Source organism: Erysipelatoclostridium sp. AM42-17 (genome assembly GCF_003480255.1).
Classification (GTDB): Bacteria; Bacillota_I; Bacilli_A; order Erysipelotrichales; family Coprobacillaceae; genus Faecalibacillus.
This window is the reverse complement of sequence record NZ_QUIN01000008.1, coordinates 1-57,671: the sequence shown is the minus strand read 5'-3', so window position 1 is coordinate 57,671 and position 57,671 is coordinate 1. Positions and strand designations below refer to the sequence as shown.

Genomic DNA, 57,671 nt, shown 5'->3' with positions numbered 1-57,671 from the left:
GTAAGAATTGCTTTCTGGAGTGCAATGCTGGAAGTGGATATCACGACCGGACGCTGCTCATAAGGGGAACATCCTTCTGCAAGGAGGGAATATTTTCTCATCAGAACACAGGCCACCAGATAGGCATACGTCTTGCCGATACCGACACCCGCGTCACACAGTGCTATGTTTCTTCCCAGCAGGTTATCCAGCATTTTGTGGCATAACATAATCTGTTCTTCCCTTACTGCCATTCCATGTTCCGGGAACAGCACTCGGAAAATAGTATCAATTTCTCGATGCGCTCTATTGAGATATTCTCTTGTGTAATACATAATTTGTTACCTGATATGCGTGCTGATATCACATCAATACGGCTGTAAAGGATTTCTCCCTACAGCCGTATGTATCTGATATCAACGACACATTCTTCCTTGATTTCTTATACTTTTGATTTTTGGCGTTGTATTTGTCCTCGACTCCCCCATTGCCTTACGGGAACATTACAGGCGGATGCTTGGCATTGCACCGCTCACGGATTTTCTAAAAGTCTTGCTGATTACAACCCAAAGTCCATCCTCTGCTCACTGGCAGTTCCTATGTATCATTATCCCCTCGTAAGTGATCCTCGCAAAAGACCGCCACGGTCCTGTTTCAGTTAAAGATGATTCGCTCGAAACGAAAACGCCACAAAAGAACTCTGCCTCTCACTTTCTGGTCTAATTTCTTCCATGCCCTTTTCATCTGTCCTCGCGTCTTCCTGCCACGCTTCTACTTACGGGAACGTACCTGTAATGCTGGTATGAGGTTGTCAAAGTACACTGGCAAAATTTACCTGCCTATTAAATAGCCGACGAAAAACGCCATAATTATTCAATTTTTGATAAATTTTTTAATTTTTTTCTCAAACGGTTTCTTTTGGTATAAATCGTCTGTTCTGCCATTCCCATAATCTTAGCAACTTCTCTTCCAGAATATCCCCATGTACTGAGTAAGAGGATTTCCAGTGTCTGATGCTCCGTTTCTTTCAATAGTTCATAGATTCGCTTATCACCTATGTGATCCAGAAGCTCCTTTACATCCCTTGCAAACAGCTCGCTGTCCTTTTCTTTTATGGAATCCATATCCTGCATCGTTTCATCCAGATGTTCCCGGTATCTGCGCTCTTCCAGAAAGTCTTCCCTGTCCATCTGGCGCAGCTTTTGGATCTTCTCTTCTTCCATTCCCAGTTCACGCAATTTCTTTTCTTCCTGTTCTTTCCAATAATTCCACTTTCGTTCTTCACTTGTCTTGTTATAAGCCATTTATCTTTCCTCCGATCTGATTTTTGATATAGAAATCAAATCGGAGCATGGCGGTGACCGGATAGGTACGTTATAATGTTCGAAAAATGTCGAAGAAAAAAATGCTGCAACCTCTTCGATTACAGCACTTTTTTCCATCTTACGTGAATATTTCTTGTTGGTTCATAGGAGATTCCTTCTTTTTCTCATAATGAATAAAAGACTCTTGTCATTCATTATTTATTATAATTTTTCTACTATTACAATAGCTTTTTTAACAAGTTTTCTTGTCTTGGAGTTTAAAAGAAAGCTACCAGTTTTTTTCCTCTGATAGCTTTCCATTCATTCTTATTCTGTTGGGAACATCGCTGCTTCCAACTTATTCATCTCTGTATCCAAAAGACCATATTTTCCTGAGTTATCTTTTTCCACGGATACGTTTACAGTAACAGCTTTTCCATATCTGTTCTTTTCAAGACTCTTCTGGACACTTTCTGTTAATACAGCTGCAAAGACTTCCGGATCATTTCCATCCAATCCCTGCTTTATTTTTTCATTGCTTACCTCTGTAGAGCTTTGTTGCAATGTCTGAAATACATTGGATGGTTCAACTTGTACACTTACTGTATAGACTCCATCCTCTTCTTTCACATCTTGTACTTTGTATTTTGCCAGTTTCTTTACTTCTGTCAGTTTTTCCGCATAATCAGCAATTCCTTTATCCGTAATGTTATCGGAATCATCAAATTGCTGTTGGATACTCTCATTAAAATCCTCTTCGATTTCTTTCTTGGCATCTTTTTCCGAGATTTCTAACAGATTCGCATAGTCCTTATATTCTCCATGATAGTGTGCATCAAGAGAACTTTGGACGTAGGATTTGGCATCAAAGTCTGGTTGTCTGGAGCAAGCTGATAACAATATACATACTATAATTCCTATACTTATGCACAAAACACAATTCTTCTTTTGCATATTCTCTCCTTCACGCTTTATTTATCTTCAATTTTTATCGAAAATAACATTTTTAAATACTGTTCTATTGACTCCTTTTGAACTTTTCTTTCAATATTATATGGAATGCACATAAAAAACTCCACATAACCATTATCAATAAAACTCAGCAATACTTCTCCATTTTCTGTTAAAAAATGTACATATTTTTTATTACATTTACTTTCAAATTTAATATTCGACATTTGCTTGTATATTTTTTTGTAATGATTTTTTATGCTTACTTCATCTGTACAATCAGTTCCATCACCTATCAAAAAAGAAATATACAACTTATCATAATCTTCATTTCTATATGTCATATAAGAATCTGTATGACCATCACCAATATTTTTATAATGCTCATTTGGAATCGAATAACTAATTATTTTCCCCTCTAATGTTTCAAATCTTTCTGTTTCATCAATTCTAATTTCACATGGTTCAAACATTTTTTTTATAAACAAGCCCAATTCATAATCCGACATTTCTATAAAATTAATATAATCTTTTTCTTCCGTTTTTCGCGAATATCCCCCTCTATTATTCCGTTCCCATCTTCTAATTTCTAATTCATCTCCATTTTGTTTCAAATCAATTCTTTGATAATTCTTGGAAAATGTTGGAAAACTTTTATATTTTGTTTGTTTCCAAAAATTGTTTAATTGAGATTCGTCTACTTTTGGGGAACTTTCTGCAATTTTTATTCCTTTTCTAATTGCACAGCCTATCTTATCTATTGTTTCTTCAGCCATAATTTCAATTGTAGGTTCGATAGAAATATAACATCCCATAAACCTTTCAATGGCATTAGGCACAATTAAGAAACCATATTTTTGATTATAATATACAGAAATCATATCCGTTTTCTCCTCTCTATTACTTAAGGGGAATAAAATATTCCCCTTAAGCTATTTACTTTGCTATTATTTTCCTACTGTAATAATGAGTTTAACACCTTTATCAATACCATGTTTTGTAGCATTATTAACTGCATTTATCTGAGCTTCGCTTAATGTTACATTTGGAACAACTACTTGTAATTGTCTACCCACTATTTCTTCCGCATTAACAAATTTACCATTAAATGTTTCTCCTATAAATCCTGAAACTTTATTAATGTCCTTGACAATTACCTTTTCCAATTTATTACCATTTTGATAAGTCTTTGCACCTAAGTCTCGGCTTTTAACACTAGTCACAACACCATTTTCTACTTTATCTATGGTCGGGAAATTGTGTCCCAAGTTATTTCCCATAGCTTTGTCAATAATATCTCCTCGCTCTAATGGTGGTTTTTCCCAAGTGCCTTCTGGCAATTTTGTTTCGGTTACTTCTGCAACTAATTTTTTAAACGATTTATCAATCCCATCATTATGGGTACTTCCTGCACTCCTTACTACATTCAAAAGTTTCCCAGCCCCATAACTAAGGCCACCCATAACGCCACCTGTCACTGCTCCTGCAATACCACCGACTAACGTATCTTTTGCTACTTGTTTCAGACTATTTCCAGACAAACCTGAATTCACTGCACTATATGAAGCTCCACCAATAGCTCCAATAACTGCTCCTGAAACCATCGCCGTTCCTAAGCCACCCATTGCTGGCAATGCTGCCAGAACTGCTCCTGCAGCCAAACCGCCTGTTGCAGCAACTACAAGACCAGAAACTGTAACCGCAGTTATACCAATGGCTACTTTTTTCACCGCATTCCAGTCTACTTTTCCAAGCTTATCTGTAATACGATTTGTTGTCGTACACATATGTCGTACCACTTCTGAGCGGATTTCTGCCGTTCTTTCTGAAACATAGGATTTGAAAGATGTATAAGTTTTTCCAATTTTCTGTACCCCATTGCTTACAGAACGAATAAACTGACTTCCTCTGGATGTGATCTTTTGATATGTACTGCTACTGGTTACACGATTTTTCACAGATTGATATGTCTGTTTTGCATGTTTAGCTGCATTTTTGGCAGTTTTTGCTACCCCCTTCACTGTGTTAACAATAGTTTTTGCTGCTTTCTTAGCTGTATTTACTACTGTTTTGACTACCTTTTTCGCAGTATTAACGATTTTCTTGCCGACACTCTTGACTGCTTTCGCTGCTTTTTTAGCTGTACTCTTAATCCTGCTCCACAATGAATGTCCTGTCGGATCACTGTAATTCAGCGGATTATTGGTCGTATAATCGTAGCGGTTTCTGGTCAATGGATTTTCTGTCGTTCCAAGGTCACTATCTTCAGTTGTAAAGGTTCCGTTCTCTGCGTTATAGTATCTTGCCCGCAGATACTGAAGTCCTGTTTTTACATTTGTGGACTCCCCATTGTAACCGTAGTAATTGACACCGTCTGCTGTTCCTGATGTAAGGTTACCGTATGAATCATACTGATAACTGTTCGTCAGATTAGCTGTTTCGGTCAGGATTCCGGTCACGCTGTTTCTTCCGTCATATAAATAATAACTGCTTTCTTCCGATTTATCAACGCTTACCCGTTCTCCGATTCCACTTTCTCCATAAGTATAAGCCTGACGTACTTTCTCGTCTGCTCCATACTCTGCAAGGACTTCTGTATTCTCGCGATTGATATCGTTGATATACTCTGTCAGTGTGTATCCTTTGGCATTGGAACCGCCTTTTACCAGAGAGGCAAGCTGCTCTTTCGGGCTGTTTCCATCTTCGGTACGCTGGTTCGCCGGGATCAGGACTTCATCGCCATAGCAGTCTTCCCATTTATAGGTGTTATCAAGTTCGAATACCCGGTTGTTATCTCCATCGTACATGGCTGCCATCAGGACTGTTCCACCCTGTTTTACTACTGCCAAACGATTCTCTGCTGTGTATTCATAAGTAACCGGATCTGCACTGTTTGTCTTATCACATTCCTGGATCAGATTGCCATCTTTATCATAGCTGTAGGTTGTTCCCGGATCGCCCCAGATCTTTGCATTGGTGCGTTTGATGAGCTGGTTGGAATCGTTGTACTTATAGTTATATTTTGCTTTGCTGACACCATCCTCGATCTTCTCGTAAGAGGTCCGGTTTCCAATCTTGTCATAAGTATAATTATGGACTGTCTTTTTACCGCCCTCTGCTTTTTCTGTACAGCGTGTCAGTTCCCAGTTGTCATCGTATTCATAGGTACGTGTCGTCTGGATCTCTTTTTCCTGATGCTCACAGTCTGCTTTGTCTGTCTCTTTCTGTGTATCGCCCCAGTTGTACCAGTCTTCCCAGCTTGGCGTCTTTCTTGTTCCAGCTTCCAGTTCCGTAGCTGTTTCTCCAACTACATATCCCTGATCATTGTACTTGTACTCATAAGTACTGATTACTTTGCCGCAGGAACCACAGGTATTCACAATCTTTGTGATATGATCTTCTGCATCGTAAGATACTTCCGTCTTTGTTCCATTACTTCTAGTAACTTCTGTCACACGGTTCAGTGCATCATGCTTGTAAGTGGTTACTTTTCTATTACGGTCTGTCAGTTTTACCAGATTATCATTTAAGTCGTATTCATAGCTGATCTTTGTCCCATCCGGGTATACGATTGCCTGCAGATTATCTGCGTCATCATAAACGTAGCTGACATCCTTTTTCGAACCGCTTGTCACTTTGGTGATTCTTCCAAGTGCATCGTATTCGTAGCTGCTCTTGCCTGTCTGATCCTTCATGGATACCCGTTCCCCGGCACTGTTATATGCGTAGGTCACGTCCTTTTCGGATGTCTCGCCTTTTGCGTCCTGATAAGATTTCTCCAACAGGTCATTCAGTTTGTCGTAATCATACGTGGTTTTCTTGCCGCTTGCCTGTGTATGTCCGGTCAGTCTGCCTTTTTCATCATAGTCGAATTTCTCCGTTCTTCCTGCCGGATCTTTGATGGATGTCAGGTTGCCTTCTAAGTCATAAGTATAATTCGTTGTCTTATTTGCTGCATTGGTGAAGGTCACCAGGTTATCCATGTTGTCGTAACCATAAGTTGTTACACCGCCAAGGGCATCAGTTACTTTGGTCAGGTTGTCATTCTTGTCATATTCCAGATGGCTCTTTAATCCGGTCTTATCTGTAACAACCTGAATATTCCCATGTGCATCGTAATCAAATCCCGTTGTGAATCCACGCTTGTCTGTAATAGAAGTTACCCTGCTGTCCTTATCATAGGTATAGGATTCCTTCTGCCCCAGTGCATCGGTCTCTTCTGTTACACGGTTGTCTTTATCGTAGACTGTCTTTGCAACATAGCCCATCGGATCTGTTACAGATGTAACATTATAATTCTTATCATATCCATAGCTGGTCTTTCTTCCACCCGGTTTGGTGATCTCAGTAATATTTCCTGCCGGGTCGTAAGTGTAAGCAGTTATCTTACCAAGCGGATCAGCTGCAGAAGTCATCTGACCTGCCAGGTCATAACTGTAGGTATTGCTCCGTCCAAGCGGATCTGTCTCCTTCACCAGATTGCCATACTTATCATAAGAAAAGCTGGTTGTTCCATCCAGTGCATTGGTAGAAGACTTCATGTTATGGAGCTTATCGTAAGTATAAGTAGTGGTACTCTTTAAGCTGTCGCTTTCTTTTACCACGTTGTCCACTTTATCATAAGAGAAATTTTTAGTATAACCCAGTGGACTGGTCATACTCTTCAGACGTCCGGCTTTATCATAACTATAGGTATACTCTCCACCATTCGCCTGTGTCATCTTTGTGACATTGTCATTCAGGTCAACACTGTACTGTGTCTCATTTCCCTTTGCATCCGTTACAGAAATGACATTGCCATGCTTGTCGTAATCATATTTGGTAACTGCTCCCTTTGGAGAAATCTGTTCCGTCATGTTACTCAGGCTGTCATATTTGTATTCGGTAATGAGTCCCATCGGATCTTTTGATTTGGTAAGATTTCCAATGGCATCATAACGGTATTCATTTGTTTCTTTTAACGGAGAAGTCTCACCGATCTTGCGGTCCAGTTCATCATACTGGTAGGTTGTCGTATTTCCATTTCCGTCTGTCTGGGATACGAGATTGTCATTTTTATCGTAAGCATACTTGGTAACCGTACCGTTTTCATCGACAGATTCCGTCACATTATCATTTCCGTCATACTTAAAGGTGCTGGATGCTCCCAGTGGATTTGTCTGAGAAATAACCCGGTCTTTCTTATCGTAAGCGTATTTATATGTGGCTTCCTCTTCTTCTGTCATGGATAACTGGTTGCCGACTTTATCGTAGGTAAAGGTTGTTTTATGACCTTCCGCATCCGTTACCGCTGTAATGCGGTCCATAACATCATATTCATAAGATGTGATACTTCCGTCTGCTTCAGTAAGTTTCAGGAGTCTGCCGTACTGATCGTACTTGTATGTTGCTGTCCTGCCAAGTTCATCGGTCTGTGTCAGTACATTTCCGGCACCATCATAAGTATAATCCATACTGTTTCCACCATTGTCGGAGGAATGGATCAGGTTGCCTGCTCCGTCATATTGATAGGTAATTACGAGTCCCTGTGCATCCGTACATTTTACAAGCTGTCCGATGGCATCGTACTCCATCAGCACCTTGTCCCCTGTCGGCAGTATTATGGATGTGTTATTTCCCTCTTTATCATACACATAACTATACGCATTGCCGAGGGCATCTGTCATCTTTGTGCTGTTGCCCTGTGAATCGTATTCGTAAGTGGTCTTTCCTTTCAGGGCATCCACCGTCTGTTCCAGATTGTCGGTGGAATCATATTTCATTGCTGTAATGTTGCCCTTTGCATCGCTTACCGATGTCATGTTTCCATTACCATCGTAAGTCATGGTACTGGTATTTCCATTTTCATCGGTAGAGGATACCAGATTTCCATTTAAGTCATACTTCATGGATACGGTATATCCAAGGGCATCTTTGGATGTAGTCAGATTTCCTGCCTTGTCGTAAGCATAAGTATCTGTTCTTCCCTCTTCATCGGTAGAAGATACCAGATTTCCTGCTTTATCATAAGTATATGTGGTAGTTCCACCTTCTGGGTTGGTTTCACTTAAGCGGTTTCCTGTATTATCGTAGGTATAAGTCCAGGTTCTTCCACTGTCATCTGATTTTGATACCAGATTGTCTGCCGCATCATAAGTATAAGTGGTAACTGCACCTAATTCATCTGTCTCTTTAGCGAGTCTTCCGCAGTTATCATATTCCTTGGAATGGCTGCTTCCATCTCCATAAGTAATCTTGGTTTCATTTCCTAATGCGTCATATTCATATTTGGTTATATTACCAACTGCATCTTTGGACTGAAGCACCTGTCCAAGAGAATCAAACTTGGATACGGTTGCATTTCCATTTCCATCGGTATATTTTTTCAGATTTCCTGCTTTGTCATATTCATAGAGCTTTGTTCCAAAATCTTTATTACTCTCTTCTATGACACGTCCCATGCTGTCATACTTATAAGTAATTGTATTTCCTTTTGCATCGGTTGCTTTGACCTGCTGATAATTCTTATCATAAACGTAGCTGATCTGATTTCCTTTCGGATCTGTACCACTGGTCATGTTGTACATCTTATCATAAGTATAAGTGGTGGTATTCCCCAGTGCGTCAGTACTTGCTGTAATATTTCCCACACCATCCAGCGTATAAGCGGTCACACCGCCATCGGCTGCTGTCTTGGAAGTCAGATTGCCATTCGCATCGTAACTGTTCGAGGTTACATTTCCAAGTGGATCTGTCATGGTAACTGCACGATTCATCGCGTCATACGTGAATCCCCATGCTGCTCCATTTCCATCCACATATCCGGTCATGTTCGGTCCGTCATACGAATACGTTGTTGTGACACCTCTGCCGTCTGTCTGGGATACCATACGATGTTTGTCATCGTAAGTATAGGTAATGGCTGTTCCATCCGGTTTTGTAGATGTGACCATATTTCCATTACCGTCATAACTGTAAGTAACCGTTGCTCCGTTATATCCAGTTGCACTGGTCAGCTTATTCTGCTCATTATAAGTATAAGAGGCTGTCTTTCCATCCTCTCTTGTCTCCGTTGCTACATTGCCAAATGTATCATAAGTGTAAGTTTTTGTTCCGGCTGCTGTCGTTTCGGAAGCAAGCTGATTCTCTGCATTATAAGTCTTTTCACAGGTTGTTCCATCCGGATATTCAATGGATGTTGTGCGGTACTGATCATCATAATGATAAACGGTCTTATTTCCTTCGTTATCCGTTGTTGTAGTAGAACTCTTTCCGTACTTGAAAGTTGCCGTTCCTTTTTCTGCATCAGTCTGCTCTACAACTCTTCCTTCTTTATCGTAAGTATTCTTTACAACCGTATTGCCATTCTCATCTTTCCAGCTTGTCATACGGCTGTCATCATCATATTTGTACTCTTTTGTTGTTCCATTCGGATCTGTTACAGATATCAGATTTCCCTGCTCATCATATTTGTAAGAAACTTTTCCACCATCTGGAAGAGACAGTTCCTTGATATGCCCGAATTTATCCTGTTTTACCCCGAATGTTTTTCCGGATGGTGTTGTAATCTTACTCAGATTATAATCATCGTCATAATCTAATACTGTCTTAAATCCATTCACATCCGTTACATAACGTAAAATTCCATATTTATCAAATGACCAGACGCTCTGATCCGCATCTGTCAGTTCCCATCCGATGTAGTCATGGTCTGTATCTTTATAGCTGACTGCTTTTAAATCATATACATAACCATCCGGAGCAGTGTAGCTTCCATCTTCATTCTTATCAAAGATCAGATAACTTCCGTCCCCTCTCATATACAGAAGACTTCCGTCCTCCATTTGAGAAAGTGACTGGTCATAGTTAAAGCTCCATCCACGTCCGAACATGGAATGCTGGTCTGTTCCTTTGGAATTGTAGCTTCTTGTAATGGAGAATTCTCCATTCAGTTCATTCATCGTCGCATCGGACTGATCCATGTAGAAGTTACCAGTATTTAAGTTGACTGGTTCAAATCCAAATTCACAGTGCAGGCCTCTTCCCATCAATGCTCCGTCAATCCGCATCTTATCCTGATCGGTAAGCGGTGCAGGACTATATGGAACATTTGTCTGTGGGTTACGGATAAAGATCGTGTTATTTGCGACTACCAGTGCGTCCATAACCTGATTGTCTTTCATAATGTTCTTAAGCGGAACACCATAATATTTTGCAATCTTCGGGAATGTATCAAACTGCTTCACTTCATAGATCACAAAGCTGTCACTGGTCACTTCTTTTCCTGTTTCCAGCTTTCCATCAATCTCTTTCGATGCTTTTGCTTTGATCTTATAAAGCTTGTCCTTCGTCAGCCCTGAATACAGTGCACTCTGCCAGTTGGAATCTTTGCTGTAATACTTATTCGCCTCCGGGAACTGCTTATTGTATTCAGTACTGTCTGGATAGGAATACAATGGTTTTGCATCTGTTTCGTGATGTTCTTCATTTTCCTCATCTGGAAGCAGATAATATTCTACTGTAGATTTGCTCTTTGCAATTCCGTCTGCAAATACGGCATCAAACTTCAGCTTTCCATTTGTATTCTTTTCTGTCATCGGGCGAAGCAGGATCGTTGTTTCATCCAGTGACATATCTCGCAGATATGGATCTTCAGCCGGTGACCACTGGATGCTGAGTTTCGGTCCATAAACGGATGCCCTGTTATTCAGTACCTCACACTGCATAGAAGCTCCAAGGTTATTTGCCTCGGCAATGGCTACCAGTGCAAATCCGTTATTCGCATGAGTTCCCTGCACCCAGTCATTGACCAGATCTTTGACGTCATAATTGATATAGCTGTTCCTGCTGGTACTTGCATTCTGTACATCCTGAAACGTAAGATTTACTGGTTTTGTTTTCCATGTGATGGAGGTGTTCCACGACTGATCTACACGATAAAGTCCAAACTGGGATGCACCACCACTGTATGCAGTTTTCTGACTGACTGCAAATGTTGCACTGTCAATTTTGGAATCTTTCGGAATCTGACTAAAATTTGAATTTACTTTGATATAAGTCCGGCAGTTCTGGTGTGCAGTACCAAATCCTGCAAGGTTCCCAGACTTAATACCATCATCAAATCCGACATACGGATAATTGTTGTCACCAATCTGACTGGTAGGACTTCCCTCTTCCACACCGATCATGTTAAAGGAACTCTTCTGAATCTCTACTGGTGTCGGATCGATCCTGACCGGATACTGACGTTCTTCTGCCGAAAGCCAATCCCTATCTGGTTTTACGGTCAGGATTGTTTTTCCATCTTCTTCCCGAAGTTCCAATGTGATCAGGAAACTGATTTCCCCGGCAGCATCTTCCATTGATGGCGTCTCCAGAAGATACTTCGCATCTTTGATTGTCTTCCCTTCCGGATAGATATAGACCTGATTGTCTTTTACTTCTGCCTGATACCCCGGAATCTGCAGCTCGTATTCATAGACTTCCCTGTCTGTTGGCTGCTGAAGTACGATATCTTCCTTAATGCTGGAATCCAGTACTGTATACTGAACATCTGCGCCCTCGTAAACTTCATTATAAAGGATCGCATTGTCTTTAATAACGGAATGTGTATAATCTCCATCTACCGGAATGATCCCGATTCTGGTCTTTCCATTTTCAATCGTTACACCATTCTCTTCTGACATCTGTTCCGGAAGAAGGATAGCATAATCGTTTGCCTTGTTCTGATAAACTTCTGTTTTCTCTTCCTTTTCTTCAGTTGCCACTACACTGCTGGCTTCCTGTGCTTCTTCGGATGCCGGAGTATCTGCTTCTTCTGGTTTTACAAGTGTATTATCAACCAGCTCGGTATCTCCATCCTCATTCTTATAAGTTCCGACATAACCTCCATAAACGGTTGTATACTGCTTGTCCCCTGTCTTATAAGTCTTGGAAATGGCATCATAATCAATCAGTTCACCTTCCGGTTCTTCTGGAATCGGATAGTAATCCTGTGGTTCTTTCAACTCCACTTCTTTTTCCTGCGGATTTTCTTCTGTTTCTTCCGCTGGAGTTGTCTGTTCTTCCTGCGTCTCTGTATCTTCTGATGGCGTCGTTTCATTTTGTACGTCCGCATCAGACTGCTGACTCTTATCTTGTTCTCCAGATGTGGAATCTGTAATCCCTGCTTCCTCTTCCGTCAAAGCCTCTGGTCTGGAGAAATCTGCATTCTTCTGTACATCCTCAATGGCCTCTTTTGCCTGTACAAAAATAGGCTCTGTTCCCTGTAGTGCCATCAGGAGTGCAAGTACTAAGGCTATAGCCGACTTTCGAAATCTCTTCATAGTCTCTTTCTCCCTCTTGTAATCTTTTTCTATAATTCCTTTACAAAATAACCGCTACCCTCCTTTTTTCTGACTTTGGCACTACTATAATCTAAAAAATCACAAAATTTTCATAAATGGTAAAAATGCCCCTTGAGGTGGCAAAAATAGACGAAATCGGTCGAAAAAAATAGTAAGACACCATCGCCTTACTATTTTTCATCTAATTTCATATATAATAATATTTTCACTTGAAAGGATTTCTCCGTATGGCAGATCTCCATCTGACCATGATATTTTTCTACTACGAGTTTCACATTTTGTAATCCTATTCCATGTCCTTCTTTCCTGCTTTTCGTTGTCAGATAAATTCCATTCCGCACTTTTGGTGTATCTTTTATGCTATTCTCAATCTGGATATTCATGATTCCTTTTCCATAATACATCTGAAACGATAATCTCCTTTCATCTGAAGCTGCTGTCCCACGAATAGCATTATCCATAAGATTTCCCACTATTATACTTATATCAAATAATTCTTCCCCTATATGATTCGGTATTTCTACAGAAATCTCCGGATTTTCAATTACTGATTTCGAATCTTCCAAAATATAATTCAGCAGATTATTCATATTACGGTTTTCTGTATATAAATGATGACATAAGGCTGTTCCGGCTATATTCTCCATTTGTTTCAGATACGATAGAATCTCTTCATTTCCTCCCGTTTTTGCCATTGCCCCTATTGTTGTAAGATGGTGCTTGTAATCATGATGTATCTTATTCAGCCTGTCCTGTGATTTCATCATCATCTCCAGTTCTTTTGCATACTGGCTCATCTGAATCTTCATCTCTTCCTGTTTTGCTGTTTCAATATAACTTTTCTGAACCTCATCGTGCAGATAAAAAATAAACACATTGATAAACAGTAAGAATAATACAATCGTAGACCGCACACCTCTTCTGTCTGGCAGCAATATCCTGATACAGACTATAATACTGATCACCGGGACAGAAAGCATAGCAAGCCAATGACGGTTCTTTATATAATAACTTCTCTTTACATCCACTTTTCTTTCAATAACAACTTCCAGTAAAAAGAATATAAAATTTCCCATTACGATAGTTCCCGGTCCCATGTGATGATGCACCGGATTTCTTGCAACCGCATACCGTTGAAAGAGCACGATTGGAATCCCATTACATAAAATTCCCATAATATATACCATAAGTGTATTCCAGACATGATGTTGCCAGTCTGCCTGATATGCCACTGTTATAATTAACAGAGCGATCAGCTCAAAGATCAGATCTCCGTACATCGTTCCCCACTGCATACTTCCCCAACAGGAAAGCAGATACGCGCAAAAATATGCAAATAGCTTTTGTGTATCCTCATCTTTGGGATACAGGATGGTATTGTAACGGAACACAGTATAAATCCAGAATAATTTACTTGTCAGATAAGTGATCAAATGGATATTCATAATCTTTTCTTCTCCGTTTGTAATAGTCTTTCCCTGACCTTCTTGCGATTTGCTTTACTGATACTGAGACGTGTCTTGTCTTTCATAACCACGTTGTCATATTCGTAATGCTCCACGTGTTCCATATTGATGAGATAGGACTTGTGAATCAGTAAGAAATATTCTTCTGTTACATCCGCTACATCCTTTAATTTTCCTCGATATTCAAATTCTTTTTCCGATGTCACGATATGTACTCTTTTTCCCAGACTATAAAAATACAGGATCTTGTCATAAGAAATTTTGTGGATTCCTTTTGTATCTGTATATTCAAATATTTTCTTCCGTTCTTTTAACAGTTCACGTAATTCACCTATTACCCGGAAAAGTTCTTCCTCTCGGATCGGCTTTACAAGAAAATCAAATGGATGCGGAATAATTTCATTGCATATTCCTGATATGTTGAAATATAGGTAATCTGCAGTTCTTTTCCATAATTTTTCTTTCGTATCTCCGTTCCGATATCAATTCCATTCTCATGTTCCAGACAAATATCAAGGAATAACATATCGTAGGATTCTTCTTCTAGTCTGTTAAGAAGCTGCACCGCAGAATAGTATATTTCTACAGATATATGGCAGTCATTCGCTTTTCCATAATGGAACAACTTCTGTTCTAACCAATTACACAGGATGATATCATCATCACAGATTGCAAGTTCCAGCATATTTTCTCACCCTCAGTCTTTCGTAACACGACAAATAGGGAAAAGAATCCCCTTCAATTCTTTTCCCGAATGGACATCACTAATTTTGTGTCATTTTTCCGATGCAACAGCACCACTTCCTTTGCTGTCTTATTTTGTCCTCTATATAATAAACACTTGAGTAAGAAAAAACTGTCGCCATTTTATAATTTATTTATACTTTTTATAATTTATTTGTATTTTATCCAAATATAACAGCAATAACTAATAATGTCACCCCCTGCATTATTCTTTTTATTTTTTGCGTCATTTGATAAAACATCAACGTTTTTGATGAAAAAAAGGGGACTGGCAAAACCAGATCCCCTCTTTAAAATACATGCTCTTCTCTAAAAGAATGATAAATCCACCATCCTCTGCTTATTTTTAAAAACTTTTTCCTTTTTTACAATACTTATAAATATTAAATGGTTTTTCTTTTTTTTCAAATAAAATCCCTGTTGTTTTAATAATTTTTATAAGTTCATCCGACTCCATATCTGTCGTTTTAAATATAAATATTTTCTTTTCATTTGTTATGAAAAAAAAGAAGTTTTTATATAAGAACATTCTATCAATATTTTTAAATTCATAAATTTGATCTTCATCTATTTTAATTGCGTTTTCATCGATATCCACCGTTTCATATCCTGATCTACCCCAGACAAATTCATGAACATTTTTTTCAAAATTTTTACCAATCATTTGATACCAAATAATCCAAGCCACACAAGCCACACAAGTTCCAATCCCTATTCCAAACATCAAATAACTTTCCGACAGATAACAATTAATCGACAGTAAAAATTCTACAGGTGTAAAAATATAGATAATCATTCTACTTTTCTGTCTTGTTTTAAATAATTGATTAGGAATTATAAACCCAAGCGAAAGCATTCTTTCTAATTCTTCCCTATCCTCATCTGACACAATTGATTTAATATGCATTCTTCTTAATCCCCCTTTTGCCAGAGGTCCTCTTTATAAAATCGAACCTCTGGCCATTGTCTCTTTTATTCTTTTACAATTTACAGCGCTTGAATCAACAAACCAAAAACAGTACCTGCTCCAGCTGAAAATAAAGCAATAATTGACGGAATTGCATTTACAACTAATGCACCCGCAAGAACTAATATTACGGCTCCTGCCAGTATATTACTATGCTCTTTTGTGAATTCTACAACATTAAATTCAAGACCACTATTAGAATTTAATGTCATTGTAAAAATCAAAGCAACCGATATTGTCCACTCTTTTTCCTCTTCTGGCAGCAAATCTGATGTACTAAATACAATGGAAAACTCTACACTATTGGCAAAAACATTATTTATTTCAAAAGCAATATTACCAGATTTAACCGATAAAGCAATTTTTTCTATCGTATTTCCAAAGTTATCTGCTCCCTCTATACCTGTATCTGATAAATTTGATGAAATCTCCATAATTTGATTTTTGCAAGTTTGTGTCAATTCTCCATCATTTCCTATATCCACTTTTATATTATAAATTTTACCAGTTGAACTTTCAAGCGATGTGGATATTTTAGTAGAAATATCAATTGCTCCTTGAGGACTCATCATTGTTCCCAGTGAAATTTCCTTATCATACTCCACACCCACATCCATAATTTTATTCAGATAACCAAGCGGCTCCATTACATTATAGACATATTGATTTCGTGCTATTTTTACCTTTGCCCGAAGATTTTCTTGCGCTATTTCCTCATCTGTTTTTGTCGATACGGCATCGAACTTTTTAAATCCAGTATCTCTCCCTGAATATGCATCTTTATCCAGCGGAAACGAAGGTGATGAAGAAAATGAACTCAACTCACAAAATTGATCAAACGCCCAGTTCTTCGGCATCGAATATCCCAAATTACAGCTAAACCCAGTCGACATATCTGCCACAAAAGATTTACTTGCCAATCCTGCTTCATAAACTTTAGTGCATACATATCTTGGTGCATAAATGCCGACTTTATAGTTTTTATCATTTGTCGAACTAAAAAAGATCATGTGAATCTGTTCAAAATAAGGTATAATAAATGTATCAATCTGATACGAATAACAATCAAAATCCACTGCAAAGTATATAGTCGTTCCACTTGGTATGCCGATTCTCTCAGCCGCTAAAATTGCCGTCTGAGCATCAACACTTCCCTGTGATGGATCTTTAAAATAGTTTAATTCATATCCTCCATCCTGATATATCGGGAATACCGATAATCCTGCATTTTCAATGTTTTTCACTTCTGTTGATGTCAAATATTTCGGTGTATGTTCTTTTCCAACAGAACCTGTCAGATAACGTCCTACATGAGTATACCCTGCATTTTTTATATCTAATGCCTGTTGTTTATTTAATACTGTTGCACAGTCACACGCTTTTGCTGCCCTGTTTGTATCGCCTTTACTCGTAAGCAATGATTTCATAGTAGAAACATTTACTTTTCCTTTTGTTACAAGTCCAATTCCTGTCAGACCATAAAACTCCTGAAATTCTGACACCTTTGACTCTGTAGTCGAATCAAACACGCCATCGAATCTTCCCGGATTATATCCGTTAAAATATAGTCCGTATTGAGCAATCTTATTAAATGGAACATATTTCGTCGAGTTCTGTCCGTTCTGTAATGTACCCGGAAACGCATTTGTTGTTGCATCGCCAAAATTAACTGAATTCAAATCTGTAATTAATTCAGTTGTAACTCCTTCAGCCGCCTGCAATGCACCAACTAAAGACAAAATTGTCTGTCTTGAGGCAATTCCATCACAAGGTCCAACACCAATAACATCTGACCAGTCACTATTTAATTGCTGTTGAATAAGAACAATATTGGAATCCCCACCAGAAACCTTTGTAAACCAGTTTAGGGATAACAATCCAGACCAAACTTTCCAATCAATTTTGCCCGTAACTTCCAGTCCTGCATTTTCCTGCATCTTTTTAACTGCATTTACTCCTGATGTATAATAAATTCCAGTAATTCCTCCAGCAGCATATCCTTTGCAAAACAGAGCACACTGAATCAAGCATACATTAACCTGCGGAGTATCATTCGGATCCATTTTTGTAATAATGGCTAACTTCTTCATGGTATTAATAGTAAGTGGTCCAACCGTTCCTGTAATCGTTGAGATTCCATTCTGAATCTGAAATGCACGAATGATTCCCTGCATCACGGCTGTTCCGGTCTTTCCATCTTCATCCAGTTTTACCCAATCCTTATGTCCACCAAACATCGCATTTAAATATTTTTGTGCTGCTTTTACATTCTGATCACTCATATTCACTACCTCCTAATTCAAGTCAATTATAAAGATTTCTAACTCTTTATATGTCTATCACTAAAAGTTACAATAACAATTTATCAATCAACTGTGCCTATTTTGTGACTATTTTCCAAAGAATTCATTAACTCCCTTATAAAATCCTTAACAAATTATGAAAGAAACCATCAATTTATCACCCCATATCCCATTATAGAACTGTAATCTACTGCATAATTTCTCTGCCGTACCTGATCACTGGAATTTCCCTCAATCGTGTAAACTCTTCCACCTTCACACTTTTCTACTATTCCTACATGATCCGATGTTCCATCATGATCCCAGTCAAAAAAGATGATCATTCCAGCTGTCGGAGTTGTTCCGCCACTCTGCCACTTATTCTTTCCCTGAAACCAGGACACTCCATCACTGCACAATGAGAATTTAGGAACATTCCCACTTGCAATCAGACCGCTCTGATCCGCACACCAGCTTACAAAACAGGCACACCATTCTACCCGACTGTCAAATCCGTACCAGCTCCAGAACTTCTGACCGCCACTGTTTCCAAGCTGCCCCATTGCAACCGACACAATCTGCTGATTACCAAACAAACCAGCAAACAGGCTGCCACCGGAATAATACCGCATCACATGGGGAACGTATTGGGGATCTCCGTAACTGCTCCATCCATGCGAAGCTGCCTGTTCCTGTGAAAACTGCAATGCATTGGCTTCTGTATAACCGCCTCTTTGCAATGCCCATCCTATGTAGCCATTTCCATAGTTATATCCCTGCCATGCAAGTTTCAGCTTGTCCAGATCCTGTGGACTGCTGCATCCTGCCTGTCTGATACAGTCTGCAAAGGTCTGTACTCCAACCTCTATCGAATAATCCGGATCAGTAATAGAACCAGGAGTGTGTGGGAATCTTGTATTATATGGACTTTCCGAACACTGCATCGGGTCTGTTCCCCTGCCTCCAGATTCCTGCATCATGATGGCCTGTATCGCAGACACATATTCCGGAATGCCGTATTGGGATGCATACTGCTGTATCACAGAAGTATACGCAAGCACTTCTTCACTTAGGGATTCGGAGCTTTCCGAATTACTGCTGAAAGCTGCTCCTGCAATGATTCCCACAATCAGAATAAATACCAGAAGAAATGCACTACCTCCGGCAGCAATCCATTTTCCCATTTTTTCAAGAGCTACTACCCCTTTTTGAATCGCTGCTGTAATTCCCTGTACGGATAACTTTGAACCCTTTCCAGTTACCTGAAGGACTGCTTTTCCACTTTCTGCCGATGCCTGTGCTGACTTTCTTGCCATCTGGGCTGCTCTTGCTTTCTGCATCGCCTGAAGACTTTTTTCCATCTGCTGTTTCTGCATGGATGCCTGTGTCTTTATTTTTTCTTGAGACAGACCGGATACTTTTACCACTCTCGGTGCTGCTTTCACCTGCCGTTTACCATTCTCCTTGGCAAGTGCTGCCTGCTCCGGTTTCAACTTGATTAATTTCTTTCCGCTTTCTGCCCCCTGCTCCATTGCTTCTTCGGCAGCTTTCGCTTCTTCCTGTCTGCTTTTTCTTTCCTTTATCTTCCTGTAGGTCACTCCAGCAAGTTTTTTTCCACCTTGATATGTGGTTTTCCCTATACTTTTTCCTGCCACACTCGCCGCTCTGTACTGTACGGATTCTATTTTTTCAGTTCCATACTGTGTTGGGGATTCTGACTGCCCACTGCTTTTTTCATGTAGTTCCCTTGGCTTTTCTTTTGCTTCCAGAACCGCTGAGCGAACCAGTTCTTTCGGAAGTCGGGCAGCCGGATTTCGAATCTTCGGATTCTTATCCCTTACCCGTTCCTTGATATCTTTCATCCGGTCACCCTCTTTCCGTATCTCTTATCTCATCGGGCAACATCCCGATGTTTCTTTTTTTCCTGCTGTTTCTGCAACTGCTCCACCTGTCTGATTGCCTCATTTACCAGTGGATGTTCGTTGTAATATGGCACAAGTTCCAAGTCTCCCCTGTCTTTTGATGACAACGGTAATGGATATTCCATGTCTGAATAAATTGATTCTGGATCATGAATAGAAAACTCAATAGCCGGACACATATTGGCAGATGTTCTACAATATTTCTGGTACTTTTTATATGCCTCTTCCAGCGTTCTGCATTTTGTATATTCTCCTAAATCATGGAACTCACCGCACTCTGCAGCATAAAAAGTTATCGTTACTTCTTCTTTTTTCTTCATTATGATTCTCCCGGTTTTGTTGTCATTAGTTTATAAAGGTCTGTATTCTTTGGGAACGTATTCTCAAATGGTACGATATTCCCAGAGCAACGGATTAGGCCACTGCCAACCGATACATTTGTAATATAGGACAGTTGGTTTTCGGAAATATTCAAAAGAGCTGCCAATTCTTCCCTGTCTGTACTTGCCTGATTCAAAAGAATCAAAAACTCACTGTTTGCCAACATCAGTCTTGCAGTGTCCGATTTCAGAAGTTCCTCAACATTTTGGGTTAAACCTGTCACGAATCCATTGTATTTTCTGATTCTCTTGTACAGTCGGTAGAAGAAATTTGCACTGTATTCATAGCGGAATAACAGATAGAACTCATCGGCAAATATCCATGTCGTTTTTCCTTCTTTCCAGTTCTGAATTACCCTGTTGAAAATACTGTCTAAGGTAACCAGCATTCCCAGTGGCATAAGCTGTTCCCCCAGTTCCCGGATATCATAATCCATGATCCTGTTCTTCTTATTCACATTGGTCGGCTGTGCAAAGGTGTTCAGGCTTCCATTGATAAAAAGTTCGGATGACAGTGCAAGTCCCCTTGCCTCTTCTTCCGGCTGTAACATCAACTGTCGGTACATATCTTTCAATGTCGGAACTTCTCCGGTATAACCACTTCGGATATAATCCCGGTACACATCTGCAGCACAGCGGTCCAGAATCGACTTTTCTTTTGCCGACAGATTTCCTGCTCCAACCAACTGCTCGAACACAGACAGGATAAACTCCGATTTTTCAATCAGTGGATTCTTTTCATTGCCGTAGGCTGCGTCCATATCCATTGCATTCAGATGATTGTCTGATGTCGCAGATACTTTTACAACCTGTCCGCCCAGAGCCTCTACTAATTTTGTAAATTCGGACTCCGGATCAAGAATCAGGATATCGTCATCGGTACTCAATGCCAGATGCACAATCTCTTCTTTTGCCGAAAAGCTCTTTCCTGATCCACTGACGCCCAACCGGAAACTGTTTCCATTCATCAGTTTCTTCCGGTCGGCTACCAGAAGGTTCTTGCTGACTGCATTCTGCCCATAATAGATACCTCCCGGCTGCAGGATTTCCTGTGTATGGAACGGGATTAAAACAGCCGTTGATTCCGTTGTCAATGTACGCAGGGCATTGATCTTTCGCAGTCCGTAAGGAAGCACTGTATTGAGTCCGTCCACTTGCTGCCACTTTAATGTTGCCATCTGACACAGATGCTTTCTTGCGATTGACAGAATCAGTTCCGTATCGGAATCCAGTTGCTTTTTGCTGTCTGCCAGATGTACCATTGTCAAAATCCCGAACATCATACGCTGGTCTCTGGTTGTCAGATCATCGAGCATTTCCTTGGTTTCTTTTCTCTGAAGTTCCATATCGTATGGTACGATTGCCGAGAAGTTATTATTAGCGTTCTGCCTTCTCTGCCAGTTGGTCACGTTAGTTTCCACACCAAGCAGTCGGTTCTGGATTTCCCTTACCGCTTCATCCGTAGGGACTGGCAGGATGTCAATCGACAACATCAGATTCCGGCTAAAGTCACACAATTCTGAAATCATGTCATCTTTGACATAACTTGCATAATCCTGCATATACAGGACTCTTCCGTATCTGTCACCGATTTTAAAATGGTCACGTTCAAATTCCATAGAATCCGGACACATCCAGTCTTTGAAGCTTGTCCCCTTCTTGGCAAATTGTTTCAGATCAAACGGAAATGCCTGTGGGACATCTCCCTTGAAGAAATCCCTGAAAATCTGGAGCCGGCTCTCTGCGTCCAGTCCTTCTGCTGTGGACGATAACTTTGCCAGATGTGTTACGATGTCTGTTCCGATACGTGCAAAATAGGTTCTTGCATCATCAATCGATCTTTTATGTACACTGACGGTCAGATACCGTTCCTGATAGATGCTGTTGTTTGTTCCTGTAATCTTAGACAGGAGCATTTCGTTGTATTCTTCCCGATAGTGGTCCAGTCCATCTTCCTTCATTGGAAGCAGAATAGACTTTTCGAATTCTTCTTTATTGATTCTCCGATTATTGATGGTAATTTGGGCAGAAATGCCGGAATCCAGTGAATTTAAGAGTTCAGAATAATCCAGAAACATTTCTGTCTTATTGTCCTTACTCGCAATATAATAGTTGATATCTGTAAAACGATATGTTTTTGAGAATTTCGTTCCCTGTTGAAAAATTCCATCCGGCCAGATTCGCTGGATGGGAATTGCCTGTTGGACGGATTTCGGAACTTTGAAGCGTTCCTTATCCATCCGAAGTGCCTGACTTAAGGTTTTAATCAAAGGCATCACTCCTTCCCTTGCGTTTCTTTCTCTGTTTTGCTTCTGCTTTTTGCTCCCGCTCTTTTATGATTTCCGCTCCATCCTTTTGATTCTTTTCTCCCAGCGAGATGGTCTCCTGCATGCAGGAGTAGTAGATATCTTCCGACTGAAACACCAGTTTCTTCGGATACAGCAATTCGGATTTGATCACTGCCCATAAAAACTGTTCGGCTGTCATACCATGATATTTGAAAAAGCCACAGGCAGCAAATGGAGCAGCACCAAGCACACACAGCCATCCGGTTATTTCCTGTCCGGTAATATCACGCATTCCAAAGTAAATTCCGATTGCTGTAAGAATCGCAAGAACAGAACACACACATTGTCTCAGGTCCAGTCCCATAAACATGGATTCTTGATAGTCCCTGATTTCTTTGTTCATCTTTACTTCCATAAATTATCGTTCCTCTCCCCTGTTTTGTTTCTTCGTTTTCTGTGGTTTTTCTTTCGGTACTTCTATCCCGGCAAATCTACAGTGTTCCGCAACGCCTTCCGGATCAAATTCCGCAAGTCTTGCAAGGTCAAACGCTACCTTCTGATAGGTTGCATATCCTGATCTTCCTGTTTCATTCAACACTTTTCCAAGTTTATGTTCCTTGATAAAATGAAGCATATCCTTGGTAAAATCTCCTGTTATAAAAGCCTCATTTGGCTCTAAGAACTGATAGGGCAGATTAATGGTTACATCTCCAAAATCTTCCCAGTCTCTCCCTTCCTTATGGCAGAGTCCTACATATAAATTCCCATTGTTCCGATAAGAGCTCACTCGTATCGCTACTGTCTCACGTCCGAATTCCCAGTTATATCTTAATGTTTTCTTTGTATCCATATTTTTTAACCTCCAAGTCCCATCATTTCTCTGACAATACGGTCAGATGCCTTAATTGCTCCAACCAGCACCAGTAAATTGAATACCAGTTCTCCTACATAGTTCCACACGATTGTAACTGCACTCAGCTCCGTATCTCCCACTGCCGGAGGACTTGCCGCATAAGCAGAAAAGATAATACACGCCAGTGCAATAATTGCCCCTTCCAGACACACGCCTATATAAGAACGGATAAAGTTCTTTCCAATAGACTGCGTGGGTTCTCCTGCAAACGAGGAAATCGGAATCGGGGCGATTGCCGTATACATATAGATTTTGAACATTCTGCCATACACTGTCAGGATCATCACAAATGACAATACGGTGATCAGCAGACTGCCAAGCAGTGTGACAATCCACAATGGAATGGATTCCAGCATTCCCACACTCTCGATCTTATCTACAATCTCCGTTGGCAGTTCCGTCACGCTTCCTGCCATACTGGAGCCACTCATTACGGTTGTCACGATTCCTTGCACAATGGAAAACAGTGCCTGCATAAGTTCCATTCCATACGTGATTGCTCCCTGAGCAAGTGCAAACCGGATAAATGCTTTTAGCACATGTTCCGGCTTTTTCAGATCTGTAAAACTGCCACACGTTTTAATGATTCCGGCTGCAAAAAACAACACCAGTAATCCATAGGCAATAGCTGTCAGTGCATCATTGATATTGGTCATAATCCGCCAGATGCCGCCGCCTTTAAAAGTTGCCGGATTTTCAGTAAGCAGTGTCCACAGTTCTGCCATCTTTTCACTCCATGTAGACAACGCAGAGTTCAGATTCTGTACAATCCAGTTATCGCTCAAAAACTTTCACCTCCCTGAACATACTTTTGAATGCAGGAGTACCTTCCGGCACTCCTGCTGTTTCCTGATATACTTTTTCAAAGAGGCTTACGCCATAATCAGATCCAGGATTTCTTTGGCGAACGTAATAATTACTCCTCCGGCCAGTGTCAGAAATCCATTTGCCCTCTGGCTTGGATCATGGCTTTTTAAAGACAGACCAACCTGCACAACACCAAATCCAAGCAAAATCAAACCGATTGCACGAATCAGGGAAAAAATAAAAGTAGACAGGTTATTGATAACGGACAACGGATCACCGGCTGCGAATGCGGTCGTTGCTCCAACCGTTACGGTCAGTACCAGTGCCATGTAAAGGCTCATCCACTTTTTCTGTTTTCTCCCCATCGGCATCGGGGTTGTCATTTTTTCAGTTGTATTCTTTTTTGTTCTATTCTTTTCTCCTGTGAGAAATTTCTTCAATACACATCACTCCAATCCATAAAAAAACTGCTATTCACCAAGGATGTCTTCGGTAGACAGCAGTTCGTAGTCGTCTAATCTGTTAATGTCAATCTTTAGGTCGTCGTGAGCCAGTGGTGTTTTCGCATAATCATAAGGCGATGCACCACCGTCCTCTGTGTATCTGAAATTCACATGCTTTTTTAAATCATATTTATCGTCCATGATCGGACGCTCCCCACGAATAAACAAAATCGCTTTGCGGTTATCTAAAAGCCGTATTTCATCCGGTGTTAAAAGTTCCCTTCCAGTCTGCTGATAATTCACCGAATAGCTGCCGCTACGCCCTTTTGTCTGTCCGTAGGTATTGGTATCCAATGTTTCTTTTCCCAATAATTCCGAGACATACTTATGTCCTTCTTTTTCATTTCCACCCAGATATAAAAATTCATCGCAGTTGCCGATCAGACTCTCATACGAGTCTTTAAATAAGGCTTTCATCTGTGCGATATTCTGGATGATGATACTGCAGGAAATCCCTCTGGAACGCATGGTTGCCAGAATCTTGTCAAAATCATCCGGCAAGGCTACGTTTGGCCATTCATCCATAATGCAGTGTACCGGAATTGGAAGCCTTCCTCCGTACTTCCGGTCTGCCACATAATACAGTGTCTGAAACAGATTACTGTAAATCATGCCGACCAGATAATTCATGCTGGTGTCGGCATCCGGAATACAGCAAAACAGTGCTACTTTTTTCTCCCCGATACTGTATAAGTCCAGTTCGTCTGTACAGGTCAGATTTGCAATCTGTTTCAGGTTAAAAGCTGCCAGACGGACACCAACCGAGATCAAAATAGACTTTGCAGTCTTTCCGGCTGCCTGCTTATAAATGGCATACTGCTTGACCGCAATACTCTCCGGGTCCCGCATTTCCAGTCTTTCAAACAAAATGTCCAATGGGGACTGGTAATCCTCATCATCTTCTTTGACCTGAGCGCTTCCAAGCATTTCCATGATCATCGGAAAGTTCTGTTCTTCCGGTGGAGCCTCATGCAGCAAATACAGCATAAGTGCCTGTAAAAGTGCAGTCTCGGACTTCTCCCAGAACGGGTCTGAACTCTGCGCTCCCTTCGGTGTTGTGTTGCGGATCAGGTTATTGATCAGCTTCAGTACATCCTTATCATCCCAGACATACGCAAACGGATTATAACACCAGGAAGTCTCCGGATTGATCAAATCAAAAACCCGGACTTCATATCCATTCCGTTCCAGAACACCTCCGGTTTTACGCAAAAGTTCTGCCTTGGGATCAGTAATCACCATCGAACAGTTGCACTGCATGATGTTTGGGATTGCATACGTCCGGCTCTTTCCAGCTCCTGAACCTCCGACTACCAGCACATTTAGGTTTCGTTTGTGCTTATAGCCGTCCAGTCCCATACGGAAATGCTGTGTTAAAAGCAGATTTTGCGTGTATCGTTTTTCGCAGTAACGTCTGCAGATTTCGGACACGTTGCCCCATTTTGCGGAACCATGTTCCACACCTCTTCTATAATTTCTTTTTTGGGATTCATAAATACCAATGCCTAAGAAATAGGCTGCTGTGAATATCAGAATACATTTGAACGTATACGGTGTATACGTGATAAAAAACGGCTGTTCGAGTTTTTCGCTCAGCGTTTCTAAGATTTGAATAAAATTCTTATCCGGTGCAATGGCACAAGCGGTAATCGCTGCCGCCCACCAGACAAATGGCAGAAAGACAAGACACAGAACCAAGTCCTGCTTTTTTTTACTTATCTCTGCAAGTCAGATTCTCTTTTCTTGCGTGGCTTTTCTTCTGGATGTTCCTGTCCTTCTTTCTTATGAAAGGAATCCACTCCCGGTATCAGTGAGAGACTTCTGCCGTTGTCCCAACTGATGCCGAGCTGACCTGCATCATCCACATACTGCACAGTTCCTTCCAGTCCCTGCGGCATACCCGCTTCTCCGTCCATCGAATCCAGACAGATTCTTGTTCCTGCCGGATATTGTTCTCTAAGTCGTGCCACTTTTTCTCTTGAATAAATGACCAATCAACCACTCCTTTCTCTACCAGAACATGTGTCTGGTGGTATTCGGTTTTGCAACCTGAATAATGATTTTATCTATTCCATCACTATATCTTCCGGCTGCAAGATATTTACTTCTAAGCCTGTTCAGTGCCTTACGGATCTGCCTTTGTTCCCCGGCTGTAATCTGCAGCCGTTTCTGGGCGAGGTCGTATTCACTTACTTTTTTCAGAAGAGCTTTCGTTTCTTCCAAACATTCATCCTGCTCACTCTGTGCCTGCAGCTCATCATTCAGTGCCACCACGAACATATTTTTCATAATGTTATCCATCTTCAAATAGTATTTTGTCATCTGGCTGACCTCCTTTTTTTATTACACCAACCATATCACAAGACCTCCGTAATAGCTACTCCAACCGTCCAACTTTTTCACTTTTATCGTTCCGGCTGGCTCTTTGCTTTTTTCTCTTTTCCGGATACTTGTTCAGATGGTTTTTCATCCTTGGTTTCCGGTATTTTTACAGGGTCTCCGATTGCGAACTCATCGGTTATATACTCCTGTTCCTTTGCACCAAAATTGCGTTCGATATGGTTTCGTATACTGTAGGAAGCCTGACGGACATCATTTAAAAAGTCTCTCAGTTCCTGCGGATCTTTCTTTCCACATTCATTTCTCTGTGCAATATACTCCAGATTGAATCCGGTAACATCCACACCATAACGTTTTGCAATCACATAGGCCGCACAATATGCCTGTGCGCTGACTTTCTGTCGGCTGTAGGTTCCGGTATGCTGGTCCAGTGCTGCACATGCCAGTTCTCTGTTCAGTGCATGGAATGTCGTTACTTCACTCATTCCGTTGCGGATATAAATGGTACGGTATCTCGGATTGTACTGGGCCTGCACTTTGTCTGGCAGATTATCCTCAATCTGTACACGCACCGACTGGTCTTTTAAGACAACTCCTACCAGTTCTGTCAGACTTCGCTGTGGGCGTTCTTCTAATGGCTTTCCTGACATCTGACTGATGTCAAATCCTTTTCCGATCGTATATCCTCTCCGCATTTCTCCGTCTTTTTCGTATTCAGTGGAAATCATATAAGTAATGCCATGCTCCCCTGCTTTTACTGAACGGTGTTCTTCTCTCCAGCGTTCATAAGACCTTACCACCTTAAAATCCGGATGCTGTCCGTAGATCAAAAGCAGATTCGGAGTTCTCTGTGTATTACACTCTGCCATAAAATCCAGAAAGCCTTTCAGTTTTTCTCCATCCTGAAAAACTCCCTGTGCCTGTGAATCTACTTCAGCCCATACCTCTTCTCTTTCCTGCTGCTTCTTGGCTGCATATTCTTCCTTGGTCAATTTCTGTTCAGGAATCTGCTGTTCTTCCGTTCCACCTGAAATCATGTCTGTTAAATCCATATACATTACCTGCCTTTCGTTTTCATATTCTTACGTTTCTTCCTGCTCTCTCTGGCATTTTTCCGTCTGTCCGGCCTCTTACGTTTCTCTTCCTGTTCCTTACGGATATCTCCGAGTTCTTTCCGCACAGATGGTTTTTCATTCTTTTCTTCCCAGCTAGTTTCCCGACCGGAAGAAATATTTTTGTTGCGCGAGAAAGGTTCGGACGGATTCTTTGCTTTCCCCTCCTGCGCATGTGTAAAATTTCCTTCCGGGAAAGCCTCATCCCCGATCTGGAACATTTCTTCCGCATCATCCAGTTCAAATTCTATCTTGCCTTCCGGCAGGACAACAGTCTCTGTCCGTACATTCTCCCCGGTTTCTTTTTCCATCTGGTTCTCTGCCTTTTCCGGTGCATTCTCTTTTTCCACTGCTTCTGTAACCATAGAGCCTGATTCTGCTTTTACAAAATCCAGATTCATCCGGTCTAATACCCGGTTCATCTTTGCTGCATCATCTGCAAATACCATGACCTCTGTCTGATCCGGATTCACCTTATCTTTGATGACAACATATAAGATACCTCTCGCTTTGGCTTCTTTCGCAAATTCTTTTAAGCGGTCACCCGGAACGGTAAAAAATTTCATCGGGCGCTGTTCCTTTAACATTCTGGTAAGCCTTGTTTTCCCTCTTGTCTTTTTCTGATCTTTCAGGGCGGCCGCAATAAAGATTGCCACATGCTTTGCCACATTTCCGGTAATCTTCAAAGAGTATTCCATTCCTTCCAGACTGTACCGCACCACCTGATCTGCCGGTTCTGCTCCGTAATTCATACTTATCTCACCTCCTGACTCTCTTTTTCTTTGTGTTCCACACGTTTCTCATTCTGGTTTTGTTCTTCTGCCTTTCGAAGTCTTTCTTCGATTTCCAATGAATGCTTTTCAATCCGGACGGTCATACGGACTTCTTTTCCGAGATTTTTTAATTCCTCATTGATTTCAGACAGCCGTGCTTTTCCACTGTCTTCACTGTCATTCCGATAGAGCTTTCTGCGTTCCTTCATCAGTTCTGAAATCTGCTTTTGTAACGGCTCACGGTATGTGGCAAGCTGTTCTCTGGTCGTAATGTCATGCTTCATTAAAAACTCAATCTGTTCAATCCTCTGATCCAGTTTCCGGATATCCTCTCTGACAGCGTATGGACTCCTTTTCGGTCTTTTTGGCAGTACCCCCATTTGATATAAATAGGAATAATACAGTGCCTGAATCCCGGTCAGTTTCTTTTTGGGATGAATCTGTACTGCCTTTTGATAGACTCGTTTCACCTTGGGCTGTAGTATCTGCCCACGTATTTCCTCTTCAGAATAATTTTTTCCAAGGGAACGCAGACGAATATACCGCTCCATTCCCGGAGCTTTTAAAGAAATGTATTTCCTGTTCAGTTTCCATGTATAACCCCGCTTTTCCATCTCTTTTAGGAATTGTGACCAGGAGTAGCTTTCCTGTACCGATTCCCTGATATCCAAACGGATCGCCGTTCTCCATGTCGGCTTTCCTTCCTGTTCTGCTTTCCACTGTACATAAGGGATTGATTTTTTCTGATTGGATTCAATGATAGACAGACCATATTTTCTGCACAGCTCATCGGAGATCTTCCGGATCTCCGTATAATAACTCTTTGCATTGCTGTGGTACTTACGCCCGTCTGCCATGCTCACAGAGTTCCAGACAATGTGGTTATGATAATGTCTGGTATTCAGATGCGTTGTGATAACGACTTCATACTGTCCCTTTAAGAGCCGGTCTGCCAGTTCCTGTCCGATGAGATGTGCCAGTTCCGGTGTCACCTCACCTTCTGCAAAACTCTGTACCAGATGGTATCCTTCCACACCGCCCATCTTATGGAATCTCTTTTTTGTTGCCACCATATCTGCATACGCATTTTCATTGGTACATCCGATGGTATCTTCGAAGACCGCCTGTTCCGTCTTTGTCCGGTTCATGGCATAATCAATGGCAGCCTCCAAAGAGTCTGCTTTCTGTGTGGTTTTTTCTTTGTCTTTCACATATTCGATGGAACGGTCCAGGCGGTGGACGGGGATAACACTTGTATAAGCCATCGGTCATTACCACTCTTCCTTTACCAGATGCCATGTCTCTTTGGTAAGCCGCAGCATTTCCTGAATACTCTGCTCGCTTGCCATACCAGAAGCATTGGCAACATGTGCAAGCTGATTGGCATTGTTGCATAAGCCTGCAATCTTTCGGAGCAATTCGGGATGATGCTCACAGGGTTTTGCATGAACCTGCGCTCCTAAAATCAACGAACGCATAAACTCTTCCCGGCTCAGACCGCTTCTTTCGACCTGCTCATTCAGTTCCCTGACTTCCCTTGCATTAAGCCGTACCGGGATCACATGGTTTCGTTTTCGCATTGCATCACCGTCCCTTCTTTTTTCTCTTCCTCTTTCATCATACCGCCAAGATCCTCATCGGATTTTTTCGCTGCAACCATGCAACAGGTCACTATCACTCCTATAAATCCTCCGCTCATCAATGCGATTACAATCATTACTCCATTTCTTAACATGACTTGATCCTTCCTTTCCATTTCCGTCTGTGTCCGGGGGATTGGGGTTCTCCCCAAAGTGCGTTTGGATATCCAAACGCTATGCTTGCAAAACGAGTACCGCCAGTTTCTGTAGCACCGGATTGACTCGATTCTGATTTATTTTGATTCTTTTATCTGTACCAGTCCATCAAGTGTCGTACAAATGATATGGAGTCTGTCTGCCATACTGATTTCGGTATTCATTGTTCCTGTCACTTCTTTCCCACATACGACTACCATCCGGCATCTCCGTAAAAGGATATGGGACATTCTTCCATATCCCTGCATATCTTCTGCATCAGACTCTTCCAAGAATGGTGAGAATACAAATCTCGGACAGATTGGTACATACCCAAGTTCATAGATTTTTCTGCAATATTTCTGCACTTTTACCCGGCTTTCTTCTGCTGAACAGCACACATAAGCCAGCGCCTGTTCCATACGCTCCATCTCCTTCCTGCATCCAGTTGGATGCCACTCATTTTCTCTATAAAAAACAAGATGTCCAATTGGACATCCCGGCTACTTTTCATCCTCTTTCTGCTCTGCTTCTAATGCAATTTTCACTCTGTCACTTCCCAGTTTGTAGTAGGCATCTGTTACCTCAATTCCCACTGCACGATAACCTGTCATAACCGCTGCAAGGACAGTTGTTCCTGCTCCGACAAACGGGTCCAGGATCAGCCCTCTCGGTTCACAAATCTGGATAACATCTTTCATAAGCTGCAACGGTTTCTCTGTCACATGAATCCGGTTCTGCGGATTGCCATATCGGAAGACGCCCGGCAGACAAGATACCGGACGGTTGATCGGCATCGGTCCGTTACTGCCCCACACAATATATTCAGCCTGCTGGCGGAAACGGCCTTTCTGTGGACGGGAGTTTCCCTTATCCCACACCGCTGTTCCTCGCCAGATCCATCCTGCCCACTGCAATGCATCGGTAATCGATGGATACTGACGCCAGTCAATGAACAGACAGATCGGAGCACCTTTCTTGCAGGCTTTCCGCACATCATAGAGCCATTCAGCCATCCAGTGCGTCCAAGATCTCTGGTCTTTGTTATCCCCATCGAAATCCGGAAGTGCATTGGCAGCACTCATACTGCTGTATTTCTGATTTGTAGTACGATTTCTTTCATTCTGTTTTGTTCCACCGGATGCATACGGCGGATCGGTAATAACTGCATCAAAGATTCCCGGCTGGAATGCTTTGACCAGTTTTAATGTATCTCCATGTAATATTTTCCAGTTTTCCCCTTCAGTATATTCCTCCGGGTATGTTCCCTCTTTCATAAGTTCTTCCAAACTCAGGCCATTTGTCATAGGCATCATCCTTTCTTTTCTCAGCGTTCCGGCTGATTTTTCTTCTTTGTCTTTTTATTTTCTTTGGGCGGCGGACTCAACTCAGTTTCTACATATTCGCTGATAATCAAAAGTGCTTTGTAATAGTCCCCACTTTCCAATACCCTTTTACGCATTTCTTTTGCTTCTGCTGTCTGTTTATTCTTTTTCAAAAGAGTTGAGGCATCGCCCATAATGGAAAAAATATTCCCATCATGTCCAAGGAGCTGTAACTTGGGACGTTGTTTCTCAGGCTTTGTCGGAATCTGCTCTGTTTTCTTTTCATACATTTTCGGCTGTTCCATATTAGGATGCCAAAAATGCACATTCATCGTTCCACCATCTACCTTGATATCCCTCTGTTCAAATCCTTCACCCCACCCGTCACTGTACTGCCCTGTAATGTATTCGGTGAATTCCTGTAGTTCTTCCTGACTTAAAAATTCATTTAATTCCAGTTTGGTACAGCCGTACAGGATTCCGTCTTTGTTTTCTATCGTAACAACTGCACTTTGTATCTTTTCCTGAATGGACTCACTTCCGTCAAAATACTGCATGAGATCATCTTCCCCATAGCGTTCCAGTTCTTCTCGGATGACTTCTTCATAATCGGCAAGTTCTGTTCCATCTAATGGCATTCCATATTCATCACTCTCCGACCACTCTTCTTCCCATTCGGATTCTTCTGAATAAAGATTTCCAGTCAGCTCCGTCAACAGATGTACGTGCATCGTTCCTTTTTCTTCCATTCTCTATCACCTTCTTTCCAATGGTCTGTCCCTGCATTTATTTGCCTGCTTTTTTTCTTTCGCAAGGTCTGCATAATCTGCCCCTTCTTTTTCCGGCAGATTGCAGATAATCTGATACGTTCCCTCGTAATGTTTTTTCATCTGTTCTTTCGCCCATCTCCCGGCAAAGTCATTATCGGTGCATATTTCAATTTCTTTGATTTCCGGATGGTTCTTCAGAAACTCTTCCAGTGCGTCCGGCGGCTTTTTAAAACGTTCACTCTGTATCAGTGCGTTTTCTTTCGGAGCAGCGATTCCCCCAAGGGAAAGACGATATTTATCCCTCTTTCCTTCTTCCAGTGTCATGTGTGCCAATGCATCAATACACGCTTCATATACGGCAACTCGCTTTGTTTCTCTTTCAGGTGGAATGCAAAAGCTGTACTTTTTTTCACTCCCGGTCTGCTCCATCTTGAATCCCTTCCCGTTTTTTTCATAGATTCCTCGCAGGAATGCATATCTTGCTTTTCTGGATTCATCTTTCCCAACAAAAACTGCGTTATGGTACGGGACACTTTCATAAAGGATTTCATGTGAAATACAATATGTGATCACTTCATCGCTGATTCCTCTGTGGTTTAAATAAGCCCTGATTCGTCTGCAATTACAATATCTCTCCGGCAGTTTAAATAGTGGTTTTTCCTTTTCGGCAGACTGTGTCGGAATAAAAGACGGACTCTCTTCGCACAGCAGTTTTACAGCATCTGTAAATTTCATTCCATCCACTTCAATCAGGAACCGCAGTGCAGACACTCCCCCGATATCTCTGGATTTCCAATGCCATTTACTCGACAATTCATTGATTTTAAAACTGTCATGGTCCGTCAACTGCCATTCATTTCTGGTTCTTGTCTTTTGCAGTCTCTGTGCCTGATGTGTTCGCAAATACTCATACGCAGTCATATTTTTTGCTGCCTGAATCTCTTCTTCTGTTACCCAAGGCATTACAGAATCGTATCCTGAAGAGCCAGTACCTTATCTGTCCGCTCCCAAGGAAACTCCTTTCTTCCAAAATGACCAAAAACTGCCGTCTGCCGGAAAATCGGACGATTCAATCGAAGGGATTCCATGATCTGAACGGGTGTCACTCCAAACACCAGTGGGATTGCTGCCGCCAGACAATCATCTGCACACACTTTTCCTGTACCAAAGGTATCTACCTCAATCATAACCGGTTCTGCTACTCCGATTGCATAAGCCAGAGACACCTGACACTTGCTTGCAAACTCAGCAGCTACTATATTTTTGGCGATATACCTTGCCATATAAGCCGCCGAACGGTCTACTTTCGAACAGTCCTTTCCCGAAAATGCACCGCCGCCATGCGGAATCATACTGCCATAAGTATCCACCATCAGCTTTCTCCCCGTCAGTCCGGTATCTGCATCAAACCCTCCACACACAAATTTTCCTGACGGATTAATCAGAATCTTCGTATCCTCATCCGGCGGCAGTAATCTGAGTGCTGAGCGAAGCACTTTCTCTCTAATCTCGGCATCTAACTTCTTCAGGCTCTTTTCTGCACCATGCTGGCAGGAAACAACAACACTTTCCAGTCTCACTGGTTTTCCATCTTCATATTCTACGGTTACCTGTGCTTTTCCATCCGAAAAGATATCTTTGATATATCCGCTTCTTCTGCAAGCCGAAAGTTCACGTGTGATCCGGTGTGCCAGAACAGTCGGCATTGGCATAAGCTGCGGAGTATCATCACACGCATATCCGACCATAACACCCTGATCTCCAGCTCCCCTGCTTCTATCTCTTAATTTTGCGCCGATATTATCCCGAAATTCTTTCGACACACTCACTGCTTTCGCAATATCTGGACTCTGCTGGTGTACAAACGTATCCATTTCTATCCCATCTGTACAATATCCACACTCTTCTAAAACTTTTCGGATCACATCAAACACTGGTGGTTCATATCCGCTGGTGATTTCTCCTGCTACAAACACATTTCCTCTTGTAGCAAGGACTTCACACGCCACTCTCGAAGATGGATCGTAACGCAGACATTCATCTAAGATTGCATCTGCTATCTGATCGCATACTTTGTCTGGGTGTCCTTCTGTTACTGATTCTGCTGTATAAAAACGTCTCATCATTCTTCTCCTTATATACAGACAGGGCAGAAGCTGCTTTATGCACATCTCCTGCCCTGTCAGATTGGTTTATCCTGTAATTCTTATTTTATTTTTCTTCTGTTTCTTTTTTGTTGTCTGTCATTTTTGACTTCTTTCTGCGGTATACAGTCACTCCTGTAGCTGTTCCAGCAGATGCCAGTGCAAGCAGAACAAACGCCCATATTTTCTGGTTATCACCTGTTTTTGGTGCATTTGTTTTTTCTGTTGTTTTCTCCGGTGTTCTGGCATCTTTCATTTCTACTTTCTGGACTTCCATTGTATCTTTCAATGTAAATGTGACATCTTCCGCAATCTCGTAACCATCCGGTGCTGTGATCTCACGCAGAGTAAGTTCTTCATTGACTGGGAGTTTTTCAACGGAATGTGGTTTTCCATCTGTAATCCACTCTTCCAGAACAGTTCCGTCTTTGCGGATAATCTGAAGCTTTGCCCCTTCCAGTTCTTTTCCGGTTGTAAGGTCTGTTTTTGAAATTTCCACTTTGGAATATTCATCTTTCATCTCAACCTTTGTCACACTGCCATCTTCTTTGACTTCAAACATCACATCGCTGGCAGACACATAGCCATCTTCATAAGGAGCCAGTTCCTCATGTAAGGTATAACTTCCTTCCGGCAGTCCGTAAATGACATGTTCTTCCTTACTGCTTACCCATTCTTCCACAACATTTCCGTCTTTATCAATGACCTGCAGTTTGGCTCCTTCCAGCTCATTTCCGGTAGTTGCATCTGTTTTTGTAATGCGTGTTTCTGTCGGCTGATTCTCAACTTCTTTGTTCAGTTCAATCTTTGCAAGATTCTGATTTTCGTAAGTTGCATCTACATTCCATACTTCCTCATTTGGAAGATATCCAGCTTTTCTGACTTCCTCTTTGACATAGTATTTTCCATGTGGAAGATCACTGTCGAAAGTAAGTGTTCCCTTTGCATCCGTTGCTTTCTTTTCCAGCAAGGTATCTTTCTCTACGAGAACCTCTCCCTGATTAGAAAGAATATCTTCTGCAGCATACAGTCCAAAAATAACACCTTCCAGCTTTTCGCCTGTGACAGAATCTTTCTTTTCTACTGATACGAAAACTTTCTGTCTTTCATTTTTATAGGTAACGCCTTCATAAACAACTGCCTGTGTATCATCCTCTGCTGTCAGGGTAAATTCTTTCTGTTCTGTATTTAGGACAAAATTCTCTCCTGCTACAACTTCTTTCAGATAATACGTTCCCAGTGGCAGATTGTTGATAACTGCTGTTCCATTTTCATCTGTAGTCAGTTTGGCTACCAGGTCATCTTTCTCATATCGGACAACTGGATTTCCTGCTTCGTCCTTTGCTCCGTCCGGTGAATAGATGGTATCTTTGGCATATATTTCGAATTCAGCGCCTTCTACTCCGGTTTCTTCATATTTAAAGCCTTTATAAATACCTGTTTCTTCTTTTCCAGATACGGCATTTCTTACTTTTGAAACCAGTGCTTTTACTTTTGCCAGAACAGAATCTCCGGTTACTTCGGTAAGCTGTTCTCCCTTTTTCGTCAGGAGCAGGCTTCCTACCTGTTCATCGTTTTTCTGTTCTACCTCTACAATCGCAGCTCCTGTATCTGGATCAATCTGATGTGCAGTGTTTGAGGATACTGTAATTACAATACCACTCTGTGGATTTTCTTTATATGTTCCTTTTGTAGTCTGTTCTAATGGTGAAATAATCGTTGTTCCATCATACAGGGACTCCTCGCTTCCCTGTCTTACAAATCCTTCCGGTGCTTTCACTTCTTCGATTCGGTAGGTAGAGCACTTCAGTTCCTGCGGTGTGATCAGATATCCTTCCTCGTTTGTTTCGAATACACTGATCTTTTCTTTCTTCGGATACTGAACAACCTGTTCCACATATTTCTTATTTGTCACATCGTAAATCTTATAAGAAGCACCAGCCTTTAAAACAGTATTTCCAGTCTGTGCATCCTTCTTTACAATTTTCAGCAAAAATTCAAACGGGCGGTCATCAAATACTCTCCACTGCATTGGCTCTCTGCTGTCATTTTCCACATTTACAACAAATGGATCAATGGTTTTCAAATTCTCAGGGGTAGTACTTTCCACTACAACATAACTTCCATACGGCAGTTCCGGGCTGACTGCATATCCTTTTGTATCAGTGATCAGTTCTGGTACTGGTACGGCTGTTCCATTCTCGTAAGTAACTGCAACCTGCTCTTTGCTGAAGTCATAATTTTTGAAATCGCTTGCTGTATAGCTTTCTCCATTGGCTGGCTTCAGTTTTCCATTTTTTACCTGTGTCAGGTCGCTGATCAGATATACCTTAAATCCTGCTCCTGCAACCAGGTCTGTTTCTGTCTGCTCTCCATCTTCACTGATTTTGATTAACTGGAATGCCTGTTTCTTTACCTGCTCTTTTACCGTAAGGTCTCTTGTCACTTCGGCAACATCCTGACCTTCATAAGTTACTGATACCTCGTATTTGGTAGTATCCAGTGTATATCCTTCCGGTGGAGTGATCTCTTTTACATACATTTCTCCAAGGTATAATTCTGAAAATTCCAGTGTTCCGTCATCTCCGATGACTCCCTGTGCAATCAGGCTGTCCTGTTTATACAGAACCCCTGTTGTGCCATCCGGATGCACGATGTCCTCTTTTGCATACAGACCATACACAGCACCACGAAGAACACTGTCCCCCTGCGCTTTAAATGCAAGTGTTTCTTTATCGATCTTTGCGATTTTCACCTTTCCGGTGACTCTCTCATCTGTTGCTGTTACAGTCATTGTCTTTCCGGCAGTAACAGCCACTTTATATACTTCTGTATTCAGTTTGTATCCTGTCGGAGCAGTGATCTCTTTCACGTACACTGTTTTCAGTGCAGAATCAAAATAATCGCTGACTGCTTTTCCGTCTGTTCCGGTTGCTGACATTGTCATCAGCAGATTTTCACACTTCTTATCAGTATAAATACCATAAACTGCTCCTGACAGTGGATTCTGTGTATTGACATCTTTCTTCATAAGTTCAATGCGTGTCATATTCAGCCACTGTACACTGAAGCTTACCGGCGCTGCTGTTTCGCTTTCAAATACACCGATATCCTGCTTGGAATCTCCGGTTGTCAACACCAGTGTTCTCCATGTCTTTCCGACAGAACCATATAAGTTGCCGGAAGCATAACTGCCTGTCAGTAATAAATCTGCGGACAGATAGAATGTATCTCCACCATAAATCTGGATTTTTCCATTTGTAACACTTGTTCCTTTGGAAAGATTATGTGCTGTCACATTTTCTGGTACACTCAGTGTCACATAGTTTCTGTGATCTCCAGACAGTGTGATATTTGGTGTTTTCTGGATGTTTCCATCCCGTACTGCATTCAGCTTTGTGCTTGAAAGGCTCAGTTCACCTTTTGGCGGTTCTTCCTGTCCAAACAGATAATTGATATATGCGATAACCCCTGCATTTACAAGGTCATTATAATTACACCCTGTAAATCCGGCTTCTCCTGCATAAGCATAGCTGGCTGCAATGTGTGTATACACATACTTTTCATCTTCCGTTTTTCCAGACAGATAACTTCCTGTCAGATCTCCTGCCCCGCCATAACCATAATAAAGGACTTTCTGCAGATTTTTATTGCTGTCCAGTACCTGTGCTACATAACTTCCACTCGGTGGGGATGCTTTCTGGGACTGAAGGCAGTATGCAATTTTTCCATTGACTGTAAACAGGCAAGTAAGATAATTTCCAATATAACTTGGATAATAAATAGTTCTCCCCTTTGTCAATGTAACTGTGGAACCGCTGCTTGTAGCTCTTTCAGCCGCAGACAATACCATCACATTTCCCTCTTCGATGTCCTCTTTCAGTTCTTTGATTGCCTGTGCAGATGCATCTTCTTCGGATGTTTCAATTTCTACATCTGTGTAGTTCTGCACAGGCGAATCCGAATCATCTTCAGATTCTGTATCTGACTTCTGTTTCTCTCCACCATTTTCTTCGGAATGTGCCTGTCCTTCGGTATCCGTCAGAGTCACTTTACGGGTGATGGTATAGCTGTCACTCTTATCTTTTGGAACGACCATATAAGTGGCAATATATGTTCCTGCTTTGTCTGAATGATACTCTCCACCATTCTCATCTTTGATACTTACAAGCGTAACATCTTCTTTTTCTGCATCATAATGGATTCCTTCCATACTGGTTTCCACTGCAAATGTATCATCTGAAACTGCTTTTGTGATATCATCTGCTGTAACTGATGTATCTTTCTGGCTTGTTACCGCCTGTTCAGATGCCTGTACTTCCGTCTGCTGTTCCGAGCCTGTCTGTTCGGCCGCAAACGCATTCGCACTGCTCAAGGTACTGATGCCCATCAGGACAGCCAGTCCAAAAGCAGCAATTCTGGTCTTTAATTTTCTAACCTTCATGTGCTTTTCCTTCCTATTATAAATAGATTTTTTCAGTAAAATACCGCAGAAGATGTTTCCTCTGCGGTACGTTTTATCTTGCATATCGATTTTTTTCTTTTTTTACTTCCTGTCTGGTACGTTTTACCGCTTCCATGACAGACTCCGTTGGAATCTGGTTATCCTTACATCCTTCCAGAATTCCATCCAGATAAAATTTCGATGGCTTTGCCGGAACATCTTTGTGCGGAGCGTTCATCATATATACAAACACTTCTTTCTCCACACCATCCTGATTTTTTACCCGAATCGATTCTTTCCCATAAAAACTTGGGAATCCTTCATAAAAATCCAGACTCTTCTCACACGCTTCTGTGATTTTCCATAAGACTCCTTCGACATAGCTTCCTTTTTCCGGCAGAACCGTTGCTACCCCATTGCCCGGAGCCCTTCCCCGAAATGCCAGCCGATAATTTTCAAGCCGGACGTTTTCCACAACTTCCGCAGCCGGACACCTGTACTTCATCTGCTCCAGATTCATGTTGCTGCCATAAGCGAAGTAATATCTATCTTTCATTTTTTCTCACCTCTATCTGACTCCTTCTGTCCTTTGATTTTTCTTCAGACACTCATACGTGCTTTTATCATATCTCCACGCAAGATCACCATCCAGATTTGCCAGCAGATGTTTTCGAACATTTTTATATTCGTCTCCAATTAACCCAAGTCTCAATAAAAATGTACGAAATGTAAATGCCGGGTTTTCTGATATCAGTGTCTTTTTCATCTGTGTCGATCTCTGATTGATTGCCTGTGCGGAAATGGCTAATGCCAGTGTAATATTTGCTCTCACCTTTCCTGCATGTAGTGTGCTTTCAAAACAACGCCATTCCAAAGTTCCCTTGGAAAACACAGCATGAAGATTCAGAGCATAATAACGGGTATGATCATAATGGGTATGACTTCCATCCCTGCCTCCATACCAGACATTTCTTACTCGGTCCATTGTGATTGATTTATTTGGTATTTTTCGGATTTTCTCCAATACCTCCGGTCGCACCCTCTGACAATAACTATTTGCTCTTCTCTCCTGCACTTTCAGTGCTTTGAACAGGATATCTTCCTTTGCATACATAATTGTCAGTGCATTTTTCAGACTCTGCGGTGTATGATTCGATGCATCTACATGAACATGCTGACCACAGGACTCATTTACAAAACCTCCATGCTGTCGCAGACATCGTACTACTTCCTGTAACTTTCCCATTTCATCATAGGATAATTTCGGTGATACCATTTCTGTTGAATATTCTCCACCTGCGTCTACAATTCGACCGTATACTTTCCGTTGTGTATAAATGCTCCCATCAGACATAAATTTCCACTTTTTTCCTTCCAGATCTATCACTGACCAGACTCCATAAGTAGTGCCGTCATAATATGCTTCTGTTCCAAACATTTCAGCAACAACTTCTGCAGCACGTTGTCTGGTAATCCCTGTCATTTCGATTTCTGTGCCAAAGTATTGGTCTTTTATTCCGATCATGCCTAATGGATTCCTTTCTCAGACACTTTCTGTGTGTTAAGTTCGGAGTCTGCCTTTTGTAACAATCTGCCAATTGCCTCGATAACATTGACAGTTACTCCGTTTCCAGCCTGTTTATAAAGCTGTGCGTCAGAAGTGCTGTCTATGATCTTATCAATCTGCCAGTCGTAATAACCCTGCAGTCGCAGACATTCCCTCGGAACTAACCTTCTTATTCTGCCGTGATACAAGATGCCATGACGATCGGTTGCAGTAATTGTAAACATCGGTTCTTCGGGTTCTTTCATACGTCTGCCGTTCTGACGAACATTCTCTTTTGCTGGTGTTAAGACTGCTCTTGCTCCATCCTCTGCTAATACACCAGAACATTCTCCTTTGTATTTGTGGACACCGCATTGTCTGGTATTCAGGCTTCTGCATTCTTCCGTTACCACCGGCGGAGGTGAAAGATCGACAAAGTGCAGCGTTCCCTGTTGAACACCTGTTGTCAGGGTATGTGCGATCTGGTGTCCGACTCTTCCTCTCCTGCTGTTGAGATTCGCATAACCCAGATCGATGCTGTCCCCTTCTCTTGCAAGTTTGTAGCCGAGCTTTGTATTCTCTTTGATTGGAACACCTACATCATATAATCCTGTCTTGCCGCCCATTCCACCTGCCTGTGATGTCAGGGTACAGCTTAGTCCTTTGGGACTGTAGACTCTTTTCCCCTGACTTCCTGCCCGGACTTGAACAAGAGCTGCTCCATTTGTTTCTGGTTCAGGTAATACTTTTCCGGCACATCGGAAATCAAAATATCCGACAATATACACCCGTTTTCTTGCTTGGGGGACTCCGAAATCCTTGCTGTTAAGCACTTTCCATTCGACATGGTACCCCAGTTCAGAAAGCGTACTGAGGATGGTGCAAAACGTCCGGCCTTTGTCATGCGATAACAAACCGGGAACATTTTCAAGGATAAAATACGAGGGTCTTTTAGCTTCAAGAATCCGGGCAATTTCAAAAAAGAGAGTTCCTCTTGCATCTGCAAATCCTTCTCGCTTTCCGGCGATAGAGAATGCCTGGCAAGGAAATCCTGCACAGAGTAAATCAAAATCTGGCATTCGTTCTGGTTCGATTGTTCTTGCGTCATTACAATACCACTCCCCTTCCGTATCAAACAGCAATCGGTAGTTCTTATCCGCATAAGTATCCACCTCGCAATGTCCGACACAGACAAAGTTTCCTGCCCGTCTTAAGCCTTCACGAAATCCCCCGATTCCGCTAAAGAGATCAAAAAATTGAATGGTTGCGGCTATCAACCTCCTTTTTGCTGATAAAAACAGGCGGCATGATCTCTCATACCGCCCTTCGTTATTCTGTATCAATTGGTTACCATTCTGTTGGTTCTTCTGCTTTGGATTCTTCCGGATCAGTCTCTCCTTCTGGTTCAGTTTCCTCTTCCGGTTCACTTTCCCCTTCTGGTTTGTTTTCCTCTTTCGGTTCACTTTCTCCATCCGGTTCGGCTTCCTCTTCTGGTTCACTTTCCCTTTCCGGCTCAGTTCTTTCTTCCGGTTGAGTTTCTTCTGTTCCCAATTCTCCAGTTGTCTGTTCGGATTCTTCAGGCTGCTCTTTGCTTTGCCATTCGACCTCTACCTTTTCCAGTGCTTCTTCTATAATCTGAATTAAGAAGTCTTTCTGTTTCATGTGTTTCTTTCCGATGACTACTTTTAATCTCTGGAATAATTCCTCTGATACCTGTACTGCTACTGTTCTTACTGCTCCCATGCTTATTTCTCCTTTTCCTTCCACTCTGTTGAAATGTTCTTCAATGACCTGTTGTAAAAATTTTTGTGTGCTGCTTTCTGTGAGTTCAATCTCTTCTCTTACTTTCTCATGTAAGTCCATCGGGATCTTTCCGCAGATATTTTTCATCTCTGCCATAACCTTTCTCCTTTCACTTTTGCTACACACAACATACTCCAAAGCCGCATGGAAAGCTATTCACAATACCCACCAAAGATATCGATGCATTTCTTGCCTTACCCCTAGCAGATCCAACAATGTATGTATCGTGCAATCATAGGCCTCACCCCCTTTACAAATTTTCCATTTGAGATAGAAAATCCATCATCTGATCTGGTATTTCTTCCGATGATGGTTTCGTTTTCAATTGTTCCGTAGTGCCACATATTCCTAATTCCCGAACACTTTCTTTTATCGTCTTTTGAATGACTTCTTCCATCCATTTCCGATCCTCTTTTTCCAGAATTGCCTGAACCAGATACTGGCTTTTCTGCCCTTCTGGAACACTTTGAAATTTCTCCCATGCCCTTTGGTGTTCTGGTTTTTTCAGATTCGGGCGGAACGAATACACAGGGCGTGTCATCTCGCCCACATCTGCTGTACAATCCGTTCATACCCTGTTGCGTTGGCATGGACGTCCTCTATAAAAACAGGGCGGCAAATCGCGTCCTGTGCGGTCACGTGGCGTTTTAAAATTGCAGAGCCTCCACCCATAAATACGGTTGGTACTGCCCGGAGATCAAATCCAGCTTCTGTTACCGCAGACAGTATTCTTTCTATATATCTACGTCCGTTCTCCTGTATGATCCGTCTGGCCTCTTCTGCCATACTGCAAGATTCCCCTCGAAGCACACGCTCAATCTGAGTTTCTGTCACAGACAGTCCGGTATTTCTACGCACTTGCTCTGCTGTTTCATCAATGCATCGGATCACTCCAAGCTCCAGACTCCTGCACGTTGCTGCATTCGGAACAGCATTGTCCAGCCTCATAAGGTCAACGGTCCAGCCGCCAATATCAACAAGCAGAACAGACGGTTCATTCTTCAGATACTCTGGATGCAGAGCAAGCGCAGAGTATCCCTGTGGGAACAGTTTCACATCTTTTATTGTTATCTCATATAACTCACTTTCATATAAAAATCGCACTGGCTGCTCTTTCCGCAACAGATACTCCCTGAATCCCTGTTTCTCTCTTCCAAAACTTGAAAGCGGAAGTCCGACAGCCAGAATTACCTCTGTCTTTCGTTCCGCTTTCCGATGCTTGATTTCTTCTGCAATGGCTGCCAACGTCAGCAGATAATAATTATCATTGGACGTTTTATTTTTTACCAGTGTCTGTCTCCCTGTACCACAGACGTAATACTTTCCCTGATACTGCAGAACATTCTGCATGGTATACGGCTCGTAATCATACCTAATAATTCCACTTGGGAAAGACACTTGTCTTGTTTTTATTGCATAATAGCCATGATCAATTCCTATGATTATCACAATCACACCCTTTCATTTTTCTGTTTAACGTAAGGTCAAAAATGCTTTCACTGCTGCAACGGATTGTTGCAAAAGTGCCATTCGTGAACACTTTTCTATGTTCCAGCGTCCCAAAACCTGCGGAAAATCTGGCTTTTTTATACCACTATCGCCAGAGGAACACTACTGTTCCTTCCCAGCCGGTTATAAAATATCCCTCTCCCGGCGGCGGTCCAGCCTGTCCGGGGGGAGGGATATATCGCAAGTTTTCTTTTTGAACAATCGCCTGTCTTTTTATTTTTATGAGATGTTTTTCCTGCTTTTGTAAAATGGGAAGATACTCCGGTTCTGTCAGAAACTTCCGTATGTAATTCCCCTTTTCTCCCAGTCTGTTATCATTTTCTAGCAGCTCCATTTCCACCATGTAATGGGTATCTGGATGAAATCTCTTCTCACACAAAATGCTGTCCCCTTTTATATAATCGGATTTAGCCGATTCTCTTGCTGCCGCCAAGAGTTCATAAATACTTACTTCCACCTCTTATCACCTCCCAAAAGACCAGAAAAAAGCAGACCTCTTAATCGAAGTCTGCTCCTGTCGGATATGGTAATCCTCTTTCTTCATATTTTTTATCAATATAATTTCGAATCCATTCCCTGTATTCTTCCGTTAATGCCAGTTCCTGAAATTCTAACAACCACTTTTCCCCTTTTGCTTCGTCATCAAGCCATCGATCTTCTATGCACTCCGGCTCATCTAACATTTTCATCATCGCTTCAAATGGCTCTTTTACATCATCACCAAATTCTTTCCATAAGGCGATTCCATAGTTCTCCAGTTCAAAAAATTCTGTCAGATATGTCAATCGTTCCATATCCCCCAATGTCATTCTTTTTTCATCTGACAATAATGCTCGATCTCTTTTGCCACATAGATTTAAAAATTTTCTCTTTTCCATCTCCACATCCATTATACTTTTACCTCTTCCTGTTAAAAATAATTCCTTATTACGAAACATTATAAAATTTAAATTCTTTAGAATCAATATATATGTTTCTGTATTACGAAACTTTTTATTTTATAAGGGGAGTTCATCATTATGCAAAAGATTAGACCAGATATGGATATTGGTAAAAATATCCAAGCAATTCGATATAAAAACAATATGACTCAAGACCAAGTAGTTGCAAAATTAAATCTTATGGGTATCTCCATCACCAAAAGTACCTATGCCAAACTGGAAACAAATCGCATGAACATTAAGGCATCTGAATTAGTTGCACTTGCAAAACTCTTTCATACCGATATCAATGCTTTCTTTTCCGGCTTGCTATAGTTCGACATTCCCCGACTCCCTGTGTATATAATAGCATATAAAAAATAAGAACCAGTCTATATTCTTATCGGATATAAACCAGTTCTTTTTTCTTATCAAATAATATAAAAGTGACAGGGAATTCAGATTCTTATCTTCTGTCACTCATGTAATTATTATTCTATTTTAAATTTAATGAATTTACCCATTCTTGAATTTCTTTTTCAATGTTATTTTCTATATAAACGTCATACACATTTTTCCACATTATCTGTGTATACTGTTATTTTCAACCCCATAATTATAACTTGGTACACGCTATACACTACTATAAACTGTACTCCATTTTAGGATAACCAACATATATTGTTTGATATTTATCAAGATGATCAATATGATAAGCTATTTGGGGTCTAGCCTTATCTTTTTGTTCTTGCTTAGCCTGATCAACAACTGTATCATAATCATCACTGTATGCTTTTACAGGTACAATTTCAAACAAATCCCCCTTCGTTTCTTTTTGAATCATTTTTGCAAGATCTCGTGTATGCCCTGACCATGAAAAATAAACAATTAAACTATCAGAATTTGCTGTTTTCAAATCACTTTGAGTTACATTTGATGTCTTTTTCTTTTCTTTTGTTTTTTGCTTACAAGCACTACATCCTAGTATCATGAATATTGCAATAAGAATTGTTATTCCCTTTTTCACTTTCATCCCCCCTATCATTATTTTAAAATATTTATATTTAATGTCTAATACTTATATTTTATAATGAACTATGCCTATTAAGTATGAATTAATTCATGATATAATAAAGTAAAAGGAGACAAGATATGAGCCAAATTATTTTTAAAACTAAAAAAGATGCCATCCATGTTGATAAAGACAATGGTACCAGTGTAGATTACTACCTTTTTGATGAATTTGAAATTCATCAAAATATCATTCAACCTCATACTTTACAAGAATGGCATTATCATCAAAAAATCAAAGAAATTATTGTTGTCAATAAAGGAACCTTACTTTGTCATTATCTAGAAAATAATATACCTAAAAAGCGTCTTCTCAATCCACAAGAAATCGTGTGTGTAGAAAACAGTATTCACACATTTGAAAATAACACTTCCCTTCCTGTAGAATTTACAGTCTTTCGCTTTGTAGCAACAAATAAAAATCTCCAAGAAATAATCAAAAAAGATAAGGTGGTCGTTAAAATATGAATCTATTTACTAAAATTAAATGTATATCTGAATTCACTGAAAGTGAACAAATCTTTGCCCAATTTATTCTAGACCATCCTTATGATGTCATTCAACTTAATATTAATCAATTATCTAAAAGTAGTTATGTTTCTACTTCTACTATTTATCGTGTTATTGAAAAACTTGATTTATCAGGTCTTAATCAATTAAAACTTCAAGTTTCATTATCTTTACAAAACGAGAAAAAGAATGATTCTAGCATTGATTATAACTATCCTTTTACAAAATTAGATAGTCATCATCAAATCATGGAACAAATGTTATCTTTGTATGACCAAACACTTAAATCTACTTTTAATCTCATTGATTTAGATATCTTTTTAAAAGTTGTCCAAGCCTTATATAACGCACAAAATATTTATCTTTTCCCGTCTGTAGGAAACTATTTTATGGCTGAATCATTTCAACAGAATATGTTAGAAATAGGTGTCAAAGTAGATGTTATAAAAGAGCATTATTATCGTCATTGGCACAGCCAATTATGTAATAAAAATGATCTTGTCATTATCATTACCTATGCTGCTAAAACTGAAAACATTTTAGAAATAGCAAAAGATTTAAAAGAAAAGGGTATTCGTACTGTTCTCATCTCTTCTACTATTGATTTACCTATCGCCCAATATGTAGACTATAATTTATTCTTTTCATCATATGAAGATTCAGAAGAAAAGATTGCTTCTTTTTCATCTCGCATTTCTTTGCAATATTTATTAGACTGTCTTTACGCTTGTTATTTTAATCGGGATTATGAAAAAAATTTAGCATATAAAATTAAAAATTACATAGATTAAGGGTTGCTGATGCAACCCTTTTAAAGTGGATGATAGATAGGTTTTTTATGATCAAAAGTACAATAACATTTAAATCCAATCTCTTTTAATTCTTTTCTTGTTTCCTTAATATAAGCACCTAAATGATCAGGTTGATGACTATCACTACCAATTGTAATGATTGTTCCTCCTAATTGATAATAGTGCTTTAAAATATCTCGAGAAGGCATTAAGTCATCAAGACCATATCGATGACTTGAAGTATTAACTTCTATTCCTTTACCGTCACGAATCACTTGTTTTAAAATCTTAGATACAATGTCTTTTATCTTTTCAAAAGGATAAATTCCTGCTTGATCATACCTTTTAATTAAATCCAAATGACCCAATACCTGATAATCTTTAAACTGCTCAATAACATCTAGAATTTCTTGATAATAACGTTCATTGTATTCTTGTTGTGTTTTTCCTTTTTGAAAATCTTGAGTCCAAAATTCTAAATTATCTACTTGATGACAAGACAAAATTACAAAATCCAAATCATACTTTTATATTAATTTTTGATATTGAGGAATAGTATGTGTTTGAATACCAAATTCTAATCCTCTTTTGATTGTGATTTGTGGATATTTTTGTTGTAAACGTGCTAATTCTTTAAAATAGTGATCATAATCGACGTTTAAAAGCAATAAGCCTCTTTCTTTCGATATTCTTTCCATTTCTTCTTTAGATAACTGATTGACATCATATTTAATACCATAATCAACATGATCAGTAAAACATAATTCCTGCATTTTCATCTTAATAGCATCTTTAACAACATCCTCCATTAAATAATCACTGTCATCACTAAAATGACTATGAACATGATAATCACATAACATACTTTTCACCTCACATGATCATTCTAACATGATTGATTTAAGATATCGAGTGCACTATTGAGAACATTTTCCCCATTCATTAAACCATAATCACGCATTTCAATAACAACTACTGGTGTCTTTTGAGTTAACTTCTTTAATTGATTTAAACAATGTCTTACTTGGGGTCCTAACATGACAATATCCCAATCATCAATTTCTTTTTCTGCCTCAGTAATAGGTTTTGCTTGTATCTCTACATCTACTCCTTTACTTTGAGCTGCTTTTTCCATTCTTGCGACCAACATACTTGTTGACATACCTGCATTACATACTAATAATATTTTCATTTTTCATACCTCCTTGACTATCTTTACTCTAGCACAAACAAAAAATGATTTTTTAATGCAAGGCATGGTTGAAAAATATTTTTCTAAACTGTAAAAAAATAAAAGAGATTTGAGAAAAATATCTTTCAAATCTCTTAATCTTATTGATTTATTGCACTTTGTAATTGAAACAAGGCTTGTTTTAGTATGCTACGAGGACACGCAACATTAATTCTTTGAAAACCTTCTCCATCTTTACCAAACATACTACCACTATCTAGCCATAATTTAGCTTTATTCACAATTAAATCTTCTAACTGTTCATTTGATAAATGAAGTTCTCTAAAATCAAGCCATAATAAGTATGTTCCTTCCGGAAAAATGAGATGAACTTGTGGCAAATTTTCTTTTAAAAATTGATCAACATATAAAATATTTTGATACAAATAATCTTTAACTTGTTTTAACCAATCATTTCCCTTTTCATATGCTACTTGACATGCCACTAAACCAAACATATTACACTGACTATAGCCACTGGCATCTATTTGTCGTTTAAATTTATTTCTTATTGTTTCATTAGGAATAATAATATTAGAAATTTGTAAACCTGCTAAGTTAAAAGTTTTTGTTGGTGCTGTACATGTAATCGTTATTTCTTGTAACGCTGGAGATAATGAAGCAAGCATATAATGATGATTATGAGGATGAACAAAATCACTATGTATTTCATCGCTTACAATATAGACATGATTTTCTAAACATATTTGACTTATTGTTTCTAATTCTTCTTTCGTCCATACTCGACCTACCGGATTATGTGGCGAACACAATAGAAATAATTTGACATGATGTTGTTTGATTTTATTTTCAAAATCTTCAAAATCTATATGATATTTACCGTCTTTTAAAACAAGTGAATTTGTGATTAATTGACGATGATTATCTTCGACAACTTCTTTAAAAGGATAATAAACAGGTGTCTGTATTAAAACGGCATCTCCTTCTTGAGTCAAGGCTTTTATTGCATGTGCTAAAGCAAATACAACACCTGGTGTTTTAATAATCCATGATGAATCTATGTGATAGTCAAAATGTTGTTGATACCAATTTATCACTGCTTGATAATAATCCCCTTTACTTTCACTATAACCATAAATGCCATGATTCACTGTAGTTTGTAAAGCTTCTTTGATTTCATCTGCTACTGGAAAATCCATATCAGCGACCCATAAAGGTAAAGCATCTTGAGGATGATTTCTTTCACTAGCAAAATCATATTTTAATGAATGGGTATGTTGACGAGAGATAACTTGATTAAAATCATATATTTTACTCATTTTTAAAAGCCTCACTTAAATCTTGTATTAAATCCTTAATGTTTTCAATTCCCACTGAAAGACGTAAAAAATCATCTGTTATTCCTAATTCATTTCTTGTCTTTTCATCAACATCACTATGAGTTTGGACCATTGGATAAGTGATCAACGATTCCACTCCCCCTAAACTTTCAGCATAAGTAATCACTTTAACATGTGTTAAAACTCTTTTTGCTACTTCTTTATCAACAACCCTAAAAGAAATCATACTACCAAATCCTCTTGCTTGTTTAACTTGAATATCATAACCTGGATGGTCGCTTAATCCTGGATAGTAAACATCTTTTACTAAAGGATTTTTCTTAAGCCATTTGGCTAATTGAATTGCATTTTCTTGTTGTCTTTCTTGTCTAATAGCGAGTGTTTTAATTCCTCTTGTAAGTAAATAACAATCTATTGGTGCTAAAGTATTTCCTACTGTTTTAGCAATATTTCTTATCTCTTGGGCTAATTGTTCATTGTGAGTAGAAACCGTTCCGGCAATAACATCATTGTGTCCACTTAAAAATTTAGTCGCACTATGGACAACAATATCAGCTCCCAATTTTAAAGGATTTTGAAAATAAGGAGATAAAAAGGTATTATCAACAATAAGTAATAAATGATATTCTTTACATAATTGACTTATAGCTTGAATATCACTAATTTGCATAGTTGGATTACTTGGTGTTTCTATAAAGATAGCTTTTGTCTGTTTTGTGATGGCTTGTTTGATGGTATCTAAATTTGTTGTATCAACATATGAAAAATGTAATCCTTTTTTTTCTTGTAATTTAAAAAGTCTTGTTGATCCTCCATAAAGATCACTGCCACAAATAATATGATCATCACTTTTAAACAGTTCACTAACAATAGTAATCGCTGCCATACCGCTAGAACAGGCAACCGTATCAACGGCTCCTTCTAATGAAGAAATAATTTCTTCTAGATAAGCCCTTGTAGGATTGCTTTCTCTTGTATAATTGTAGCCTTGACTTTCTCCGATTCCTGGATGGCTAAAGATTGCTGTTTGATATATAGGGATGGAAAAAGCACCATAAGGGTGCTGTTTTTCATCATGGTTTAATGAGTGAATACATCGTGTTTCAATTTCCAAAGTCATAATTATCTCCTTCTATTTATATTCTGGTACATACCATAATCCTTTATTGTTTTTATCTAAATATTCTTTGAATTCTTTAGAATGATAAGCTTTAACAATAGCCTTAGCCCATTTTTTATTTTTATTTTCTTTTTTAACAACAACTTGTAATAATAAATGATCTAATACATCTTCTTGTAATAAAGCAGATGATGCGTCAATTCCTGCACTATAAACTATACTTCCTGTAATAACTGCATAATCAAATTCATCTAAAGAACGTGGAATAATTGTAGAATCCATTTCTGTAAATTGTAAATTATATGGATTTTTAACAATATCATCTTGTGTTACTGTTGAAAGATTAGCTTTTTTATTTAATTCAATCCATCCTGCTTTTTGTAATAAAACATATGCTCTTGATGTATTCGCTGCATCATTAGGAACAGCAATTTTAGCTCCTTTTTGTAATTCATCTAAACTTTTATGAGTATTTGAAAAAATTCCTGCAGGAACTGTTGGAATTGCTGTTAAAGCAACTAAATCTCCATCTTGTTCCTTATTAAAGTTTTTCATATAAGCTGTATGTTGTTCAACATTGACATCAATGTCACCATCATTTAAAGCTGTATCATTTTGTAATAAATCTGAAAATTCTACACATTTAAATTTATATCCCTCTTTTTTCAAGATTGGAATAATGGCATCTTCAAATAATACTGTATAAGGTCCTGCAGCCTTTCCGTAAGTGATTGTTTTTTGATCATCATTTGACTTTGATGAACTTTGGCATCCTGTTAAAATTAATAACCCCACTAAAACTAAACTTAATAACTTTTTCATTTTTCTTCCCCTTTATTCATGTGTTCTTATTTTTTTTGATATGTGATTTCCTATTGTTTGAATTAATTGAACAAACAATATTAAGATAATAACTGTAACAATCATAAGATTATTATTAAATCTTTGATAACCATAAGTTAGTGCTAAATCACCAACTCCTCCTCCACCAATTGTTCCAGCCATAGCTGTTGCTCCTAATAAACCAATTGTTCCTGTTGTCAGTGCAAGGATAATCGAAGCCTTTGCTTCTAGTAACAAAAAGTAGCGAATAATTTGAAAAGTACTGGCTCCCATGGCTTTAGCTGCTTCTAAAATACCCGGTTTGACTTCTAACAAAGAACTTTCCACTAATCTAGCAAGATATGGTGCAATATAAAAAACAAGTGGTACTAAAGCTGCTTTTGTTCCTATTCTGGTTCCTACTAATGCTTTTGTAAATGGAGCAATAAAGACAAGTAAGATAATAAATGGTACTGATCTTACAATGTTGACTAATCCTGTAATAACAAGATAAACAGGTCGATTAGGTTTAATTCCATCATTTCTTGTTAAAACAAGAATTAATCCTAGAGGAATACCTACAATAGCACCAAATATTAATGATATTGAAAGCATATACAGTGTTTGCCCTGCTGATTCAATTAATTTATCTATTGGTATATTTAAAAAACTCTCAATCATGATTTAACACCACTCTTTCTATTTCTACATGATTATCTTTCATATAATCAATAGCTTTATTGATTTGTGCTTCTTCTCCCTTAATTTGAATGGTTAGAATACCTAATATCTCATCTTTTATTTCATTCACTGATGCAAATAAAATAGATGTTTTGATATCAAATTGTTGATTAATTTCACTAATAATATCTTCTTTTGTATTTTCACCTAAGAAAGTTAATTTGAGAATTGGATAGGTTGTATCCAATTCTTCAACTAGTGAAGAAGGAATTGTATCATTAATAACCGTAGCAACAAAACGTTTTGTCATTTCTTGATGAGGATGTGAAAAAACATCCAATGTTAATCCTTGTTCTACAATCTCCCCTGATTTCATAACAGCCACTTTATTACAAATCTTTTTAATAACATTCATTTCATGCGTAATCAATAAAATTGTGACTCCTAATTCTTGATTAATCTTTTTTAATAACAAAAGAATTGATTCTGTTGTTTGTGGATCTAAAGCACTTGTTGCTTCATCACACAATAAGATTTTAGGATGTGTTGCTAGTGCTCTAGCAATCCCTATTCTTTGTTTTTGACCACCAGATAACTGTGAGACATAAACATCTTTTTTATCTGATAATTCTACAAAAGATAATAATTCATTCACTCTTTCTTCAATAAAAGTCTTATCTTTTTTTAATAAGATAAGTGGTAAAGCCATATTTTGATAAACAGTTTGTGAATCTAATAAATTAAACTGTTGAAATACCATACCTATATCTTTACGTATCACATTCAATTCTTTATCTTTTAAGTTCACAATATCTTTACCATTAATATAAACATGTCCTTGATCTGGCTGTTCAAGTAAATTTACCATTCTAATTAATGTTGATTTACCAGCCCCTGAATAACCAATAACACCATAAATATCTCCTGCTTCAATATTTAAAGAAACATCTTTTAAAGCATGAACAATACCACCTTTTGTATGAAACTTTTTATCTACATGTTCTATTTTAATCATTGCTGTTCCCCTTATTTTAATTGATTTAATACAGCAACTGCTAATTGACTTAAATAGGTTGCTGCCTTGGATAATGCTTGAGGATCAACTTTAAATTTAGGATGATGGTTAGGATATGTTTTCCCTGTACCAATCTTAATAAAGGTTCCCTTTATCTTTTCTAAGTAAAAAGCAAAGTCTTCTCCTCCAAGTGTTGATTCTGGTGTTTCTACAGGAATATGTTCCTTTTTTGCAACATTATAAGCAAAATCACTCCAGTATTGATCATTTAATGTTGCTGGTGGACCAGCAATCCAATTAACATAAGCCTCAACATCATAAGCTAATGCAATTCCCTTTGTTATTTCTTTAATTCTCTTTTCAAATAAAATACGATCTTCTTTTAATAATGTTCTTACTGTTCCTTCAATTAATCCCGTTTCAGGAATAACATTCCAAGTATTTCCTGCTTCTACATGAGTGATACTTAATAATCCACTTGTAAAAGGATCAATATTACGAGAAACAATCGTTTGTAACGATTGAATTAACGCCCCAATAGCAACAATAGGATCTTTGCCTGCTTGAGGATGTGCTGCATGAGTTCCAAAGCCTCTTAATTTGATTTCAAAGCGATCTACAGCCGCAGACACGGCACCTGATTTAATTCCTATTGTTCCTACTTCAAATTCTGATGAACTATGAAGTCCAAAAATAGCATCTACATCATCTAAAACACCAGTTTCAATAATTTTTAAAGCCCCTAATGATGATTCTTCAGCTGGCTGAAAAATCAATTTAACATTTCCTGCTAATTGATCCTTTTTTTCATTTAACAATAAAGCAACACCATAAATTGTTGTTAAATGAAAATCATGTCCACATGCATGCATCTTTCCTTCATGAAGAGATTTCCATTCAAGATCAGTTTCTTCATTTACTGGCAAGGCATCTATATCACTTCTAAGAGCAATTGTACTCCCTTCTTTTTTACCCCTGATGATTGCTACTAAACCTGTTTCTAATGGTAAATCTAAAACTTCAATACCATGATGAGTAAGCAATTCTTTTAATCTTTTTGTTGTTTCATATTCCTGATAAGAAAGTTCAGGATGACTATGAAACCATTTAAATTCATTTTCTAAATGTTCTTGTAAGTCTTTCATAATTTTCCCCCTAAATAAAAAGTGGAATGCTATGAAACATTCCACCATAAATTCACTTTATAGTATTAAGAATATTTGCATACGCGAAAATGTACTCTATACTTTTGTATACAGCTGCACATGCACATTGTTCTTGAAGTAACTGATAACATTTTGCATATCCCCTTTCTTTGTTATTCCATACTTTTCTAGTAGGATTACTATGGTATATAAATTACCACAGTTAGCATACAATGTCAACCAATAAATAAAAAAACAGTTAAATTTTTAACTGTTTATAATTTTTGAGTTTTAATAATTTGTGTTACATCTTCTAATGAATCAACAATAGCATAAGTTTTCTCTTGGTATTCTTGACGAGGATATTTCATATCAGGCACACAAATGACCTTTATATGTCCATCATACGCTGCTTGAATACCTGCTTCACTATCTTCTAAAACAAGTGCTTCTTCAGGTAAAACCCCTAATTTTTCACATGCTTTTAAAAAGACATCTGGATGAGGTTTCCCTTTTGCTATTTCATCACCACAAATCGAGTCATCAAAATATTTTTCAATGCCACTATCTTTTAAAATCACATCAACTCGATCACGATTACTTGAAGTAGCTATCATTGTTTTATATCCATGTTCTTTTAAATACTCTAACAATTCAACTAACCCTTTTTTAATAGGCACTCCTTTTTCTTTAAATAAATCAGCCATATATTGATGAACATCTTTAATAATTTCATCCATTGGAAAATCATTTCCAAAATGATTATAAAACATTTGATATACCGGTTTTAACGGCAATCCTAAAACCTGACGATAAAATGCTAAATCCATAGTATATCCACGTTTACCACATTCTTTTACATAGCCTTCATATGTTACCCTTTCACTATCTATCATTAATCCATCCATATCAAAGATTACAGCTTTTAACATAATTTTCTCCTTCTAAAATTTCACATATTTCACCCATGTTAATCTATTATTACCTTATTATAATAAATAAGAGGTGAAAATATGGAAAGTTATTCAATTTCATTGATTTTAACATCAAAAGCACAATTTGAAGAGGATATCATCGATCCTATTTCCTTTATATTAATTAATTGGGGTATTCCTGAAACACTCATTGATTGGCAAATATATCAAAATAAAGCCACTTTACAAGTAAATTACAGCATACAAAGTGATGACTATATTCCTTTTTCAATAAACTATCAAGAATTCAACTCTCTTTTAGAATTGTGCTATGACTATGATTTTATTTTTAAAATTACTTGTTTTGTTGATAAACAAAGTTCAACCATTGAATATCACAGTCCTTTTAATGAAATAACTTTTTCAGTTAAATAAAACCATAAAAGAACCATCATTGGTTCTTTTATTCTTCACTAGCATATGAATTTTCATATAATGCTTTTAATTCATCATCATCCATTTCTTCTACTTCCATATAGAAATGTTTAGCTCCAGTAGCATCATAATAACGAACAACTTCTTCTTCCATTTCTTCACGAGTTACATCTTTAATTTCATTATGTACTTTTACTTTCATTTTCTTATCCCTCTATTCTTTTATTAATATATCTAATGTATGTCCACTACTTCCTAACATATCTTTTCTTTGACATGTAGATAAATGATATTTCATAAATAAATCAAAAGTTTCATCATCCATCTCTTTTAAAGTATGTCGCATATAATTAGCCGGTCCATCTGCAGCAATAATCTCAATTCGTTTTAATCCTGCTGCTTGATTAAAACGATCAATATCTTCAACTCTTACATAATCATATAAATCTTTAGGATGAGATACTGTATGAAAATCATCCGTGATCTTTCCTTGTTTAATGGCTTCCCTTATGTAACCATCTCTAAATCCATGAATAATAATACTATAATCATTCATACAATAAGCAACCAAAATCATGCCACCCATCTTCGTTACACGTTTAGCTTCACTTAAAGCCTTAACCTTATCTTCAAAAGAATATAAATGATACATCGGTCCAAAGAGGAGTGTCATATCAAAAGTTTCATCTTGATAACGAGATAAATCTAATGCTGTCCCTTGATATGCTTTCACACTACTTTTTTTTGCTTTAAGGACTCCTAAATTATATTTAACAAGTTCAATGGCATCAACTTGGTAACCTTCATTAGCGAGTGCCACACTATAACGTCCCGTACCCGCACCAATATCTAAAATACGTGCTTTTTTGTCATGTAAATAATGATGAATAAAATGCATAGATGTCAAATATTCAACTTGACCATGCCTTCTTGTTAATCTTTTTTCTTCACAAAACTTACCATAATAATCTTCTAATTCACTCATTTATTTCATCCTTACATTTGATAATCAATACATACACGATCGTTTGTCACGCTTTTTACAAAATTACTTACCGCCACATGTTTAGGATGAACCTGATAAGCTTTTAAATCATCTTCTGTTTCAAATAAGCATTCTAAAACGATTTGTCGATCACTAGAAGTTAAATAGTTTAAATAAACATGTATCTCCTTTAAAAAATCAATTTCATTTTTTAAACCTTCTAATTTACTTTTAACCATTTTAGCGTCTTCAACAGTTTTACCTTCTTGAAGATTCCACATTACCATATGTTTAATCATATATTTTTCTTGTATGATATAAACGTACCTTGCCAGTACATAAATATCACTTTATCCTT

General features: G+C 39.1%; 55 protein-coding genes and 1 pseudogene (1 of these 56 running past the window's edge). 4 read left to right on the top strand and 52 right to left on the bottom strand.

Translation table 11 applies throughout. From position 1 onward, the window contains the following. The 39 genes from DW911_RS04660 to DW911_RS04475 form a co-directional block, all read right to left on the bottom strand. A protein-coding gene (locus DW911_RS04660; RefSeq protein ID WP_110102393.1) for an ATP-dependent DNA helicase crosses the window boundary here: on the bottom strand, positions 1-314 show its beginning. The gene continues 1,654 nt to the left of window position 1, outside the view; 314 of the gene's 1,968 nt are visible here — the first part of the coding sequence; the start codon lies at positions 312-314; its stop codon lies beyond the left edge, outside the window. A 534-nt stretch (positions 315-848) separates the two neighbouring features. Beyond that, positions 849-1,283: a helix-turn-helix transcriptional regulator gene (locus tag DW911_RS04655; RefSeq protein ID WP_007886453.1), complete on the bottom strand. Its 435-nt coding sequence runs from the start codon at positions 1,281-1,283 to the stop codon at positions 849-851. Between the two features lie 327 nt (positions 1,284-1,610). Continuing rightward, on the bottom strand, positions 1,611-2,237 hold the full coding sequence (locus DW911_RS04650; protein ID WP_007884654.1) for a hypothetical protein: 627 nt from the start codon (positions 2,235-2,237) through the stop codon (positions 1,611-1,613). A 17-nt stretch (positions 2,238-2,254) separates the two neighbouring features. Beyond that, on the bottom strand, positions 2,255-3,115 hold the full coding sequence (locus DW911_RS10975; protein WP_007884653.1) for a contact-dependent growth inhibition system immunity protein: 861 nt from the start codon (positions 3,113-3,115) through the stop codon (positions 2,255-2,257). Positions 3,116-3,181: 66 nt separating this feature from the next. Next, positions 3,182-12,538: a DUF6531 domain-containing protein gene (locus DW911_RS04640; protein ID WP_199669453.1), complete on the bottom strand. Its 9,357-nt coding sequence runs from the start codon at positions 12,536-12,538 to the stop codon at positions 3,182-3,184. 191 nt (positions 12,539-12,729) lie between these two features. Continuing rightward, positions 12,730-13,854: a sensor histidine kinase gene (locus tag DW911_RS04635; protein WP_233543007.1), complete on the bottom strand. Its 1,125-nt coding sequence runs from the start codon at positions 13,852-13,854 to the stop codon at positions 12,730-12,732. 146 nt (positions 13,855-14,000) lie between these two features. After that, entirely contained in the window at positions 14,001-14,285 is a 285-nt protein-coding gene (locus tag DW911_RS11110) for a LytR/AlgR family response regulator transcription factor (RefSeq protein ID WP_442896706.1), read from the bottom strand. A gap of 107 nt (positions 14,286-14,392) precedes the next feature. Continuing rightward, a complete protein-coding gene (locus DW911_RS11105) occupies positions 14,393-14,710 on the bottom strand; it encodes a response regulator (RefSeq protein WP_233543005.1) in 318 nt (105 codons plus the stop codon). Between the two features lie 405 nt (positions 14,711-15,115). Beyond that, positions 15,116-15,676 (bottom strand): hypothetical protein, encoded by a 561-nt coding sequence (locus tag DW911_RS04625; protein WP_006426967.1) that lies wholly within the window; start codon positions 15,674-15,676, stop codon positions 15,116-15,118. A gap of 80 nt (positions 15,677-15,756) precedes the next feature. Then, entirely contained in the window at positions 15,757-18,018 is a 2,262-nt protein-coding gene (locus DW911_RS04620) for a glycoside hydrolase domain-containing protein (RefSeq protein ID WP_117980793.1), read from the bottom strand. A gap of 170 nt (positions 18,019-18,188) precedes the next feature. Beyond that, the gene (locus DW911_RS04615; protein ID WP_006426969.1) at positions 18,189-19,880 is read right to left on the bottom strand and encodes a lysozyme family protein; all 1,692 of its coding nucleotides are present in this window, start codon (positions 19,878-19,880) and stop codon (positions 18,189-18,191) included. A 29-nt stretch (positions 19,881-19,909) separates the two neighbouring features. Beyond that, a complete protein-coding gene (locus DW911_RS04610; RefSeq protein ID WP_006426970.1) occupies positions 19,910-20,260 on the bottom strand; it encodes a hypothetical protein in 351 nt (116 codons plus the stop codon). Next, on the bottom strand, positions 20,260-22,590 hold the full coding sequence (locus DW911_RS04605) for a VirB4-like conjugal transfer ATPase, CD1110 family (protein WP_199669452.1): 2,331 nt from the start codon (positions 22,588-22,590) through the stop codon (positions 20,260-20,262). Before DW911_RS04605 ends, DW911_RS04610 begins: the two co-directional genes overlap by 1 nt. Then, positions 22,583-23,023, bottom strand: a complete 441-nt coding sequence (locus DW911_RS04600; protein ID WP_023923453.1) for a PrgI family protein — start codon at positions 23,021-23,023, stop codon at positions 22,583-22,585. Before DW911_RS04600 ends, DW911_RS04605 begins: the two co-directional genes overlap by 8 nt. Before the next feature lie 3 nt (positions 23,024-23,026). Then, positions 23,027-23,458, bottom strand: a complete 432-nt coding sequence (locus tag DW911_RS04595) for a DUF4313 domain-containing protein (protein ID WP_055215240.1) — start codon at positions 23,456-23,458, stop codon at positions 23,027-23,029. Between the two features lie 5 nt (positions 23,459-23,463). Beyond that, positions 23,464-24,246, bottom strand: a complete 783-nt coding sequence (locus DW911_RS04590; protein WP_055215252.1) for a hypothetical protein — start codon at positions 24,244-24,246, stop codon at positions 23,464-23,466. 147 nt (positions 24,247-24,393) lie between these two features. Beyond that, positions 24,394-24,711, bottom strand: a complete 318-nt coding sequence (locus DW911_RS04585) for a hypothetical protein (RefSeq protein WP_006426976.1) — start codon at positions 24,709-24,711, stop codon at positions 24,394-24,396. Between the two features lie 87 nt (positions 24,712-24,798). Next, positions 24,799-26,529, bottom strand: coding sequence for a VirD4-like conjugal transfer protein, CD1115 family (locus DW911_RS04580; protein ID WP_110102389.1), 1,731 nt, complete (start codon positions 26,527-26,529; stop codon positions 24,799-24,801). Positions 26,530-26,546: 17 nt separating this feature from the next. Then, the gene (locus tag DW911_RS04575; protein WP_101884938.1) at positions 26,547-26,825 is read right to left on the bottom strand and encodes a DUF4314 domain-containing protein; all 279 of its coding nucleotides are present in this window, start codon (positions 26,823-26,825) and stop codon (positions 26,547-26,549) included. 16 nt (positions 26,826-26,841) lie between these two features. After that, complete coding sequence (locus tag DW911_RS04570; RefSeq protein WP_004614509.1) at positions 26,842-27,153, bottom strand: hypothetical protein; 312 nt, start codon at positions 27,151-27,153, stop codon at positions 26,842-26,844. Positions 27,154-27,236: 83 nt separating this feature from the next. Further along, positions 27,237-28,223, bottom strand: a complete 987-nt coding sequence (locus tag DW911_RS04565) for an ArdC family protein (RefSeq protein WP_171027959.1) — start codon at positions 28,221-28,223, stop codon at positions 27,237-27,239. A 5-nt stretch (positions 28,224-28,228) separates the two neighbouring features. Next, positions 28,229-29,035, bottom strand: coding sequence for a PcfB family protein (locus DW911_RS04560; RefSeq protein WP_004614511.1), 807 nt, complete (start codon positions 29,033-29,035; stop codon positions 28,229-28,231). Positions 29,036-29,037: 2 nt separating this feature from the next. Beyond that, positions 29,038-30,321 carry a relaxase/mobilization nuclease domain-containing protein gene (locus DW911_RS04555; protein ID WP_110102386.1) on the bottom strand — a complete coding sequence of 428 codons (1,284 nt, stop codon included), beginning with the start codon at positions 30,319-30,321 and terminating at the stop codon, positions 29,038-29,040. 6 nt (positions 30,322-30,327) lie between these two features. Further along, positions 30,328-30,636, bottom strand: a complete 309-nt coding sequence (locus DW911_RS04550) for a plasmid mobilization protein (protein WP_015513332.1) — start codon at positions 30,634-30,636, stop codon at positions 30,328-30,330. Then, positions 30,615-30,791: a DUF3789 domain-containing protein gene (locus DW911_RS04545; protein WP_015513331.1), complete on the bottom strand. Its 177-nt coding sequence runs from the start codon at positions 30,789-30,791 to the stop codon at positions 30,615-30,617. Before DW911_RS04545 ends, DW911_RS04550 begins: the two co-directional genes overlap by 22 nt. A 138-nt stretch (positions 30,792-30,929) precedes the next feature. Further along, positions 30,930-31,253: a DUF7768 domain-containing protein gene (locus tag DW911_RS04540; protein WP_015513330.1), complete on the bottom strand. Its 324-nt coding sequence runs from the start codon at positions 31,251-31,253 to the stop codon at positions 30,930-30,932. A gap of 81 nt (positions 31,254-31,334) precedes the next feature. After that, positions 31,335-32,138 (bottom strand): DNA-methyltransferase, encoded by an 804-nt coding sequence (locus tag DW911_RS04535; protein WP_226793175.1) that lies wholly within the window; start codon positions 32,136-32,138, stop codon positions 31,335-31,337. Positions 32,139-32,158: 20 nt separating this feature from the next. Next, positions 32,159-32,905 (bottom strand): hypothetical protein, encoded by a 747-nt coding sequence (locus DW911_RS04530; protein ID WP_007884619.1) that lies wholly within the window; start codon positions 32,903-32,905, stop codon positions 32,159-32,161. Positions 32,906-32,911: 6 nt separating this feature from the next. Further along, positions 32,912-33,889 (bottom strand): DUF3991 and TOPRIM domain-containing protein, encoded by a 978-nt coding sequence (locus tag DW911_RS04525; RefSeq protein WP_117980789.1) that lies wholly within the window; start codon positions 33,887-33,889, stop codon positions 32,912-32,914. After that, positions 33,889-35,049, bottom strand: coding sequence for a methionine adenosyltransferase (metK, locus tag DW911_RS04520; RefSeq protein WP_171027942.1), 1,161 nt, complete (start codon positions 35,047-35,049; stop codon positions 33,889-33,891). The genes DW911_RS04525 and metK overlap by 1 nt, the downstream gene beginning before the upstream one ends. Before the next feature lie 88 nt (positions 35,050-35,137). Then, complete coding sequence (locus DW911_RS04515; RefSeq protein ID WP_199669451.1) at positions 35,138-39,598, bottom strand: SpaA isopeptide-forming pilin-related protein; 4,461 nt, start codon at positions 39,596-39,598, stop codon at positions 35,138-35,140. Further along, entirely contained in the window at positions 39,588-40,070 is a 483-nt protein-coding gene (locus DW911_RS04510) for a gamma-glutamylcyclotransferase family protein (RefSeq protein ID WP_006426989.1), read from the bottom strand. The genes DW911_RS04515 and DW911_RS04510 overlap by 11 nt, the downstream gene beginning before the upstream one ends. Before the next feature lie 12 nt (positions 40,071-40,082). After that, a complete protein-coding gene (locus DW911_RS04505; protein ID WP_006426990.1) occupies positions 40,083-41,039 on the bottom strand; it encodes an amidoligase family protein in 957 nt (318 codons plus the stop codon). A 2-nt stretch (positions 41,040-41,041) separates the two neighbouring features. Next, entirely contained in the window at positions 41,042-42,337 is a 1,296-nt protein-coding gene (gene dcm / locus DW911_RS04500; RefSeq protein WP_055247004.1) for a DNA (cytosine-5-)-methyltransferase, read from the bottom strand. Positions 42,338-42,407: 70 nt separating this feature from the next. Continuing rightward, on the bottom strand, positions 42,408-42,959 hold the full coding sequence (locus tag DW911_RS04495; protein ID WP_007884604.1) for a hypothetical protein: 552 nt from the start codon (positions 42,957-42,959) through the stop codon (positions 42,408-42,410). A 154-nt stretch (positions 42,960-43,113) separates the two neighbouring features. After that, on the bottom strand, positions 43,114-43,404 hold the full coding sequence (locus tag DW911_RS04490) for a plasmid segregation centromere-binding protein ParR (protein WP_117980787.1): 291 nt from the start codon (positions 43,402-43,404) through the stop codon (positions 43,114-43,116). Further along, complete coding sequence (locus DW911_RS04485) at positions 43,401-44,312, bottom strand: ParM/StbA family protein (RefSeq protein ID WP_233543003.1); 912 nt, start codon at positions 44,310-44,312, stop codon at positions 43,401-43,403. Before DW911_RS04485 ends, DW911_RS04490 begins: the two co-directional genes overlap by 4 nt. Positions 44,313-44,457: 145 nt before the next feature. Continuing rightward, positions 44,458-44,829 (bottom strand): DUF5720 family protein, encoded by a 372-nt coding sequence (locus tag DW911_RS04480; RefSeq protein ID WP_233543001.1) that lies wholly within the window; start codon positions 44,827-44,829, stop codon positions 44,458-44,460. A 40-nt stretch (positions 44,830-44,869) separates the two neighbouring features. Next, on the bottom strand, positions 44,870-45,250 hold the full coding sequence (locus DW911_RS04475) for a hypothetical protein (RefSeq protein ID WP_226816172.1): 381 nt from the start codon (positions 45,248-45,250) through the stop codon (positions 44,870-44,872). A 141-nt stretch (positions 45,251-45,391) separates the two neighbouring features. Here DW911_RS04475 and DW911_RS04470 point away from each other — a divergent pair, with 141 nt between their 5' ends. Continuing rightward, positions 45,392-45,628 (top strand): helix-turn-helix domain-containing protein, encoded by a 237-nt coding sequence (locus tag DW911_RS04470; protein WP_005341369.1) that lies wholly within the window; start codon positions 45,392-45,394, stop codon positions 45,626-45,628. Between the two features lie 307 nt (positions 45,629-45,935). On the opposite strand, the gene DW911_RS04465 is transcribed toward DW911_RS04470, so the two are convergent. Then, positions 45,936-46,319 carry a flavodoxin gene (locus DW911_RS04465; RefSeq protein WP_158575436.1) on the bottom strand — a complete coding sequence of 128 codons (384 nt, stop codon included), beginning with the start codon at positions 46,317-46,319 and terminating at the stop codon, positions 45,936-45,938. Between the two features lie 125 nt (positions 46,320-46,444). Here DW911_RS04465 and DW911_RS04460 point away from each other — a divergent pair, with 125 nt between their 5' ends. Together DW911_RS04460 and DW911_RS04455 are read left to right on the top strand one after the other, a co-directional pair. Then, positions 46,445-46,831 (top strand): cupin domain-containing protein, encoded by a 387-nt coding sequence (locus DW911_RS04460; protein ID WP_118433975.1) that lies wholly within the window; start codon positions 46,445-46,447, stop codon positions 46,829-46,831. Next, on the top strand, positions 46,828-47,664 hold the full coding sequence (locus DW911_RS04455; protein WP_118433977.1) for a MurR/RpiR family transcriptional regulator: 837 nt from the start codon (positions 46,828-46,830) through the stop codon (positions 47,662-47,664). The genes DW911_RS04460 and DW911_RS04455 overlap by 4 nt, the downstream gene beginning before the upstream one ends. A 20-nt stretch (positions 47,665-47,684) precedes the next feature. Here DW911_RS04455 and DW911_RS04450 read toward each other — a convergent pair. The 9 genes and pseudogenes from DW911_RS04450 to DW911_RS04410 all read right to left on the bottom strand — a co-directional run bounded on the left by DW911_RS04450 (position 47,685) and on the right by DW911_RS04410 (position 55,911). After that, positions 47,685-48,527, bottom strand: a pseudogene (locus DW911_RS04450) (histidinol-phosphatase HisJ family protein). 23 nt (positions 48,528-48,550) lie between these two features. Beyond that, the gene (locus DW911_RS04445) at positions 48,551-48,856 is read right to left on the bottom strand and encodes a PTS sugar transporter subunit IIB (RefSeq protein WP_118433981.1); all 306 of its coding nucleotides are present in this window, start codon (positions 48,854-48,856) and stop codon (positions 48,551-48,553) included. A gap of 140 nt (positions 48,857-48,996) precedes the next feature. After that, a complete protein-coding gene (locus tag DW911_RS04440) occupies positions 48,997-50,175 on the bottom strand; it encodes a MalY/PatB family protein (RefSeq protein WP_118433983.1) in 1,179 nt (392 codons plus the stop codon). Then, the gene (locus DW911_RS04435) at positions 50,168-51,316 is read right to left on the bottom strand and encodes a trans-sulfuration enzyme family protein (protein WP_118607520.1); all 1,149 of its coding nucleotides are present in this window, start codon (positions 51,314-51,316) and stop codon (positions 50,168-50,170) included. The genes DW911_RS04440 and DW911_RS04435 overlap by 8 nt, the downstream gene beginning before the upstream one ends. A gap of 12 nt (positions 51,317-51,328) precedes the next feature. Continuing rightward, positions 51,329-52,138, bottom strand: a complete 810-nt coding sequence (locus DW911_RS04430) for a MetQ/NlpA family ABC transporter substrate-binding protein (RefSeq protein ID WP_118433987.1) — start codon at positions 52,136-52,138, stop codon at positions 51,329-51,331. Positions 52,139-52,150: 12 nt separating this feature from the next. After that, entirely contained in the window at positions 52,151-52,819 is a 669-nt protein-coding gene (locus DW911_RS04425) for a methionine ABC transporter permease (protein ID WP_118433989.1), read from the bottom strand. Then, positions 52,812-53,834: a methionine ABC transporter ATP-binding protein gene (locus DW911_RS04420; protein ID WP_118433991.1), complete on the bottom strand. Its 1,023-nt coding sequence runs from the start codon at positions 53,832-53,834 to the stop codon at positions 52,812-52,814. The genes DW911_RS04425 and DW911_RS04420 overlap by 8 nt, the downstream gene beginning before the upstream one ends. 11 nt (positions 53,835-53,845) lie before the next feature. Beyond that, positions 53,846-54,979, bottom strand: coding sequence for an amidohydrolase (locus tag DW911_RS04415; protein WP_118433993.1), 1,134 nt, complete (start codon positions 54,977-54,979; stop codon positions 53,846-53,848). Between the two features lie 275 nt (positions 54,980-55,254). Then, positions 55,255-55,911, bottom strand: a complete 657-nt coding sequence (locus tag DW911_RS04410; protein ID WP_118434206.1) for an HAD family hydrolase — start codon at positions 55,909-55,911, stop codon at positions 55,255-55,257. A gap of 81 nt (positions 55,912-55,992) precedes the next feature. On the opposite strand from DW911_RS04410, the gene DW911_RS04405 reads away from it, so the two are divergent. Next, positions 55,993-56,328 (top strand): hypothetical protein, encoded by a 336-nt coding sequence (locus DW911_RS04405; protein ID WP_118434205.1) that lies wholly within the window; start codon positions 55,993-55,995, stop codon positions 56,326-56,328. Positions 56,329-56,356: 28 nt separating this feature from the next. On the opposite strand, the gene DW911_RS10915 is transcribed toward DW911_RS04405, so the two are convergent. The 3 genes from DW911_RS10915 to DW911_RS04395 are packed head-to-tail and all read right to left on the bottom strand — an operon-like array spanning position 56,357 to position 57,612. Then, positions 56,357-56,530 carry a hypothetical protein gene (locus DW911_RS10915; protein ID WP_158568253.1) on the bottom strand — a complete coding sequence of 58 codons (174 nt, stop codon included), beginning with the start codon at positions 56,528-56,530 and terminating at the stop codon, positions 56,357-56,359. Positions 56,531-56,542: 12 nt separating this feature from the next. Then, positions 56,543-57,313 (bottom strand): class I SAM-dependent methyltransferase, encoded by a 771-nt coding sequence (locus DW911_RS04400; RefSeq protein ID WP_118434204.1) that lies wholly within the window; start codon positions 57,311-57,313, stop codon positions 56,543-56,545. An 11-nt stretch (positions 57,314-57,324) separates the two neighbouring features. Next, a complete protein-coding gene (locus DW911_RS04395) occupies positions 57,325-57,612 on the bottom strand; it encodes a Dabb family protein (RefSeq protein WP_118607519.1) in 288 nt (95 codons plus the stop codon). Positions 57,613-57,671 lie beyond the last annotated feature (59 nt).

Excerpts from the sequence above, each read along its gene's own strand:
- DW911_RS04650 (WP_007884654.1), bottom strand. The coding sequence starts at position 2,237 with ATGCAAAAGAAGAATTGTGTTTTGTGCATAAGTATAGGAATTATAGTA.
- DW911_RS04395 (WP_118607519.1), bottom strand. The coding sequence starts at position 57,612 with ATGATTAAACATATGGTAATGTGGAATCTTCAAGAAGGTAAAACTGTT.
- DW911_RS04640 (WP_199669453.1), bottom strand. The coding sequence starts at position 12,538 with ATGAAGAGATTTCGAAAGTCGGCTATAGCCTTAGTACTTGCACTCCTG.
- DW911_RS04460 (WP_118433975.1), top strand. The coding sequence starts at position 46,445 with ATGAGCCAAATTATTTTTAAAACTAAAAAAGATGCCATCCATGTTGAT.
- DW911_RS04430 (WP_118433987.1), bottom strand. The coding sequence starts at position 52,138 with ATGAAAAAGTTATTAAGTTTAGTTTTAGTGGGGTTATTAATTTTAACA.
- DW911_RS04525 (WP_117980789.1), bottom strand. The coding sequence starts at position 33,889 with ATGCCTTGGGTAACAGAAGAAGAGATTCAGGCAGCAAAAAATATGACT.
- DW911_RS04415 (WP_118433993.1), bottom strand. The coding sequence starts at position 54,979 with ATGAAAGACTTACAAGAACATTTAGAAAATGAATTTAAATGGTTTCAT.
- DW911_RS10975 (WP_007884653.1), bottom strand. The coding sequence starts at position 3,115 with ATGATTTCTGTATATTATAATCAAAAATATGGTTTCTTAATTGTGCCT.
- DW911_RS04505 (WP_006426990.1), bottom strand. The coding sequence starts at position 41,039 with ATGATCGGAATAAAAGACCAATACTTTGGCACAGAAATCGAAATGACA.
- DW911_RS04610 (WP_006426970.1), bottom strand. The coding sequence starts at position 20,260 with ATGAAGAAAAAAGAAGAAGTAACGATAACTTTTTATGCTGCAGAGTGC.
- DW911_RS04635 (WP_233543007.1), bottom strand. The coding sequence starts at position 13,854 with ATGCAGTGGGGAACGATGTACGGAGATCTGATCTTTGAGCTGATCGCT.
- DW911_RS04510 (WP_006426989.1), bottom strand. The coding sequence starts at position 40,070 with ATGAAAGATAGATATTACTTCGCTTATGGCAGCAACATGAATCTGGAG.
- DW911_RS04425 (WP_118433989.1), bottom strand. The coding sequence starts at position 52,819 with ATGATTGAGAGTTTTTTAAATATACCAATAGATAAATTAATTGAATCA.
- DW911_RS04410 (WP_118434206.1), bottom strand. The coding sequence starts at position 55,911 with ATGTTAAAAGCTGTAATCTTTGATATGGATGGATTAATGATAGATAGT.
- DW911_RS04435 (WP_118607520.1), bottom strand. The coding sequence starts at position 51,316 with ATGACTTTGGAAATTGAAACACGATGTATTCACTCATTAAACCATGAT.
- DW911_RS04515 (WP_199669451.1), bottom strand. The coding sequence starts at position 39,598 with ATGCAAGATAAAACGTACCGCAGAGGAAACATCTTCTGCGGTATTTTA.
- DW911_RS04565 (WP_171027959.1), bottom strand. The coding sequence starts at position 28,223 with ATGGATTTAACAGACATGATTTCAGGTGGAACGGAAGAACAGCAGATT.
- DW911_RS04625 (WP_006426967.1), bottom strand. The coding sequence starts at position 15,676 with ATGCATATTAAATCAATTGTGTCAGATGAGGATAGGGAAGAATTAGAA.
- DW911_RS11105 (WP_233543005.1), bottom strand. The coding sequence starts at position 14,710 with ATGCTGGAACTTGCAATCTGTGATGATGATATCATCCTGTGTAATTGG.
- DW911_RS04555 (WP_110102386.1), bottom strand. The coding sequence starts at position 30,321 with ATGGCTTATACAAGTGTTATCCCCGTCCACCGCCTGGACCGTTCCATC.
- DW911_RS04475 (WP_226816172.1), bottom strand. The coding sequence starts at position 45,250 with ATGGAAAAGAGAAAATTTTTAAATCTATGTGGCAAAAGAGATCGAGCA.
- DW911_RS10915 (WP_158568253.1), bottom strand. The coding sequence starts at position 56,530 with ATGAAAGTAAAAGTACATAATGAAATTAAAGATGTAACTCGTGAAGAA.
- DW911_RS04620 (WP_117980793.1), bottom strand. The coding sequence starts at position 18,018 with ATGAGTGATCAGAATGTAAAAGCAGCACAAAAATATTTAAATGCGATG.
- DW911_RS04615 (WP_006426969.1), bottom strand. The coding sequence starts at position 19,880 with ATGAAAGATATCAAGGAACGGGTAAGGGATAAGAATCCGAAGATTCGA.
- DW911_RS04405 (WP_118434205.1), top strand. The coding sequence starts at position 55,993 with ATGGAAAGTTATTCAATTTCATTGATTTTAACATCAAAAGCACAATTT.
- DW911_RS04400 (WP_118434204.1), bottom strand. The coding sequence starts at position 57,313 with ATGAGTGAATTAGAAGATTATTATGGTAAGTTTTGTGAAGAAAAAAGA.
- DW911_RS04535 (WP_226793175.1), bottom strand. The coding sequence starts at position 32,138 with ATGACAAATGGCCTGAGTTTGGAAGAACTTATGAAAGAGGGAACATAC.
- DW911_RS04590 (WP_055215252.1), bottom strand. The coding sequence starts at position 24,246 with ATGGCAGAACTGTGGACACTGCTTACTGAAAATCCGGCAACTTTTAAA.
- DW911_RS04545 (WP_015513331.1), bottom strand. The coding sequence starts at position 30,791 with ATGTTAAGAAATGGAGTAATGATTGTAATCGCATTGATGAGCGGAGGA.
- DW911_RS04570 (WP_004614509.1), bottom strand. The coding sequence starts at position 27,153 with ATGACAAAATACTATTTGAAGATGGATAACATTATGAAAAATATGTTC.
- DW911_RS04550 (WP_015513332.1), bottom strand. The coding sequence starts at position 30,636 with ATGCGAAAACGAAACCATGTGATCCCGGTACGGCTTAATGCAAGGGAA.
- DW911_RS04470 (WP_005341369.1), top strand. The coding sequence starts at position 45,392 with ATGCAAAAGATTAGACCAGATATGGATATTGGTAAAAATATCCAAGCA.
- DW911_RS04600 (WP_023923453.1), bottom strand. The coding sequence starts at position 23,023 with ATGGAAGTAAAGATGAACAAAGAAATCAGGGACTATCAAGAATCCATG.
- DW911_RS04490 (WP_117980787.1), bottom strand. The coding sequence starts at position 43,404 with ATGACACGCCCTGTGTATTCGTTCCGCCCGAATCTGAAAAAACCAGAA.
- DW911_RS04585 (WP_006426976.1), bottom strand. The coding sequence starts at position 24,711 with ATGACAACCCCGATGCCGATGGGGAGAAAACAGAAAAAGTGGATGAGC.
- DW911_RS04420 (WP_118433991.1), bottom strand. The coding sequence starts at position 53,834 with ATGATTAAAATAGAACATGTAGATAAAAAGTTTCATACAAAAGGTGGT.
- DW911_RS04455 (WP_118433977.1), top strand. The coding sequence starts at position 46,828 with ATGAATCTATTTACTAAAATTAAATGTATATCTGAATTCACTGAAAGT.
- DW911_RS04440 (WP_118433983.1), bottom strand. The coding sequence starts at position 50,175 with ATGAGTAAAATATATGATTTTAATCAAGTTATCTCTCGTCAACATACC.
- DW911_RS04495 (WP_007884604.1), bottom strand. The coding sequence starts at position 42,959 with ATGGCAGAGATGAAAAATATCTGCGGAAAGATCCCGATGGACTTACAT.
- DW911_RS04540 (WP_015513330.1), bottom strand. The coding sequence starts at position 31,253 with ATGGAACAGGCGCTGGCTTATGTGTGCTGTTCAGCAGAAGAAAGCCGG.
- DW911_RS04595 (WP_055215240.1), bottom strand. The coding sequence starts at position 23,458 with ATGGATACAAAGAAAACATTAAGATATAACTGGGAATTCGGACGTGAG.
- DW911_RS04530 (WP_007884619.1), bottom strand. The coding sequence starts at position 32,905 with ATGGAAGAAAAAGGAACGATGCACGTACATCTGTTGACGGAGCTGACT.
- DW911_RS04560 (WP_004614511.1), bottom strand. The coding sequence starts at position 29,035 with ATGAATTACGGAGCAGAACCGGCAGATCAGGTGGTGCGGTACAGTCTG.
- DW911_RS04445 (WP_118433981.1), bottom strand. The coding sequence starts at position 48,856 with ATGAAAATATTATTAGTATGTAATGCAGGTATGTCAACAAGTATGTTG.
- DW911_RS04655 (WP_007886453.1), bottom strand. The coding sequence starts at position 1,283 with ATGGCTTATAACAAGACAAGTGAAGAACGAAAGTGGAATTATTGGAAA.
- metK (WP_171027942.1), bottom strand. The coding sequence starts at position 35,049 with ATGAGACGTTTTTATACAGCAGAATCAGTAACAGAAGGACACCCAGAC.